Annotated in this window: 50 protein-coding genes (1 of these 50 cut by a window edge); 20 read left to right on the plus strand and 30 right to left on the minus strand. The window is 41.1% G+C overall.

Annotation, left to right across the window (positions count from 1 at the left end; translation table 11 throughout):
• The 6 genes from C9J41_RS09650 to mgtE all read left to right on the plus strand — a co-directional run.
• A protein-coding gene (locus tag C9J41_RS09650) for an RNA polymerase factor sigma-54 (RefSeq protein WP_107206530.1) crosses the window boundary here: on the plus strand, positions 1 to 525 show its final stretch. The gene continues 945 nt to the left of window position 1, outside the view; only the last 525 of its 1,470 coding nucleotides appear in the window; the start codon falls outside the window, past its left edge; it ends in the stop codon at positions 523 to 525.
• Positions 526 to 560: 35 nt separating this feature from the next.
• On the plus strand, positions 561 to 848 hold the full coding sequence (gene hpf, locus C9J41_RS09655; protein WP_005371137.1) for a ribosome hibernation promoting factor: 288 nt from the start codon (positions 561 to 563) through the stop codon (positions 846 to 848).
• A 2-nt stretch (positions 849 to 850) separates the two neighbouring features.
• Positions 851 to 1,300 carry a PTS IIA-like nitrogen regulatory protein PtsN gene (ptsN, locus tag C9J41_RS09660; protein ID WP_107206529.1) on the plus strand — a complete coding sequence of 150 codons (450 nt, stop codon included), beginning with the start codon at positions 851 to 853 and terminating at the stop codon, positions 1,298 to 1,300.
• A gap of 39 nt (positions 1,301 to 1,339) precedes the next feature.
• A complete protein-coding gene (gene rapZ / locus C9J41_RS09665) occupies positions 1,340 to 2,191 on the plus strand; it encodes an RNase adapter RapZ (RefSeq protein ID WP_107260235.1) in 852 nt (283 codons plus the stop codon).
• A complete protein-coding gene (locus C9J41_RS09670) occupies positions 2,188 to 2,460 on the plus strand; it encodes an HPr family phosphocarrier protein (protein ID WP_107206527.1) in 273 nt (90 codons plus the stop codon). Before rapZ ends, C9J41_RS09670 begins: the two co-directional genes overlap by 4 nt.
• Positions 2,461 to 2,749: 289 nt before the next feature.
• Positions 2,750 to 4,111 carry a magnesium transporter gene (gene mgtE / locus C9J41_RS09675; RefSeq protein ID WP_107287268.1) on the plus strand — a complete coding sequence of 454 codons (1,362 nt, stop codon included), beginning with the start codon at positions 2,750 to 2,752 and terminating at the stop codon, positions 4,109 to 4,111.
• 87 nt (positions 4,112 to 4,198) lie between these two features.
• Here mgtE and pmbA read toward each other — a convergent pair whose 3' ends face one another.
• A complete protein-coding gene (gene pmbA, locus C9J41_RS09680) occupies positions 4,199 to 5,542 on the minus strand; it encodes a metalloprotease PmbA (protein ID WP_105061026.1) in 1,344 nt (447 codons plus the stop codon).
• A gap of 113 nt (positions 5,543 to 5,655) precedes the next feature.
• Between pmbA and yjgA the strand changes: the two genes are divergently transcribed.
• A complete protein-coding gene (gene yjgA / locus C9J41_RS09685; protein ID WP_107246317.1) occupies positions 5,656 to 6,183 on the plus strand; it encodes a ribosome biogenesis factor YjgA in 528 nt (175 codons plus the stop codon).
• 99 nt (positions 6,184 to 6,282) lie between these two features.
• On the opposite strand, the gene tldD is transcribed toward yjgA, so the two are convergent.
• The 28 genes from tldD to csrD form a co-directional block, all read right to left on the minus strand.
• Positions 6,283 to 7,728 carry a metalloprotease TldD gene (gene tldD, locus C9J41_RS09690; protein WP_107294496.1) on the minus strand — a complete coding sequence of 482 codons (1,446 nt, stop codon included), beginning with the start codon at positions 7,726 to 7,728 and terminating at the stop codon, positions 6,283 to 6,285.
• Positions 7,729 to 7,747: 19 nt separating this feature from the next.
• Positions 7,748 to 8,566 (minus strand): carbon-nitrogen hydrolase family protein, encoded by an 819-nt coding sequence (locus C9J41_RS09695; RefSeq protein WP_107206523.1) that lies wholly within the window; start codon positions 8,564 to 8,566, stop codon positions 7,748 to 7,750.
• A gap of 107 nt (positions 8,567 to 8,673) precedes the next feature.
• Complete coding sequence (locus tag C9J41_RS09700; protein WP_233220407.1) at positions 8,674 to 12,537, minus strand: YhdP family protein; 3,864 nt, start codon at positions 12,535 to 12,537, stop codon at positions 8,674 to 8,676.
• A gap of 31 nt (positions 12,538 to 12,568) precedes the next feature.
• Positions 12,569 to 14,038 carry a ribonuclease G gene (gene rng, locus C9J41_RS09705; RefSeq protein WP_005371112.1) on the minus strand — a complete coding sequence of 490 codons (1,470 nt, stop codon included), beginning with the start codon at positions 14,036 to 14,038 and terminating at the stop codon, positions 12,569 to 12,571.
• 12 nt (positions 14,039 to 14,050) lie between these two features.
• On the minus strand, positions 14,051 to 14,623 hold the full coding sequence (locus C9J41_RS09710) for a nucleoside triphosphate pyrophosphatase (protein WP_107294498.1): 573 nt from the start codon (positions 14,621 to 14,623) through the stop codon (positions 14,051 to 14,053).
• Between the two features lie 89 nt (positions 14,624 to 14,712).
• Complete coding sequence (mreD, locus tag C9J41_RS09715; RefSeq protein WP_107206520.1) at positions 14,713 to 15,201, minus strand: rod shape-determining protein MreD; 489 nt, start codon at positions 15,199 to 15,201, stop codon at positions 14,713 to 14,715.
• Entirely contained in the window at positions 15,191 to 16,168 is a 978-nt protein-coding gene (gene mreC / locus C9J41_RS09720) for a rod shape-determining protein MreC (RefSeq protein WP_107206519.1), read from the minus strand. Before mreC ends, mreD begins: the two co-directional genes overlap by 11 nt.
• Before the next feature lie 43 nt (positions 16,169 to 16,211).
• Positions 16,212 to 17,255 (minus strand): rod shape-determining protein, encoded by a 1,044-nt coding sequence (locus C9J41_RS09725; protein WP_005371106.1) that lies wholly within the window; start codon positions 17,253 to 17,255, stop codon positions 16,212 to 16,214.
• A 126-nt stretch (positions 17,256 to 17,381) separates the two neighbouring features.
• Positions 17,382 to 21,389, minus strand: coding sequence for a DUF6701 domain-containing protein (locus tag C9J41_RS21800; RefSeq protein ID WP_158259676.1), 4,008 nt, complete (start codon positions 21,387 to 21,389; stop codon positions 17,382 to 17,384).
• A gap of 171 nt (positions 21,390 to 21,560) precedes the next feature.
• On the minus strand, positions 21,561 to 25,727 hold the full coding sequence (locus C9J41_RS09735; protein WP_107294499.1) for a DUF6701 domain-containing protein: 4,167 nt from the start codon (positions 25,725 to 25,727) through the stop codon (positions 21,561 to 21,563).
• Positions 25,720 to 26,172 carry an MshP protein gene (locus tag C9J41_RS09740; RefSeq protein WP_107246309.1) on the minus strand — a complete coding sequence of 151 codons (453 nt, stop codon included), beginning with the start codon at positions 26,170 to 26,172 and terminating at the stop codon, positions 25,720 to 25,722. Before C9J41_RS09740 ends, C9J41_RS09735 begins: the two co-directional genes overlap by 8 nt.
• Positions 26,162 to 26,887, minus strand: coding sequence for a PilW family protein (locus C9J41_RS09745; RefSeq protein ID WP_107260248.1), 726 nt, complete (start codon positions 26,885 to 26,887; stop codon positions 26,162 to 26,164). The genes C9J41_RS09740 and C9J41_RS09745 overlap by 11 nt, the downstream gene beginning before the upstream one ends.
• Positions 26,887 to 27,498, minus strand: coding sequence for a prepilin-type N-terminal cleavage/methylation domain-containing protein (locus C9J41_RS09750; protein ID WP_107290703.1), 612 nt, complete (start codon positions 27,496 to 27,498; stop codon positions 26,887 to 26,889). The genes C9J41_RS09745 and C9J41_RS09750 overlap by 1 nt, the downstream gene beginning before the upstream one ends.
• Positions 27,495 to 27,977 carry a prepilin-type N-terminal cleavage/methylation domain-containing protein gene (locus C9J41_RS09755; protein ID WP_107290704.1) on the minus strand — a complete coding sequence of 161 codons (483 nt, stop codon included), beginning with the start codon at positions 27,975 to 27,977 and terminating at the stop codon, positions 27,495 to 27,497. The genes C9J41_RS09750 and C9J41_RS09755 overlap by 4 nt, the downstream gene beginning before the upstream one ends.
• A 104-nt stretch (positions 27,978 to 28,081) precedes the next feature.
• On the minus strand, positions 28,082 to 28,558 hold the full coding sequence (locus tag C9J41_RS09760; RefSeq protein ID WP_107290705.1) for a type II secretion system protein: 477 nt from the start codon (positions 28,556 to 28,558) through the stop codon (positions 28,082 to 28,084).
• Between the two features lie 50 nt (positions 28,559 to 28,608).
• The gene (locus C9J41_RS09765; protein ID WP_107246303.1) at positions 28,609 to 29,148 is read right to left on the minus strand and encodes a type II secretion system protein; all 540 of its coding nucleotides are present in this window, start codon (positions 29,146 to 29,148) and stop codon (positions 28,609 to 28,611) included.
• 35 nt (positions 29,149 to 29,183) lie between these two features.
• Positions 29,184 to 29,657, minus strand: a complete 474-nt coding sequence (locus tag C9J41_RS09770; protein WP_107246301.1) for a prepilin-type N-terminal cleavage/methylation domain-containing protein — start codon at positions 29,655 to 29,657, stop codon at positions 29,184 to 29,186.
• A gap of 15 nt (positions 29,658 to 29,672) precedes the next feature.
• A complete protein-coding gene (locus tag C9J41_RS09775; RefSeq protein ID WP_107246300.1) occupies positions 29,673 to 30,263 on the minus strand; it encodes a type II secretion system protein in 591 nt (196 codons plus the stop codon).
• Positions 30,264 to 30,293: 30 nt separating this feature from the next.
• Positions 30,294 to 30,770 carry a hypothetical protein gene (locus C9J41_RS09780; protein WP_107294500.1) on the minus strand — a complete coding sequence of 159 codons (477 nt, stop codon included), beginning with the start codon at positions 30,768 to 30,770 and terminating at the stop codon, positions 30,294 to 30,296.
• Complete coding sequence (locus C9J41_RS09785) at positions 30,751 to 31,977, minus strand: type II secretion system F family protein (protein WP_107246298.1); 1,227 nt, start codon at positions 31,975 to 31,977, stop codon at positions 30,751 to 30,753. Before C9J41_RS09785 ends, C9J41_RS09780 begins: the two co-directional genes overlap by 20 nt.
• 14 nt (positions 31,978 to 31,991) lie before the next feature.
• A complete protein-coding gene (locus C9J41_RS09790) occupies positions 31,992 to 33,704 on the minus strand; it encodes a GspE/PulE family protein (RefSeq protein WP_107290708.1) in 1,713 nt (570 codons plus the stop codon).
• A 3-nt stretch (positions 33,705 to 33,707) separates the two neighbouring features.
• Positions 33,708 to 34,877, minus strand: a complete 1,170-nt coding sequence (locus C9J41_RS09795; RefSeq protein WP_107206506.1) for a lipopolysaccharide assembly protein LapB — start codon at positions 34,875 to 34,877, stop codon at positions 33,708 to 33,710.
• Positions 34,874 to 35,722 carry an ExeA family protein gene (locus tag C9J41_RS09800; RefSeq protein WP_107206505.1) on the minus strand — a complete coding sequence of 283 codons (849 nt, stop codon included), beginning with the start codon at positions 35,720 to 35,722 and terminating at the stop codon, positions 34,874 to 34,876. The genes C9J41_RS09795 and C9J41_RS09800 overlap by 4 nt, the downstream gene beginning before the upstream one ends.
• A 3-nt stretch (positions 35,723 to 35,725) precedes the next feature.
• Positions 35,726 to 37,369 (minus strand): pilus (MSHA type) biogenesis protein MshL, encoded by a 1,644-nt coding sequence (mshL, locus tag C9J41_RS09805; protein ID WP_107206504.1) that lies wholly within the window; start codon positions 37,367 to 37,369, stop codon positions 35,726 to 35,728.
• 11 nt (positions 37,370 to 37,380) lie between these two features.
• Entirely contained in the window at positions 37,381 to 37,707 is a 327-nt protein-coding gene (locus C9J41_RS09810; protein WP_107206503.1) for an MSHA biogenesis protein MshK, read from the minus strand.
• The gene (pilO, locus tag C9J41_RS09815) at positions 37,700 to 38,335 is read right to left on the minus strand and encodes a type 4a pilus biogenesis protein PilO (protein ID WP_107206502.1); all 636 of its coding nucleotides are present in this window, start codon (positions 38,333 to 38,335) and stop codon (positions 37,700 to 37,702) included. Before pilO ends, C9J41_RS09810 begins: the two co-directional genes overlap by 8 nt.
• Entirely contained in the window at positions 38,332 to 39,810 is a 1,479-nt protein-coding gene (locus C9J41_RS09820; protein WP_107206501.1) for an MSHA biogenesis protein MshI, read from the minus strand. Before C9J41_RS09820 ends, pilO begins: the two co-directional genes overlap by 4 nt.
• 169 nt (positions 39,811 to 39,979) lie before the next feature.
• Positions 39,980 to 41,899: an RNase E specificity factor CsrD gene (csrD, locus tag C9J41_RS09825; RefSeq protein WP_107206500.1), complete on the minus strand. Its 1,920-nt coding sequence runs from the start codon at positions 41,897 to 41,899 to the stop codon at positions 39,980 to 39,982.
• A gap of 239 nt (positions 41,900 to 42,138) precedes the next feature.
• On the opposite strand from csrD, the gene C9J41_RS09830 reads away from it, so the two are divergent.
• Entirely contained in the window at positions 42,139 to 43,011 is an 873-nt protein-coding gene (locus C9J41_RS09830; RefSeq protein ID WP_107206499.1) for a LysR family transcriptional regulator, read from the plus strand.
• A 76-nt stretch (positions 43,012 to 43,087) separates the two neighbouring features.
• On the opposite strand, the gene C9J41_RS09835 is transcribed toward C9J41_RS09830, so the two are convergent.
• A complete protein-coding gene (locus C9J41_RS09835) occupies positions 43,088 to 43,642 on the minus strand; it encodes a single-stranded DNA-binding protein (protein WP_005371054.1) in 555 nt (184 codons plus the stop codon).
• A 639-nt stretch (positions 43,643 to 44,281) separates the two neighbouring features.
• On the opposite strand from C9J41_RS09835, the gene C9J41_RS09840 reads away from it, so the two are divergent.
• The 12 genes from C9J41_RS09840 to galU all read left to right on the plus strand — a co-directional run bounded on the left by C9J41_RS09840 (position 44,282) and on the right by galU (position 57,642).
• Complete coding sequence (locus C9J41_RS09840; RefSeq protein WP_107206498.1) at positions 44,282 to 45,475, plus strand: outer membrane beta-barrel protein; 1,194 nt, start codon at positions 44,282 to 44,284, stop codon at positions 45,473 to 45,475.
• On the plus strand, positions 45,472 to 46,011 hold the full coding sequence (locus C9J41_RS09845) for a polysaccharide biosynthesis/export family protein (protein WP_107246278.1): 540 nt from the start codon (positions 45,472 to 45,474) through the stop codon (positions 46,009 to 46,011). The genes C9J41_RS09840 and C9J41_RS09845 overlap by 4 nt, the downstream gene beginning before the upstream one ends.
• A gap of 21 nt (positions 46,012 to 46,032) precedes the next feature.
• Positions 46,033 to 48,159, plus strand: coding sequence for a polysaccharide biosynthesis tyrosine autokinase (locus tag C9J41_RS09850; protein WP_107294501.1), 2,127 nt, complete (start codon positions 46,033 to 46,035; stop codon positions 48,157 to 48,159).
• Positions 48,160 to 48,224: 65 nt separating this feature from the next.
• A complete protein-coding gene (locus tag C9J41_RS09855; protein WP_107206495.1) occupies positions 48,225 to 49,463 on the plus strand; it encodes an O-antigen ligase in 1,239 nt (412 codons plus the stop codon).
• Positions 49,460 to 50,416 (plus strand): NAD(P)-dependent oxidoreductase, encoded by a 957-nt coding sequence (locus tag C9J41_RS09860; RefSeq protein ID WP_107206494.1) that lies wholly within the window; start codon positions 49,460 to 49,462, stop codon positions 50,414 to 50,416. Before C9J41_RS09855 ends, C9J41_RS09860 begins: the two co-directional genes overlap by 4 nt.
• A gap of 89 nt (positions 50,417 to 50,505) precedes the next feature.
• Positions 50,506 to 51,936: an oligosaccharide flippase family protein gene (locus C9J41_RS09865; RefSeq protein ID WP_107206493.1), complete on the plus strand. Its 1,431-nt coding sequence runs from the start codon at positions 50,506 to 50,508 to the stop codon at positions 51,934 to 51,936.
• A gap of 38 nt (positions 51,937 to 51,974) precedes the next feature.
• Positions 51,975 to 52,958, plus strand: a complete 984-nt coding sequence (locus tag C9J41_RS09870) for a glycosyltransferase family 2 protein (RefSeq protein ID WP_107294502.1) — start codon at positions 51,975 to 51,977, stop codon at positions 52,956 to 52,958.
• On the plus strand, positions 52,951 to 53,883 hold the full coding sequence (locus C9J41_RS09875) for a glycosyltransferase family 2 protein (RefSeq protein WP_107260262.1): 933 nt from the start codon (positions 52,951 to 52,953) through the stop codon (positions 53,881 to 53,883). The genes C9J41_RS09870 and C9J41_RS09875 overlap by 8 nt, the downstream gene beginning before the upstream one ends.
• A 29-nt stretch (positions 53,884 to 53,912) precedes the next feature.
• Positions 53,913 to 54,824 carry a glycosyltransferase gene (locus tag C9J41_RS09880; RefSeq protein ID WP_107206490.1) on the plus strand — a complete coding sequence of 304 codons (912 nt, stop codon included), beginning with the start codon at positions 53,913 to 53,915 and terminating at the stop codon, positions 54,822 to 54,824.
• 25 nt (positions 54,825 to 54,849) lie between these two features.
• The gene (locus tag C9J41_RS09885; RefSeq protein ID WP_107246272.1) at positions 54,850 to 55,776 is read left to right on the plus strand and encodes a glycosyltransferase family 2 protein; all 927 of its coding nucleotides are present in this window, start codon (positions 54,850 to 54,852) and stop codon (positions 55,774 to 55,776) included.
• Positions 55,777 to 55,784: 8 nt separating this feature from the next.
• Positions 55,785 to 56,633, plus strand: a complete 849-nt coding sequence (locus C9J41_RS09890) for a glycoside hydrolase family 16 protein (RefSeq protein WP_107206488.1) — start codon at positions 55,785 to 55,787, stop codon at positions 56,631 to 56,633.
• A 136-nt stretch (positions 56,634 to 56,769) separates the two neighbouring features.
• Positions 56,770 to 57,642: a UTP--glucose-1-phosphate uridylyltransferase GalU gene (gene galU, locus C9J41_RS09895; protein ID WP_107287258.1), complete on the plus strand. Its 873-nt coding sequence runs from the start codon at positions 56,770 to 56,772 to the stop codon at positions 57,640 to 57,642.
• The last annotated feature ends 29 nt before the right edge of the window (positions 57,643 to 57,671 follow it).

A 57,671-nucleotide genomic window follows, 5' to 3' on the forward strand; every position in this document is an offset into this window, starting at 1 on the left:
GCAGCATTAAGCAAAAATACCCGCAATAGTGCAGATAGCCAATTTATTCGTACTCACCTGCAAGATGCTAAATGGCTGATCAAAAGTTTAGAAAGTCGAAATGAAACATTACTCAAAGTTGCTCGCTGCATTGTCGAACATCAGCAAGACTTCTTTGAATATGGCGAAGAAGCGATGAAACCCATGGTATTAAATGACATCGCCCTTGCCGTAGAAATGCATGAATCCACCATATCTCGAGTCACAACGCAAAAATATATGCATACACCTCGAGGTATTTTTGAATTGAAATACTTCTTCTCAAGTCATGTCAGTACGGATAATGGTGGCGAATGTTCGTCTACTGCCATCCGCGCACTGGTGAAGAAACTTGTTGCAGCAGAAAACCAAGCGAAGCCATTAAGTGACAGCAAAATTGCGACACTACTAGCCGAGCAAGGCATTATGGTAGCAAGGCGGACTATCGCTAAGTACCGTGAATCCTTAGGTATTCCGCCGTCGAACCAGCGAAAACGTCTGATCTAGATTAACAGGTCAGATCCAACAAAAGGAAGATGTCTATGCAAATCAATATTACAGGGCACCATGTTGATGTAACCGATTCTCTTCGTGAGTATGTCACGACCAAGTTTGAAAAACTTGAGCGCTTCTTCGATAAAATAAACAATGTCCAAGTAATACTTAATGTTGAAAAGCTTCAACAGATCGCTGAAGCTACGCTACATATTAACGCAGGGGAAATCCACGCAAAAGCGGATTCTGAAAATATGTATGCTGCGATTGATGAATTGACTGATAAACTCGTCCGTCAATTAAACAAACACAAAGATAAGCTCAACAGCCACTAACTATGCAACTTAGTCATGTATTGAGCCTGGACTGCACTAAAAGTGCAGTCCCTTGCTCCAGCAAAAAACGCGCGCTAGAACTCATTAGTGAGATAGCTGCCGCTCATCTCGATCAAAACCCACAGCCACTATTCGAATGTATGCTCAATCGTGAAAAGATGGGGACTACAGGTATTGGTAATGGTATTGCGATCCCTCACGGACGTATCAGTAATAGCGATCAAGCCATTGCCGTACTGATTCAATGCCAAGAACCGATTGATTTTGACGCAATTGATAATCAGCCCGTTGATCTTCTGTTTGCGCTGTTTGTACCAGAAGAACAATGTAAAGAGCATTTAAAAACGCTTGCAAGCATGGCTGAAAAGCTAGGTAACAAGCAAGTATGTAAACAACTGCGTCATGCAACTAGCGATCAAGAGCTGTATCATATCCTTACCGATGAATCGTGAACTTTTACTCCATATCCCAATTACCGAGGTAAATAAACCATGATGTTAATGGTTGTAAGTGGCCGTTCTGGTTCAGGAAAATCTGTCGCCTTACGTGTGCTTGAAGATCTCGGCTATTACTGTGTCGATAATCTACCTGTTACTCTACTGCCGCAATTTGTCAAAGACATTGCCCATACTGAGCAAGATATAGCAGTCAGTATTGATGTACGTAACATGCCTCAGCAGCCAGGTGAAATACAGCGTATTCTCAAATCACTTGAGAACGATGTTGATGTTAACGTTGTTTTTCTCGATGCTGATGATAAAGAGTTAGTTAAACGTTATAGCGAAACTCGTCGCTTACATCCTTTATCTCGGCAAAATATGACTCTAGAGCAAGCGATTACCTCTGAAAGTGCCATATTAGGTGATTTAAAAGAGCACGCTGATTTAGTTATCGATACCACAAATAAATCCATTCATGATTTAAGTGAAACCGTTCGTGCTCGCGTATTAGGTCGAGAAGCAAAAGAGCTGATTCTTGTTTTTGAATCATTTGGCTTTAAGCATGGTTTACCTTCAGATGCCGATTATGTATTTGATGTTCGCTTTTTACCCAATCCTCATTGGGTACCTGAACTCAAACCCCAAACAGGGCTAGATCAAGAAGTAAAAGATTTTCTTTCCAGCCAAAGTGAAGTGAATCAACTTAATTACCAAATTCGTAATTTCATAGAAAGTTGGCTCCCAATGCTTGAAAAAAACAACCGCAGCTATGTCACGGTAGCCATTGGTTGTACTGGCGGCCAACATCGTTCTGTCTATATTGCGCAATCTCTTGCTGACTACTTTGAACACCACGGTCAACAAGTCCAAGTTCGTCACCGCACATTAGAAGAAAAACAATGACTGTCCAACGCGAATTATTTATTAAAAACCGACTCGGCTTACACGCACGCGCGGCAATTAAACTGGTTGAACTAGCACAAAGCTTTACCGCAGTGATCACCGTGAGTAATGCTGATGTATCAGCCACTGCTGACAGTGTCATGGGACTTTTAATGCTTGATTCTGCGCAAGGACAAAAAATCATGGTAAGTGCTGAAGGTTTAGACGAAGTCTCAGCACTTAACGCTATTTCCGCTTTAATTGAAGCCGGATTTGATGAAGAAAATTAAACATTACGTTTAAGACTCAATGCCACTCACTTTTCAATTACACTTTAAATAATTTTCTGATGTGTCATTGACAACTAAATCTGAAATTCTGCTTTAATTATCGCTATTATTAATAACTCTGTAGGCAACTGGTGATAACTTTCCGTTAAATAACCGAGTAATTGTGTATGTGATATATGTGAGAAGGATAAATCTGCTCATTATACGTAAAACATGTGAGACAAAAGCTAGGTGATTACGTTAAAATTCAACTTATTGCGCCATCAAAATATAAGTGGGCCTAATACCTATGGCGGATGTATTAGAACAAGATCAAACCCATCAACGACTCCAAGAAGTTAATACTGCATTAGAAAATGGCATGTTTGTCCATGTTCGCCGACTCCTTCAAGAAATGGAGCCGGAAGATATTGCACATCTGTTGGAAGCCTCTCCTCCGAAAGAACGTCAAGTACTATGGCAACTGACCGATCCTGAAGAGCAAGGTGAAATCCTTGATGAACTATCTGAAGATGTAAAAGATGGTATCGTCTCGCAAATGGAGCCAGAGAAACTGGCTGCTGTGACCGAGGGGATGGAAAGCGATGATGTCGCTTATGTACTGCGTAGTCTTCCTGATGAACGTTATCAAGAAGTACTGGCGCAAATGGATAGCACTGACCGTCATCGTATCGAGAAAGCGCTCGCGTACCCTGAAGATACTGCTGGCGGTATGATGAGCACCGACTTCATCACCATTCGTGGTGATGTTACCGCTGATGTTGTCTTACGTTATTTGCGTATGCGAGGCGAGTTACCTGAAGCGACAGATGCTTTATATGTCGTTGATAGCAACGAAACCTTAATAGGCCATTTATCTCTTGCTGCACTAATTACGACACAGCCTGATATTGAAATCAAAGATGTGATGGAAGATGCAGATGAAGCTATTCCTGTCGATATGCCTGACAGTGAAATCGCCAATTTGTTTGAACGTCGTAACTGGGTTTCAGCACCTGTTGTCGATCAAAATAATCTATTACTTGGTCGTATTACTATCGATGACGTGGTCGATCTCATTCGTGAAGAAGCCGAACACTCAATGATGAGTATGGCGGGTATGGACGATGACGAAGATACCTTTGCGCCAGTTTTAAAATCAGCCAAAAGTCGTAGTATTTGGTTAGGTGTTAACGTATTAACAGCACTCGCTGCAGCCTCTGTTTCCAACATGTTTGAAAACACTTTACAACAGATGGCTACTGTTGCTGTATTGATGACTATCGTTCCCTCAATGGGTGGCGTTGCCGGTAACCAAACCGTTGCTCTGGTTATTCGTGGTTTAGCTGTCGGTCACATCGGTGATACCAACACCCGCTGGCTACTAAGTAAAGAGGCCCGTGTTGGTTTAATTAATGGCTTTATATGGGCGTTAATTATCGGTGCGGTTGTCGTTGTTTGGAAAGGCAGTTTAATGCTAGGTGCTATTATGGCCGGTGCAATGCTCGCGAACTTATTTGTCGCCGGTGTCGCTGGTGTTTTGATCCCGATTGGATTGAAAAAACTCAAGATCGATCCAGCATTAGCTGGCGGTATGGCATTAACGACGTGTACTGATATTGTCGGTTTAATGGTATTCCTTGGTCTTGCGACTATCTTCATTACCCCCTAAAAACAGCCCTTTCCTGTAATATGAATAAATAAAAAAAGCCCGAATCATGTTGATTCGGGCTTTTCGTTTTAATCAATTTAGCAAAAATTACTCACCAGCAATCTTCATTGAATCTAATAACATCGAGCCAGTTAAGATCTGACTGCGAGTTTCAGTATCATTACCAATAGCAACGATATTCTGCATCATATCTTTTAAATTACCGGCAATCGTAATTTCAGACACTGGATATTGAATTTGACCATTCTCAACCCAGAAACCCGCTGCACCACGCGAGTAATCACCCGTTACGATATTCACGCCTTGACCCATTAGCTCTGTGACCAATAAACCTCGATCCATCTTCTTCAGCATTTGCTCAAAAGACTCACCGGTCGATTTCACCATCCAGTTATGAATACCACCCGCATGACCTGTTGGCTGCATATTCATTTTACGAGCAGCGTAGCTGGTCAGTAAGTAAGTTTGCAACACACCGTCAGTAATGATTTCACGATCATAAGTGGCTAAACCTTCACTATCAAATGGGGTACTCGCCATACCACGTAAAATATGTGGACGCTCGCTAATACCTAACCACTCTGGAAAAATTTGTTCACCTAACTTATCAACTAAAAAAGAAGATTTACGGTACAGATTAGCACCACTGATCCCCATCACTAAGTGACCAAACAAGCCTGTGGCAATATCCGCTGCAAACATCACAGGTGCTTCACGGGTTGTCAGTTTCTGCGCATCAACACGCCCCACTGTACGCTCAGCTGCATGGCGACCCACACGCTCTGGTGTCCACATCTCAGAGGCTAAACGTGAAGTGGTGTAGCTGTAATCTCGCTCCATCTCACCATTTTTACCTTCCGCTATCACACAACAACTGATGCTGTGACGACTTGAGGCATAACTTGCCAACATGCCATGGCTGTTTCCATAAACACGGACACCGTAATGGCTATCATAGCTTGCGCCATCACTTTGTTTAATTCGAGGATCATAAGCTAATGCGGCTTCTTCTGCAGCAATAGCAATCGCGGCTGCGCGATCGGGCTCTGGCTCATCTGGATGGAATAAATCCAAATCAGGAATATCACGTGCCATTAACTCTTTCGGTCCAGGCCCTGCAAAAGGATCTTCTGAAGTGTAATTAGCAATATCCAGTGCGGCTGCTACTGTCTGAGCAATTGCTGATTCACTTAAATCAGAAGTTGATGCGCTGCCTTTGCGATTTCCGCGATAAACAGTGATCCCTAATGCGCCATCACTATTAAATTCAACATTCTCAACATCACACATACGTGTAGAGACACTGATCCCTGTTGTTTTGTTAATGGCTACTTCGGCGGCATCCGCTTGTTTACCGGCGACTTCCAGTGCTTTCGCAACCGCAGCTTCCAGTTCAACACGCTGCTGGGCTACCTGTTCTCTTACGTCCATACAATCACTTAAGGTTAGAGTTTTGCTTATTGGTTATAGAATAATGTAATTTACGCCCAAAATCGTTATTAAACTGATAAAATAGAGCTATTGATAGTGTTAGTGAGCCCATTATGAGCCGTAAAAACAAGAAAGCCCCTTGGGATGAAGAAGAAGAAATCATCTGGGTAAGTAAATCCGAGATGAAACGCGACATGGATGCGCTACAAAAAATTGGTGAAGAGTTAGTTGAATTAACACCTAATGCACTCGCTAAGATGCCTCTTGATGACGAAATGATGGATGCAATTAAAGACGCTCAGCGCTTTAATAAAGAAGCACGTCGTCGTCAACTTCAATATATCGGTAAGCAAATGCGCTTTATCGACATTGAACCAATCCAAGCGGCACTCGATAAATTACGTAATAAGCACTCTCAGCATACTGTTGCGCTGAAAAAGCTTGAGCTAAAACGGGATAAGTTAATCGAAAATGGCGATAGCATGATCAATGCTATCTTAGTCGATCACCCAGATGCTGATCGCCAACATTTACGCCAACTTGTTCGCCAAGCAACAAAAGAAAAATCACAAGAGAAGCCAGGTAAGGCTTACCGTGAAATTTTCCAATACCTTAAATCTTTATACCTAGAAGATAAGTGATCACTCACCTCTTTTCGTTGTGATAAAGTAAAAATAAAAAAAGCCAGCAGGAATTATTCATGCTGGCTTTTTCTTTATCAAATAGACGTGCGAGAAGATTTACTCAGTGCCGCCTACTGTCATTGAATCAATTTTCAGGGTTGGCTGACCAACACCCACAGGTACACTTTGTCCCGCTTTACCACACACACCCACACCACGGTCGATATCTAAGTCATTACCAACCATAGAAACTTGCTGCATCGCTTCAATACCGCTACCAATTAAAGTTGCGCCTTTAATTGGACGAGTGATCTTACCGTTTTCAATTAAGTAAGCTTCTGATGCAGAGAATACAAATTTCCCCGATGTGATATCGACCTGACCACCACCGAAGTTAGGGGCGTAGATGCCTTTCTTCACGCTGGAAATAATTTCTTCTGGTGTATGTTCACCAGGCAGCATGTAAGTGTTTGTCATGCGAGGCATAGGTAAATGCGCATATGACTCACGACGACCATTACCAGTAGGCGCTACGCCCATTAGACGTGCGTTAAGCTTATCTTGCATGTAGCCTTTTAGCTTACCGCCTTCCACCAGCACATTGTATTGTGAAGGTGTGCCTTCATCATCAATGTTAATAGAGCCACGACGATCAACCAGTGTACCGTCATCGACAATGGTACATAACGGTGATGTGACTTGCTCACCTAACTGACCAGAGAACATCGATGAACCTTTACGGTTAAAGTCGCCTTCAAGGCCATGGCCGACAGCTTCGTGTAACAACACGCCAGGCCAACCCGCTCCTAAAACCACCGGCATGGTACCTGCAGGGGCAGCGTCTGCTTCTAGGTTAATCAATGCTTGGCGGATAGCTTCATCAGCAAAATACAATGCTTGGCTTTTACCATCGGTTTCAGTTAAGAACATTTCATAACCGTAACGACCACCGCCACCCGCACTACCACGCTCACGTTTATCGCCTTTTTCAACCAGAACACTAATAGATAAACGAACAAGCGGGCGAATATCTGCCGCATAAGTGCCATCAAGCGCGGCAACTAACACCTCTTCATAGACACCATTGATGCTAACCGACACTTCCGTGACTAATGGCTCTTTAGTACGAATATAACGATCAATTTCTTCCAGTAATGCAATTTTTTGGAATTTATCAAGACTACCTAATGGATTAATAGGGGCATAAATACCTGATGGTGTTAGTGGGCTGAAAGTTTGTACTTTGCCACTTCCCCCTTGGCGCACAATACCACGTGCCGCTTTGGCACTTTGCGTTAGTGCCAATAGGTTTATTTGATCAGAATATGCAAAACCTGTTTTCTCGCCAGCAACCGCACGTACACCTACACCACGATCGATATTAAACGAACCATCTTTAATAATACTGTCTTCCAGTACTAACGACTCATGCCAGCAAGATTGGAAATAAATATCGGCATAATCCACATCTCTTGCTGCAATTAGCCCAAGGATATTATGCAGTTCATCACGGCCAAGACCTGATTGGTCTAGCATGGTATTTTCTACGGTGTTAAGGGTCATTAATTTGCTCTTAAATTATTTAGCGCGGTTGAACATAAAATTTAGTATGTTCAGCAACAGGCATGTTGGCGCGGATCTTCTCAGATAATTGTAAATCAATATTGGCAGTCAGAACACCGGTGCCTTGCTGCTGACAGGCAACAATTTGCCCCCAAGGATCAATAATCATTGAGTGGCCCCATGTTTCTCGCCCTTCATTATGCTCGCCCCATTGTGCAGCGGCAATCACCCAACACTGAGTTTCAATAGCACGAGCTCGTAATAATACTTCCCAATGCGCTTTACCTGTTAACTTAGTAAACGCTGCGGGCACAACAATAATATCAGCACCTTGTGCGCGTAATGCACTATATTGCAATGGAAATCTTACATCATAGCAAATCGACATCCCGATATTGCCATACGGTGTTTTTACGACTTTAAGCTCATCACCCGCTTTAAAAGTATCAGACTCTCGATAGCTACGGTGTTTATCGGCAACATCGACATCGAACATATGCAGCTTATTATAATGTTCTTGGAGTTGGCCTTTATCGTTATATAACAAGCTGGTTGATGTGATTGAACCATCGGGTTGTAAGATAGGCATTGAGCCCAGTAAAAGCCAAATGCCTAACTTTTCAGTTAATGCTGATAATTCTTTTTGAAATGGGCCGTCATTGAGAGGTTCAGCCCATTTCTGGTAATCTGCTTTACTACCAAAAACTAAGGTATTTTCAGGAGTAACAACCAATTTAGCCCCTTGTAGCTGAAGCCCTTTCACTTTCTTTTTTAATTTAGTGAGATTATGTTCAGGATCTGCTCCCGAATTCATTTGTACTAAACCAATCTTCGCCATGACCTTCTCCCTGGGCCTATACACTTGTTATACTCAACATATAACGTATTTATTACTATCTCTTTGTTGTACCACTGATAAAAATTAACGCAACCCATTCATTTAGCTTACTCATCAGGCACAGTATACTCACCAGATAAGCGTGAGCGCTCTACAACGTTCGGAGCTTCAATCGAACCCGTTACTTGATAATTAACCTGAGTGATCACATCTAACACGGGTGATAACACCGTTGAAATAGCTAACACATATAACGCTGTTTGTGGCGCAACAGCAAAAGCGGTTAAAACAGGTAAGCCCGAGGTAAAGTCAGGAATAAACTTCACATTTGCATCGACCTTTTCATTCACCAGATCAACCTTACCTTTAATGTACATATCACCGGCTAATGCTTGCATCTTGATATCGTTACTATAAAAGGTGCCTTGCTTAATTGTTCCTGTTCCTTTGATATAGTTAAACGCTAAGCCATTATCAAATACCCCCGAGAAATCGAGCTGCATTTTTCGAATAATAGAATCTAAACTAAATAGGCCAAGCAATCGTCCTGCGCCAAATGCGCCACTGACTAGCCCTTTGCCAATATCTGTTTTCACCTTGCCATTTAATGTTCGGCGATCCATCGCCCAAGGTGATCCTTGCCATGCGGCTGAAATACTCGTATCAAACGATGCACCTTGCACGCCACCTTCAATACCAAAGCGACCTAATAAATCGGAGCTATTGTCACCTTTCACCATGAAACTTAACGCCGAATGATTAAGGTTATCTTTAAAATACCAACGTCCATTAGCATCTAATTTGATATTACCAGCATTAATATTGAACGTTTTCAACGTTAATTGATTTGAGGACTTCTCAAGTACAGCATTGACTTGCCCTAATCGATAGCCCTGTAGCCATGCATCCGATATCGTAAGTTTAATAGCAGGGATCGCAGCCATTACCTTACGATCTAGCGCTGTGACTATCGGAGATAATAGAGGAGGCGCTTTTTTAGTAATATCAGCTTGCTGCTGAGTAACTGACTTTTTATCTAATTGTGGAAAGTTAAGATGAAGGGATTTAAAGATCGCATTCACCGTATTTTTCTGATCCCAAGTAATATAGCCTTCAGCTTGTCGGCTCTCTAATTTCGCGGACCACTGATGACCATGTTTGACATGCAAATTAACATCATTCCACACTAACCCGCCCAAGGTTAACTGCTTAACTTTTGCCTCTATCTTGCTTGGAATCGGCCATACAATCCCCTCATTACCATGGCTTTTATTGGTGTTTGATTGTTGCCACTTATTCGCAAAAGCGATCCACGAATCAACATTGAATACCTTCGTATCGATATTCACCACATGTCCAATACCTAATGATGACTGAATCTCTTTTTTACCAATCATCAAATCACTGGCTGCTAATTGTGGTTTTCCATCAATAAGGTTCACACGTGCTTGATAAGCCGCATCAGGCATCTGAAGTTGCCCATTAAAGCTTTGTGCATTGCCATCAACATTCACCGTCATAAACTGCGATTGATTGAGCTTAGGTTGATAAGATAACGGATAGGGTAAATCACTCTTAATGTGGGTAAGAGGTAATAGACTTTTTACTTTGTAAGTAAAATAATCACCTTCTAAATCTACCTGGACATTTGTTTTCCAATCACTGGTTCCTGAAAGATAATGCAATAACTGTTTAGGAATATAAGGCTGCAATCGAGCGACTTGCCAATCACCAGCCACATCAACATTTACTCGATAATGATTGTTTGCAACATTATTACCCGTAAATCCAAGCCTAATCGGTTGATCAAATAATTTACCGCTTAAGTCTTCAGCCCTAATTTTGGCATTATCAAAGGTTAAACTACCGTAAGTATTATCAACAGTCAGAGCTGGTGTTCGTAAATCGATACGATTATTTTTAAAAAACACCTGACCTTTCGCATCCACATCACTGCCGTCAAAAGGTATATCAAGGGTTAATTTAGCTGTAACAGGCCCATTCACCCTCACTGTTTGTAATGCGCTCCCTACAGAATCGGCTAATGGCGTTTTCAGCATGTACTCTGTAACATCTTTGCCACTCGCGGCAAGATCAAATGCTAGTTTCAAATGCCCATCAGGGGCTAATTTTGCCCCACCAACCACATTAGAGCCAACGGCTGATAACGTTTTTACATGACTGGCATCAATCGTCATACGATCATTTTTAAAGCCTAAATTAAGATTGAGATCTGTTAATAATGGCCAATCAGGATCAAACTGAAATTTTGCTTTTTTCAGTGGGACTTTAACTTCAAAGACACCATCATGATTAGGATAAGGAAATGTGTTTAAAGGACCAAACCAGAGCAGTTCAGCGTCTTTCACCGTACCGCCTTTTATCGCGGTAGCTAGATAATGGGTTAATTTATTACCAAGCGCTGGTCGAGGTAAATAACGCCATGTTTGCCCAGCATCTTTAACCGACGCTTCACCATAAAAAGCCAACCATGCAGGCGATTTTTGATAAAAATCGAGTCTAAATTGCCCTTTTGCATTGAGATCTGGGGTGGCCACACTCAGTTTATCACTCCATAAACTGGTGCCTTGATTATCATGTTTCCAATATGCATCAATCGTCGCGTCATTGATGTTTAATGGTTTCGGAAAAACCTTACCATAAGGCAGAGCATCATCATCGACTCGAATTTTCACTGCACCTTGTGTTGTATCACCAGCAATATGCGCATTTAGCTTATTAATACCAGGTAGTAACTGCCACTGTTTAAATGCTAAATCATCAAGATTTAATGAAAAATGGATCGGCTTATCTTGCTCGCCAGCAACCCGAATTTTTGTCACCAGCCCTGTCGGTTGTAACGCAGTGATCGCTTCCGTAATGCTGTTAGACTTGGGTAAAAAAGATCGCAATGGTAGTAATCGATCTAATTTGATATTGGTCAGTGCCGCTTTCCAATTTACAGGCTGCCATTGCTTATTAAGTGAAAATTGCGCTGCGATATCAAATTTAGGCCACGATATCTTATCGGTAGCTATATCAAATTGCTCGGTATCAATCCGCCATACGCGTTGCTGTTTATCGAAGGTGGGCTTTAGCGCAACAACGCCACCGTTAATAACAATTTGGTGTGATTTATGTTGGGTCGTCCAATCAATATGACTTTTGGCAAGTTGGATCATCGCTGAACTTATCGTGCCTTGATCTAACGATAACCACGCTTGCATACTCAATTTACTGTCTGAAATATCAGCGACACCGGTAAATTTTTTATTTAACCATGGTGTGACCGAAATGTTTTTTCCTTTGAGATATAGCGTTCCATTCACACTAGACAAACCACCTTGTTCGGTAATGTCTGCTTTTACTTCAACTTGGCCTAATGGACTATTAATCAATCCAACGGAACCTTGAGCAAAATGATGCCCTCCCTCATTGCGCCAGTTAAGTTGTGTAACCGCTAGATGTAATGCTTTACCTGAAGGAGAAGGAACGGTAACCGTCGCGTTTTTTAATGTCACATTATCAATACGCGTGAAAAAAAATTGCTCTAACCGTTTAACAAAAGAAATATCAGAAGAGGGTTTCGAAGCACGACGTGGAAGTTGTGTAATATCTAAATCGAATTGCTCAATTTGGACATGTTTAAAGACGGGTCTAAATGTCAGCACTGACTGCCAGAAATCTAAATAGATCTCGGCTTGCCCAACCTTCACTAATGGTGCTGAATGATTATTTTCAGCCACCGATAATTGGTTAAATTTTATTTCGGGCCCCGATTGTAGCCAGCGCCCATCAATATTTTCTACCGATATTTGGGTATGTGTTTGCTGAGAAAGCCACTGCGCTATTGGCTGACGATAATGGTCAAGGTGAGGAAGAGAAAAGCGGAGAGTACTGATCAAAATAGCCAATGTTACTGCAACAATAACCACTAACCACAATACACCACGTAAGGTTTTTGCCACCATACGGTTCACTGACTCTTCCCCATTGGTATCATTACATCATTACCACATCGAACTGCTCTTGGTTATACAGCGGCTCAGGCTTTATTTTTACTTGTTTACCAATAAAGACCTCAAGCTCAGCTAATGCATGCGATTCATCCCCCATAAGGGCCTCACCCACCGCGGATGAAACATACACGATAAATCGATCAGCATCGTAAGCACGATTGACTCGGGTTATTTCTCGCAATACCTCATAGCAAACACTTTCAACTGTTTTCACCGTACCACGACCATCACAAGATGGACACGTGCCACACAACACATGTTCAATACTTTCACGGGTACGTTTACGCGTCATTTCAACCAAGCCTAATTGCGTAAAGCCATTAATATTGGTTTTCACTCGATCATAAGAAAGTGCTTGCTCAAGCGCTTGTAAAACGCGTTGTTGGTGTTCCTCTGAAATCATATCGATAAAATCAATAATGATAATGCCGCCTAAATTACGTAACCGTAATTGGCGTGCGATAGCTTTCGTTGCTTCAATATTGGTATTAAAAATAGTCTCATCGAGATTTCTTCGCCCAACAAACGCACCGGTATTAATATCAACCGTGGTCATCGCTTCTGTTTGATCGATGATCAAATACCCGCCAGACTTCATTTCAACTTTACGATCTAAGGAGCGCTGAATTTCAGACTCGGTATCATAGAGATCAAAGATAGGCTGCTGACCTGAATAATATTCAATATTATCTGTCACTTCAGGTACGAACTCATCTGTAAACTCTTTTAATTTATCAAATGCTTGGCGTGAGTCGACTTTGATATTATCAATTTCAGTACCAACAAAATCACGTAAGATACGTTGTGCAAGTCCTAGCTCACCATACAACATCGAACGTGGCTTATACTTAGCACGACGCTCTAATACTTTACGCCACAAGTGCTTTAAAAAAGCAGCATCTTGAGCGACTTCATCAGTATTCGCCCCTTCTGCAGCCGTTCGAATAATAAAGCCGCCTAAATCATCACAATGCTGTAAAACCGCTTTTTTCAAACGATCACGCTCTTTCTCACTTTCAATCCGCTGAGATACACCAACATGGCTTGCTCCCGGCATGAAAACAAGGTAACGAGACGGTAAGGTAATATCAGTCGTTAACCGCGCACCTTTAGTTCCCAGAGGATCTTTCACCACCTGTACGACAATGTCTTGCCCTTGACGCACAAGCTCTGAAATGTCGCGCACCTGAAATTGTTTTTTCTCATTTTCAGCCACACATTCCGTGTGGGGAACAATATCTGAAGCATGTAAAAATGCAGCTTTATCTAACCCAATATCGACAAATGCCGCCTGCATACCAGGAAGTACGCGACTTACTCGCCCTTTGTAAATATTTCCGACGATACCGCGTTTCGATTCACGTTCAATGTGGATCTCTTGCAATACGCCATGTTCAATCATTGCGACACGGGTTTCACTCGGCGTCACATTGATCAGCAGCTCAGTGCTCATGGTTGCCTCTATTTATAACTTTAAAAAATCTTGTAACAGGATGTCGGTTTCCACTAGCGGTAACCCCATCACTGCATAAAAACTGCCATCGATACGTTCAACGAATTTGCCACCTAAGCCTTGGATGCCATAACTGCCCGCTTTATCTTGTGGCTCTCCACTTTGCCAATATTTTTTGATTTCGTTATCTGACAAAGGCTTAAACCACACTTGCGTGATCACTAGCTTAGTTTCAATCCTTTCTTTCGTTGCGACTGTCACTGCGGTCATCACTTGATGTTGACGACCAGACAGCATTTTCAGCATACGCGCTGCATCATTAAAATCGACAGGTTTTTCTAATATTTGCTGATCAGCCACAACAATTGTGTCCGATCCTAAAACAGGTAAATCAGCCGGCGCTGCTTTTACTCCAGCTAAGGCTTTATCGCGCGATAAACGCTGAACATAATTTTCAGGGCTTTCGCCTACTTGGTGGCATTCTTCGACATCTACCACAACACGTTCAAACTGATAGCCTAACTGATTTAATAACTCCATTCGACGAGGCGAACCTGAAGCAAGATATAATTGAATAGCAGCCATGATACACCTCAAACTTACATTTATACTTTAAAAACATTTAATTATAAATAAGGGGAAGACCAATTGGCTTCCCCTTTATGCTATTGCGATTAACGAATCGAAAATTTACGACGTATACGCCGTAATAATAAGAACAACCATGGCCATAATATAAAGTTTAATACGACAGCCCATAATTGTTGTGGCTCAAAAGTTACATTTGAGACTAAGTATTCAGCCCAGTATTCAATAAGCTTACCGGCTAATGATAACAGCGCGAAGACAATCGCTTGTTGTCCTAATGACAGGTTACGAAGTACTCTAAAATTTAAAGCAACAATGTAAGCAATCACCGACATCATTAAGCCGCGGACACCTAACGTAGATCCTAAAATCAAATCCCACAATAAGCCGATAATTAAAGCAGTTCCCACGTTAACACGATGTGGTAAGGCTAATACCCAATAACAAGTAACCAGTAAAACCCATGAAGGTCGAAACGGTTCCAACATTCCGGGCCAAGGAGCTGCTTGCAGCACCAGCGCAAAAACGAATGACAACCAAATCCAAATTCGGCCATGTGCTTGGCTAGTTGGCATTATTCACCTCACTGCTCGGCTTTTTGTTCTCAATAGGTGCTGTTGGTTTTACACCATTTGCTGGTACAGCAACTGCAGGAGAAATGGTTGAAACCGCACTTGAAGGCGCAATCGATTTTGTGGCTGACGTTTCTGCCGCTTTCATTCTATCGGTTGGCCAGACTAATAATAAGTAACGTAATCGGTCAAATTGCACGGTTGGTTTAGCGATAATTTGTGCAAATGGGCGTTTATTGTCAAAAGAGAACTCAGTTACACGTGCAACCGGATATCCTTCAGGATAGCGACCACCGAGCCCAGAGCTCACCAATAAATCACCTACACGAATATCCGTGCTGCTTGGGACATGCTCAAGTTGAAGCTCATTACTCTTTCCAGTTCCTGTTGCAATAACACGAATGTCGTTACGCACAACTTGTACTGGAATAGCATTCGTCGGATCAATCAGTAATAAAACACGACTATTATGCGCGCCAACATAGGAGATCTGCCCAACAATACCTTTATCATTAATAACAGGCTGGCCTTCATATACTCCATCAACACGCCCTTTATCAATCATCACTTGATGACTATAAGGATCAGAGTCGACCGCCATCACTTCGGCGATCATTTTACGCTCACCACGAACAAACGGTGAACCTAATAAATTTCTTAAACGCTGATTTTCTTGCTGTAATTGATCAAGCAATAAAACATTACTTTTCATCACCAACAAATCACGCTTCAACGCTTTATTCTCAACTAATAATTGCTGATGAGAACTCATTTGACCATTAAGGCCATCAAGTAATTCACGCGGTAAATTAGCCGCATACTGAAGCGGAGCGATTGCTGAGTTCAAAAAATAACGAACATTGGCAAAAGCATCAAGACGACTATCGGCTAGCATAAGGCTAGCCGATAGTAATATGGCAAGAAACAGGCGTAATTGCAGAGAGGGTCCTCTGCCAAAGATAGGTTTCATCTAACGCTATAACCTGTTTTATAGAAAACTAACGCAGGCATTATTACTCTTCGCTGAAGAGATCGCCACCGTGCATATCAATCATTTCTAACGCTTTACCGCCACCACGAGCCACACATGTTAGTGGGTCTTCAGCAACAACCACAGGAATACCTGTTTCTTCTGTAAGTAGACGGTCTAAATCGCGAAGTAGTGCACCACCACCCGTCAGTACCATGCCACGCTCTGAAATATCAGATGCAAGCTCTGGTGGACACTGTTCTAGTGCAACCATTACTGCAGATACAATACCTGTTAGTGGTTCTTGTAAAGCTTCTAGGATTTCATTTGAATTTAACGTAAAGCTACGCGGTACACCTTCTGCAAGGTTACGACCACGCACTTCAATTTCACGCACTTCATCACCTGGGTACGCTGAACCGATTTCATGCTTAATGCGCTCAGCGGTTGCTTCACCAATCAGACTACCGTAGTTACGACGTACGTAATTGATAACGGCTTCATCAAAACGGTCACCACCGATACGAACCGATGATGAGTAAACCACACCGTTAAGTGAGATCACTGCAACTTCTGTTGTACCACCACCGATATCGATCACCATAGAACCCGTTGCTTCAGACACTGGCATACCAGCACCGATAGCAGCCGCCATTGGCTCATCGATTAAGTAAACTTCACGAGCACCAGCACCTTGTGCTGATTCACGGATTGCACGACGTTCAACTTGCGTTGAGCCACAAGGAACCGCAACTAACACACGAGGGCTTGGGCGAAGAATACTGTTGTCATGTACTTGCTTAATAAAATGCTGCAACATTTTTTCAGTCACATAGAAATCAGCAATTACACCGTCTTTCATTGGGCGGATAGCAGCAATATTACCTGGTGTACGACCAAGCATTAATTTTGCGTCATGACCTACCGCTGCAACACTTTTTGTTGCGCCTGCACGGTCTTGACGGATTGCAACCACAGAGGGTTCATCTAGAACGATGCCCTGTCCTTTGACATAAATAAGGGTGTTGGCAGTACCCAAGTCAATAGACAGGTCATTAGAAAACATGCCACGAAGTTTTTTAAACATAGTCTTCGGCTAATCCTGAAAGCTCAAAATTCGTTAAATTGCACTAAATGTACCAAGCGCTAGACACTGAAACAAGGTAAGGATTGTCAAACCTACCACAGATTTGCAATTTATTTGCGCTAAGGCCTAATTTAACCCTTTTTCACCTCGATAAACGATGCGATCACTCCCACGATATACACCAAATGTCACAATCGCGGATGGATCTTCATCACCTAATTCTCGCCAATTATAGGTTAGCCACGGTTGGTGCTTTTTGTTGGTTTGGCTACAACCAATATTACTTGGTGTGTTGGTTGCAATACGTAACCAAAAACGGGTTTGTTGTTTTTTATAATTAGCAGGCGGTGATAGTTGTGGATGAGCTTCAATTTCATCGCTTTCACCAACGCTGACCTTTCCCGTTACATTAGTTGTTAATATCGATGTATTCGATCCATCAACCGGATGTAATGCCTTCTTACAATAATAATTACTGTTGTATGTTGAGCCACTATCATCAGTATGGGTTTGAAATTCACTCCCATCCCAATATTCGATTTTTAATGGCAGACTAACAGGTTGATCAAATGGGCTGATCGCATCATCTAGAACCATTCGCCCATAACGTAAATTAGGCGTTTCTTCGAACTGTGCGATGGTATATGTATCGATAACATCGTTTTTAACCGATGTACTACTTCGAATAGATATGGGATCTTGATTTTCTGTTATATACCCACCAAAGCGGCTATTATTTAAAGACCAAGGGCCATCTTCTTCTGTTGTTGGGTTGATGGCTGCAATGGCCTTACGTGCTAATAGCCATGTTTGTTGAACGTCACGATTCCAGTTTCCCTTAAAGCTCTTCTCTGTCAAGCCTGTTATATGATGATATGAGAAACGATGATTTAAGCTCGTTAATGATGGATCCTCATACGCAGTCAGTGCAACATCAGCTTGATACGCCAAATCAAAGTTGCTGTAGTTATTCACTTGATTACCCAACGCATTTTTCGCTTTTATCATGACTTGAACATTAAATGGTTGGCTTAAATAAGCAAATTGATCATGTCCGTTTGGATATATAATGCGATTAGGTTGAAGCTCTAAATATTTAGGGTAAAAACGGCCAATATTGCGATAGCCTTGATTAATATTCATACCCAAATATTGTGCAGCCATATTCGCTTGTAAACGAACACTCCCTACTTCACTCCAAGATAAACCGGTATAGGTTAAAGCTTCAGTATGTTCTTTTACTTTAATGCCTTGCAATTCACCTGGCTCACCATTCACAGGTGTTATTGAATGATCTGATGGAATAGATAATTCAACATTTGCAGCTGGAGCATCTGCTTTAGAAAAGTTAGGTGTTATTGTGCTTTCACACAAATCAATGCTACTTGAATACCGACTATTAATATCTGCAGTTTCAGATCCCGCATTGCGCCAGACAATAGGTTTTACATCAACATCAAATTTCTCACCCGATGCCACAAAGCCTTCACCTGATGATGATGTACCGTCTGCTTTTATATATTCACCATCTTGATTTTTGGGACACACGGCAAGTGTCCATGGGCGGGCATGCACTTCAACAGAGCCTTCTAATTGTTTCCAACTCCCAAACTCTGTTGGTAATTCATCATCAGTAGAAAAAATATCGCAGCCGGTTGATAACGAGCAATTAGGATCTGCAAGGTTTAACCCTACAATACCTGCATCGGGATATTTCAGCGCAAAGGTCGCTAGCCCCTTATCAAAAGAAAATGTTTCTTGAGACGTTTGCCAGTCACTATTCATAGCCTTTATTTGTAAGTCGCCATTACCCTGGCTTGCTGGCTGTAAGAAAGTACTCGTCATAACTAACGGTTTATCACCTTGATAACCTGTTGCAATTGTTACTTGATCATTTTTGCAAGCAAGGACTTTTACTTTAATATTTTCCCTAGGTTTACCCGCAATGACTTTTATTGGACTTGGCGAAATATCAAATTTAAACGGTACAAACGTATAACGACCATTAACGGTGTTGGTTGATGGGGCATTATTTAATTGTCCTTTAACCGCTATATTGCCGATATAATCATGACTTTTAAGCCGCAACTGACCAACACCATTTTTAATATTAACGTCAGCGACTTCTGAAACATCTTTATAAGGCGTTTCACTATTGATTGGAAACCACGATGCTTTTCCAGCTGTTGAAATATTGGTGGTTACTGATACTGAACCAGAATAGGTGTCAGCTAGCGTTCCGTCTTCATTTTTAACACTAAACGTAACAGGCAAATAATCGCAGGTTAATGAAAATGCAGTTGATGGCTCAATATCTAAAATATAATTATCAGGTTTAGGGTCAAAACACTCACTTTCACCAATAATTTTTGATTTATTAATTAGTTCTATCTGATTAATCGTTACCGAACCATATACTATCGCATTGTTACTTAAGTAAGTTTTTTTCTCTGAATAGATAAGCGCCTTTACAATAGAGCTGTTAGACACTGCGTTAAAATCTTTAAATAACAAAGTCGAAGTTGGTGGCTCATTATAGGCGTAGATCACCAAATTATCAGGACTGCCATCTACATTAATTAAAGCGCCATTAGTTCCTGATGTATGGTTAAAAGAGTAACCTCTGGTATAGATAACTACTTTATTATTTTCTGGAATAACAATTCGAGAACCATTTACGATAAAACTATCAATCCAGTAGGTGCCCGTTTTTAATGTTAGCTGACTATTTGAATCTAAAGACAATGTTTCAATTTTCATCTCTTTGTTTAACGTTATAGATCCGCCTCTAACAGACAAATTTTTATATTCACTGTATGGGATCTCTGGTTCAATTTGTTTTCCAGCGTCAAATACATTATTACTTTTATTTTCTTTAAAACTAGGAAGTTGAGGCTTATTTTCTTTCTTTACAATTAAATCTTGATTCTCATTACATGGAGAATCATCACAACCTTTATCAAGGTAATTATTTATACTTTCTTGGCGAAAACCGACATACCTTTTATTTTTGATTTCAACCGTATTTATTAGTCGACTATCTTTCCCAATTTGTAAACTCGGATCACTATTACCTTGCCATGTTTGAGCTGGGCTTAGAAAATATTTACAAATATTATTGGCCAGCGGCTTTTTAGCGAAAGCAAAAAAGCCCACCTTTTCTTTTATATGTGCGCGTTGACCTATATACGTCCATGGTGGGATATCTTCATCAACAACAAAACTCACCTGTGTTAAGGACTTCTTACACTGACGAACCCAGCCACCTTGTCCACCTTGGCGCTGCAACTTCCCGGCGATAAAATTTGGAACAGTGGTATAAGTTTGACGAAGATTAATAGGAGTATTACATGTGTACTGTAATGGCTTCAGTTTACCCGAATTTGAAACGATATCACCTGATGAAAATTCATAGTCATAACCATTGGTTTCACCAATATTAGGAACACTGACTAAATAACCAATTTTCTCATGTTCCTCAACGTCAATATCACGTTTATTTACACGCGTAATTTCAAGACCTAGGTCAAATCCCATTGATGAAATATTTTTAGTTGCGGTCGTTAACCAGCGTTCATTGTTTTTCGTTTGGACTTCTGAGAGAACAATCGGCGATTCACTCAACAATGAAGAGTACGAGGAGAGATCCACTCTTTCATAGGCAGGTGAAGACCTTTTACCATCTGCGGAATATCTTTTCGTATTCACACTGCCTGCGAATACTCTGTGTCCATCCTCAAATGTTGTAACCCCCTCTTCAATAACCAAATAAGAAATCACTGGCATTTGATTACGTGATAACGAATAGGAGTTAGACAGTGGCGCAACTATTTGTGCTACGGAAAAAGATTTTTTTGTAACATTTAACAAAGCAAGGGTCTGAGGGGCGTCATTATCTGGATTATCGCTGGGTATTGTTGGCATTAAAAATACAAGCGGTTTAGTCGCATATGCATTTTTTAATCTAACAACACAACCAGATTGATCCTCATAGGAGTTTGCTGATTCAGGTAAAATAAATGATGAACATGTGCTGGTATCAAATGTACCAAATTCATACTGAGCACTATGCGCTTGCCATGCAAAGAATAAACTGAAAAATAAAACGTTGATTAACTTAAGACATAAACGCATAAACATCCTTTTACCCAAAATAAAAAGCGAGTCCGTGCCTTAAGGGTATTTGACTAATTTCAACTTAATATCTTAATTATTAATAACGCAAACATCTACATTCAGAGTAAATAATTACACACAAAAAAGCCGAGAGATCACACTCTCGGCTTTCTGATGAATAAATAAGACTTACTGGTAATCAGCAGCAGGGATCCCTGGCTCATCTCGGTATAATATTCGGTCATTACCTCGATATACGCCAAAAGTCACAATAGCCGATGGGTCTTCATCACCTAAATTCCGCCAATTGTATCGTAGCCAAGGTTGATGAGAGTACGCGCCAAAACAGTTAATGGGGTTTTTATCTTTTACCCCTGGTTTCACCGCACTCAAACGCTGCCAAAATCTTACCTGTTGTTTAAAAGTAGTACTATTTGAACTGGTACCATATCCAGAGATTTGGCTTGGGTTCGCCATAAAGTCTCCAGATAAGGCCTTGCCCATCATTACTTTACCACTACCGGATGTATAAGCACTGCTCTTACTATTTTCAGGATACATACTGATCACTTGGCGACAGTAATTTGCCCCATTAAACTGCGATACTGAATCATCCGTATTTTTAACAAATGCTGTACCATCCCAATATTCAATTCTTAACGGCACTGCTAGTGATTTACGAATATCACCACCGATATTTTCTAATACCATGCGTCCATAACGGAGATCGTTAACTCCCACTAGTGCACCTTGTGCATTAACCTCTTCCCCCGCCCATGTTACGTGATCAGGAAACGCTTCACCTTGTTTCACTCGCAACTGCCATTGGTCAAACGGCCCATCTTCAATGGTGGTGTTAGTATCTTTTTCTTTACGTTGGAATATCAGTTTAGACGGCTTAAAAACAACCTCAGAGTTACCTTGGCTATTTTGCTGCCAATCACCGATTTTAGGAGACATTAACGATTTATCACTGCGCATTTGTTTTAAACGTAGATCTAATGGTACGTACCCCCCGTTATTATTCCCCGACTCTAATTTAAACTTACTCTGAAGAGACGGATCAAATAAGGCATAATTTTGAACGGGTTGATTATTCGCGTTAAAAGCATTAATCGTGAATCCAGCATCAAATGGCTGATCCATATAAGTGAATGAGCCTATCGCAGGTGTTACTTCATTCTTAGAAAAAGCAAAATACTTAGGATAGAAACGCCCTATTTGACGTTTACTCTGATTAATATTATTGCCATTCTCTATATAATCGTTCATCCCAACCTGTAGCCAAATACTGCCGACTTCAGACCATCTATTACCAGTAAGTAATACCCCTTTCAAGGTCGGTTTTACTGTCATTTGACCTTGCGTAAATGTCCCCATAACGCCACTAGAAGGTGAGGCTAGGTGAGCCTGCATCAACAACCCATTTCCCATAGTTGGCGCATCTGGAGCAAGGAAATTCTCCGTTACAGAATAGCTACAGTATTTATTATCAGATGAATCAATAACAGTTCCTTGGGAGCTACCTTCCTGCCACACTAAAGGCTTAAGCAGCACATTAAAAGGTAACCCCGCGGCAATATACCCCTCACCACTTTTAGACGTGCCATCTGCTGTATCTAATGTATTAGCTTCATTAGGCTTTAACGGACAAATCGCGAACATCCACGGCTTTGCATTAATTGCAACAGAACCGGTTAACCCATTAGGCAGCAGCTCACGTAACGCTTTTGCTTCCTTCGTTTTGGTTGTCGTTAACGTGCAGCTATCACTAGTACAATTTGGATCAGAAACATGCCAAGCAATAACACCCGCATCACGATAACGCAAAGTAAGCGGTTCAGATTTCCCTTTCTCGAACTCTACTTTTGCTTGCTTAGATGCGCCTGTCGCTGATTCAATATGCTTTCCTTTTACAATCTCGACAGTAATAGGGTTATTGGGATCGGCTGCTTTTTTCGGCGCTTGGTATTCAGTTGAAAAATCTAATAACCGTGTTCCAGTATAATTTTCAACTAGCTTGATGTTCTTACCCGCTTGGCATGTCATGGCTTTAATTGTGGCGGTAACGTCTTTTCCCGCCACGATATTGTGACCATCATTTAGATCAATCGCGAAACCGCCAGGGATAAAGGTATATTGACCTTTAGGTTCATCACCAGCCATAAACTCAATACTTGCCGTTATTTTCAGCGTCTCCGACCCCGTGGGTAATACCCAAATAACTGCATGTTGATTTTTTACTGGCAACGTAAATGTATGTGTACCCGCAGTAAACTGATGAGAAGATGCGAGCGCTGAATTATCCGCCCAGATACCGCCTGTTGATGAGGTAATATTAACCGTAATATCACCATCAAATTCTTTAGTACCATCCTCCGATGTCACATTAAAATCAACTTGCTGGGCATGACATAAGGTCTTCGTGACTTTTGTCGGTGTGATTGTAAGTTCAAATTTAGGTTCAGGCTCTGGATCAAAACAGGCACTACTACCAATAATCTCTGTTTCTATATTATTCACATCGCCAGTCATCGTGATGTTAGGCGCCGTTACTGCACCGGTAATTCGCGTGATCTGGTTACTCAAGCCATCACTCATCATAAGATTACGCTCAGAGTAAATTAAGCCTGTGATCTGACTACCTTTGTTTAGCTCAATATAATCATGGAGAATATCATTCACCGGTTTTAAATCATGAACAACAATAAGTAAATCGTCAGCAATCCCAGATAGCGGCTTCATGGTTGAGCTGATCAAACTCATCTTTTTCACATGAACAACTGAGCCCGTAGGAAAGATAATATTTTTATTACTTAAATTAATGGTGTTAAACCAAAATACCGTTTTATTGCCAACGTCTCGTTGCGATTGTAAATCGCCATCATCAACAGCAGGCCATGTATCTAACACTTGTTTTTTAGCAAATAAGCTCGGGTAAGGCTGAGCCGTATGACATTCTTCACCATTACAGTAATTATTCTCACCACCACTTGAATTAATTGTCTTAAAACCTATATAGCGTTTGCCTTCTTTTACGGCTGAACCTTTAATTAAGACATTATGGCTAGCGTTAAATGCGCCAGTAGAGGTTTGCCATGTCTGAGCAGGACCTGGGAATACATTACAGACTTCTTCTGATGCACGACGCTGGAAAGCCATAAAACCAACCATCTCATTGGCATGTTGACGTTCTGGGTTAGTATGCTCATTTAAGTCTTCATCAGTAACAAAGCTTACTTCAAGAACATCTTTACCCGGCTTTTGTTGATTTTTACATAACCGGATCCACCCTCCGTTAGGTCCTAAACGGGAGTTTTTAGAGGCAATCACTAAGATGGGATTTTTTGACTGATCCGAAAAATCAAAATCGCTGCCTTTTAAATCAGTAAAGCCTGCACATTGCTCCGTAACAGGCTTAGTGATCTTTTCAATCCCATGATAATTCCCTTTTAGGGTATTGGGCGTTTCTGCTGGACCTAAAGCAAACTGTAACCCTTTGTATAAACCACTACCTTCAACTAATAAATAACCAATCGTCACATTATGATTAAGCACATATTGAGTTTCAGAGCTATCCACGCCTAAATAAAAATGGCCATTATTGCTCGTACCTTGATTTATCGTGCCACGAATAATAAACGGCGTTATCCACTCTGATTCTGTACCTGTAGCCGAAATAACAGACGGTTTATTTCTTGGCTGAATTTCTGCGATTCCTCCAGGTGTTTTACTTTTAAATCCACTAGGAATCGTAACCGGCGTTACTTTGCCTTTCTTTATTAATGGATTTAATTTGCCGTAATCGATATCACCTTTACCGGTTTGAAATTTAGGATCTTTAGCATCAAGCTGTTTATGTACAGTCAGTTCTGCCGCAGTAATACGACCATTATTGCCTAATGCAATGGTGCCTTTTTCCATCGCAAAATAGGTGATTTTACGCATAGGAATACGATATAAGGTATAGGTTTTATTTTTAAAATGATGCCATTTCGCTTCCCATGACTCCCAAGAGCCTAAAAGACTATCTTCATCTTCTAAACGAATTGCGTTCGATACTTTCGGATAAACCTGTCTTACCCCAAATGCATACGTCTTACCTTTTTTGTAAATTCGGGTAATCTTTAAAGATGATGGTGCATCAAGACCATTATCTGTAATGGTCGGCATGAGGAAAATTAACGGTTTGGTTGTAAATTCTTTATTTAAGACAATTTCACATTCTTGGTTAATACAGCCATTGGGGCGTGAAATATCACTTTGCCCAAAGTCGAATACTGGCCCTTCTTCACTCGCCAACGCGGTACCGCTCAACATCATTAAGGAGATAAAAAAAACAAAATTTTTAATCATTTAAATCTTTCGCCCACACTTCTTGGGTACGTGTCATCGCCACGTTATGACTACCGCAGGTCGCTGTACTTTCTAGGTGGTACTCATTGACTGTTTTACCGCTTGATAACCTAATCTTTTTCGTTGTACATACCACCTTTATTACTTGGCACCCTTTTTGGAATGGCGGCATAATTTTTTCAATTTCAGATGATGGATAAGTTATGCATTTATCGGAATCACTCTGAAATGGGTTTCCAAGTGGGAAAAGTCGAGTTAATACAACTTCATTGGCAGAATGGGCTGTAAACCATGCTCGTGTTCCAAGCACCTCTTTGGTAGTCATGGTTTGACTAGAGGTACCAATTTTCGTCATCACCATTGCCATGAGCCCCATAACGATAATGACGAACAGCACTATCATTAAGCCACTACCACGTTGCTTGTTATAACTGCTATAAGACATTCATCACCTGTACACTATGGTTATAATCTGACTTTTCTTGAGTGCGTGAGTCTAAATACTGAATAGTAAATAACGCTATCGCATTACTGTTTAATCCCGCCGTTTGTACATTAGGTATAAATTTATCGATGTTCTCAGCCATTAATATGCCATCACCATCGTTGACCTTGCGCACAATAGTCGTCCCCACTTGACAGTAACTGATCTTATCTTTGTATAAATATAATCGATTACCGGGAGAAGATGCCTCCTTGATTGGCGACGTTAATGTCAATTGATACGTCTCATCTTTTGAAGCTGGCGCAGTAATACTACTCACAGTTATGGTGTTATTTTTATATTGCTCAGATGAGGCAAAGCCCACTGCAACAAAATTACCGCTATTACTCCAGTTAGTAGAAAAGCGTAACGGAGTGATCGCAATCGTATTGCTGTTATTCGGTAAATTATCGTAATACACCGCTGGAGCAATAATCGGATAAAAGCTCAGACAATGAGATGTATTACTTAAACTGTTCGGCGCTGCATGGCGGATTTCTTTGGTCATACGTGCAACTAAAAAACGGGCTTGAGACTGAAGACGCTCGCGATCAACGGTATTGGTATACCCCTTTACACCAATCGCAATATAACTACCAATACCAATCATAATGATAGATAGCACGACAATTGCTATCACCATTTCAAATAGCGTGAAACCACGCGGCTTAGCCATCAATAATTACCCCTATAGGCGATATAGTCATATTTACCATAGCGTCCAGCATCCACACTCACTGTGATTTTTTTCAAAAGTTGTGAGGGCACATACTCGACATTAATGGTGGCATGAATATGGGTATAGTTTGCGGTTGATAAACTGGGTACTAAATCAGTTAATTCGCCACGGCGAGAAGTTAAACTGGGTTTAACATAATTATTACCGTTATATGTATAAGGGTTAGGGCACTGCGTTGTATCTCCCCAACAGCCAATAAAATCATCGACATCATTAGCCATTGCTGGATTCGTTGCTTCTAAAAGATCATCCGGCCCTAAACGTGCTGGCAAGGTACATGGATTAGGATTTCCTTTAGCATCATCCTCACCACAGCGGTAAACACTGTCGCCATTAGGATTAGAGTTTTGGTCGAACTGACGCGCTAATATTTCATTAAAAATCGCATCAGCCATTGCCGCTGAACGCGCTTGATATTGAGGAACCGCAGAGCGCTCAACTTGAGGAAAAAGAAAGCTCACCAAGGTGATCATCGCAATCGCGAGTAATACAATAGTAATAATCCCTTCAATAAGGGTAAAACCGCGTTGTTTTATGTGAGTATTCACTTACTGCACACCTCGTTATCTTTCTTTTTATATACATAACCTTGGCTATTAATACAAATGCTGGCGGTTTGGTTATTTTTTGCCGTAATCGTAATGGTACAACCGTTAGCACACACTAACATAGATGTTGCATTGACTGGCTGCCCAAGCAAATTAAAGTACAACTTAGCACGTGCATTTCCACCATCAACCAATGAAAACTCGGTATTGGTTTGTGATTGACGCAAGCTACCATCAGTTTCTGAATTAGCGGCACTGCAGACGCCTAAACATGGCGAAGAAACATTTAAGGGAGTGCGTTGCCCTTGCATCGAAGATATTTGAATTTGGCGAATAACAGAAATCGCCTGATCACGGGTCAGTTGGGCATCAAACTCGCTCCGACCTGAAAAGCGAGCAGCAGCAGTGGCACTGATGATCCCTATAATTACGATCACCATAATGAGTTCAACGAGAGTAAAACCTTGTTGCTGCTTCACATTACCACCTAAACATGACCTATTTTATTGTTATATAATTTATCAGATTAAAACAAAAAAGGCGCAGCCGAGTGACTGCGCCTTTAGTTCTAGCTATATGTTAATTACTCACAATCATGCACAACAACGGTTGCAGCAGCAGCAGAAGTTGCAGCAGTGTAAGTTACAGAGCACTTATCTACCGCCGCTTTATCTGCTTGGTTTTTCAGTGTGTAACTAATTGAATCACCAGCATCTTCACCGCCAGTAGATCCCTTAACAGGAGCCCATTCAGTTGAGTCTGATTCTAAACCTTTAACTGCAAGAGCAATACCTGCTGAACTTGCTGTTGGGTAGCCAAATATGGTTTTAATTCCATCAACCTCTGTAGCTGTATTAGAACTTTCTACACCATTAATCGCAGCTTTACCGTACATAATACCTGCCGCACCTTGGATTGCTCCTTTTAGGCCTTGAAGCGATGCATTACGCGCATCATTTTGAAGGTTCATAAATTTAGGCGCCGCCGTTACCGCTAGAATACCTAAAATAACAATCACTACTACTAACTCAATTAAAGTAAAACCTTGTTGCTTTTTCATTTTTTATCTCTTATTTACTAAATAGCATCGAAACGAAGCGAAGTTTAAAATTACTTACAAGCATTATCAGCTAGTTGTACTTTTGCAGGTACAGTTGCACTTTGTGCTGGTACGTAGACTAAGTAACAATTTTTAGGAACTTTATTAGCTGGAGTTGTTGAACTTCCATCTGCAGCAACAGCCGAAATTTCACTTAATTGAGTTGAATATTGTTTTGGGGCAAACACAACTTTTGCATCCTTTGTTGTGCCAGTACCAATAACTTTCGATGCCCAGTCACCATCAGAACCGGTACCAACGATCGCCTTTACAATACCGTTATCACTTGCTTCCGGATAACCAAAAAGTGTTGCGACATTATCAGCTCCAGCACTAACAGTACCAGATGTTGATTCGATACCTTCAATTGCAGCTTTACCATAAACAATGCCAGATGCGCCTTGAATCGCACCTTTCAAACCTTGTAGCGATGCATGACGCGCATCACCTTGTAAATTCATAAACTTAGGTGCAGCAGTAACCGCTAAAATACCTAGAATAACAATCACTACAACTAATTCAATAAGGGTAAAACCATTTTGGCGCTTCATATTAACTCCAATGAAACCTTAACTAACTATAAAAATTAATCACACTTTGTGACAGTTACTGTTGCAGCTGATGTTGATGTAGCTTGTGCATAAGTCACATAACATTTTGCTTGAGTGTTATCAGCTTTTTGATTAGCAAACGTATATGAAATGGTATCGCTTACTGCATTTTTAGGCTGAAATGCTTTCCACTCAGTATTACCACTATGCAAACCATTAACAATTAAGCTTAATGCCGCAGATGTTGCATCAGGATAACCTTCGGTTAAATCTAATGTGCTACCAGCAACACTAATCGCACCATCGCCAGACTCTTGGCCTTTCACAGCCGCTTTACCGTAAGCAATACCCGCTGCGCCTTGAATAGCACCTTTTAAACCTTCTAGCGAAGCATTACGCGCATCGGTCTGTAAATTCATAAACTTAGGTGCCGCTGTTACGGCTAAAATACCAAGAATAACTATCACCACTACCAGCTCAATAAGCGTAAAACCCTTTTGACTTTTCATATTGATTCCTTTCATTTATTTCAAATCTACTTCAACACGGCCCACTGCCGGCTGGTAAGTAAAAGAATGCCCAGCGAATGGATTCACTTCGCCAGAGCTATTTTTGCTAGCTGATGCTAGCTGGTAATAACGACACTGTTTAGCGGCACCTGTGCCTTCAACTGTGACGAAAAATAAATCTTTGCCACTCGCTAGATCATCGCGTGATGTCGTTGCTAACGGTGGGTTTTGCATCAATTCTTGCAACAAATCTAAACAGTCCGTCGCCGTCATATCGACCACATCAGTTGTTGCACTGGTGTTTAACGCAAACGGATAACCAGGACGTATATTTAACGTGGTATCTTCTTGGGTTAATTTAAATTCAGTACCGTCGTAATCAACAGTATTCTTATTTCCGCTATCAACAGGGCGACCATACGCTTCCCATTGTGCTCTTGCTGAAATCACAGCCGTTGCAAAACCGCCTGTCATTCCTTCTATTGCAGATTGCTTAGCTTGATCGGTGATATTCATAAACCGAGGTAAAGCGGTTGCCGCTAAGATCCCGAGCACAATAATCACAACGACTAATTCGATAAGCGAAAAGCCGGCGTTTTTTTTCATTTCCCTATCCTTACTGTAAGAAACTCGACACTATTGCGACAAATTACTGGCAATATGTATTTTGTCATTAATATAAAATATTGCCAATTTTTTCTTAATGCCTATATCATATAAACATGTATTATAACTGTTTGAATCATCAGCACTTCTATAACCAAATGAATTATATTCAGGCCTTCCTATTCCATTTGACAATAAAGACCATATTTTAGGGCAGTCCAACTCCCCCTGTTTCAATACAATAGGCCATCCTAATTGGGTATATTCAAACGCAATATCACCAACCTTGTCAGAATGAGGTCTATTATTTAACTCCCAGTTCTGACGCAGGTTTACAGCACCTTGATACAAATTATTTCGGGTTAAATCAAACTGAAGCAACTTGGCATTTTTTTGCACTTGCTGCCATTCGTATAACAAAACACTTATTAATATAAATGTAATTATTAGCCATGAAACATTTTGTAACCTTTTTTTGTGCTGTAACTCACGATCCCTTAGCGACATCGAGCATTCCCCACATAGGTAAAAAGATACCTAAGGCTAATAACAACACCATGCCAGCCACAACAACCAACATGATGGGCTCTATTCGAGCCGTTAATGTTTTTAAATCGTATTCCACTTCACGATCATAAAAATCCGCGACTTCTAACAGCAACTCATCGACTTGACCGGTTTCTTCGCCTACGGCAATCATTTGTAAAACGAGTGGCGTAAACACCCCTGATTTAGTAGCGGTTCGTGAAATACTGCTGCCGCCTTCGATCCCTTGCTTCATTTCTATCAAACGGTTTTCTAAAAAGCGATTACCTAACGATTCCGCTGCCATTTGAATCGCTTGATTTAAAGGCACACCAGCACGGATCATTAAAGAAAACGTACGCGCAAAACGCGCCATTTGAGCACGATTAACAATGCTTCCCGTAATAGGCATACGTAAGCGCCAGTTATCCCACTTTTCGGCACCTTTTGGCGTATTACGCCAAAATCGTATACCTAACCAAATAGCGACGGATACGCCAATCATCATCGGCCAGTAATGAACAAAAAAGTTCGATGTTCCAATCAACACTCGAGTTGGCCATGGCAGTTCAACGCCAAAGCGCGAGAACATCGACGCAAATTGTGGAATAACTTTGGTATTTAATATCCCCATTGCTATCACGATAGCCGTTAATACAAATGTGGGATAACGCATCGCCGACTTAATTTGTCGACGGGTATTCATCTCTTGTTCGTAGTAATTCGCAAGCTGTAACAATACCTGATCAAGACGACCCGTATTTTCGCCGACATGGATCATCGAGATAAATAACCGAGAAAAAACCCGAGGATGTTGCTGCATCGCCACTGACAACGCGCGACCATTCGTCAAATCAAGGGTTAACGCTTCTAAGGTTGTTTTTAATAAAGGATGACTCGCACTTTGCGATAAACCTTTAAAAGCCCGTAATAAAGGGACACCTGCTTTGGTTAAACTGTATAGCTGTCGACAAAAGATCACGAGAACTTCTAGCGGTAATTGCGCTTGAAACAAAGCACTTAAATCAAACGCTTGACCTTTTGCTTTACCGTGCGTTTCTCGGATCTCAAGGGGGATCACACCTTGACGCAGCAAGAGATCGGCTGCGGCATTAGCATTTGATGCTTCAATCGTTCCCTGTTTTAATTGGCCTTTCTCACCGCGCCCTCGGTAGCTAAATACTGCCATCTTCGTCTCTACTACTAGTTAAGAACATCCAGTACTTCACCTTCACCAAGAAGCAGTACCTCATCAATGCTGGTCTTGCCTGCTAAAGCAAGCTCCATTGCAGATTCCACCAGCGGTTTATAGCCTTCACTCTTTCTCGCCAGTTGGGTAAATAGCACCGCATTATTTTGACGTAACGCATCCATCATATCTTGGCGCATCTCAAGTAATTCAAAGACACCAATACGGCCTTTGTAACCGGTAAAGTTACAGCTATGACACCCTCGTCCACGACGGAAAACATGATTGTTGTAGAATGGGAAACGGGTTTCTAGCCACGCTTTTTGTCCCAACTCTAAAGCCGCATCTTCACCACAATCACTACAAATACGGCGTACCAATCGCTGCGCTAATACTGCACGAACGGCACTCGCCACCAAGTAACCTGGCGCTTCCATATCGATCATACGCAGTGCACTGTCTACCGCATCGTTAGTATGAAGTGTCGATAAAACTAGGTGACCCGTTAATGCCGAACGCAAGCCAATTTCGACGGTTTCCTGATCGCGCATCTCACCAATTAAGATGACATCGGGATCCTGACGTAAAAAAGTGCGTAGAATAGAGGAGAAATTAAGCCCAATCTTGCTGTTTACCTGAACTTGGTTAACACGCGGCAAACGGTATTCCACCGGATCTTCGGCAGTAATGAGTTTCTTACCCGGCTTATTTAATTCGCTTAATGCGCCATATAGCGTCGTAGTTTTACCTGAACCTGTTGGCCCTGTGACCAAAATCATGCCATGAGGACGTTTTAGCTGGCGACGAAAACGCTGCACGATATCATCCGGCATACCGATTTCATCAAGGCTTAAAATACCGGCGGACTGATCAAGTAAACGCATTACGACCGATTCGCCATGTTGAATTGGCATAGTAGAAATACGCACATCAACCGAGCGGTTTCGTACCATCATGTTAAAGCGTCCATCTTGAGGCAGACGCTTTTCAGAAATATCGAGGCCACTCATGAGCTTTAAACGCAATACTAGCGCAGAAGAAATACTGCTCTCATCAATCAGGTTTTCATGCAGCACACCATCAATACGTTGGCGGATACGCAACACATCAGCATCAGGCTCAATGTGAATATCTGAAGCGCCCACTTGCACTGCATCTTCAAACAATGAATTGATCAGTTTTACAACAGTCACTTCTTCATTGTCGGCCTCTTCCATGCCAAATGTGAAAGTGTGGTGATCTTGGTGTTCTGCTTTTAATTGCTCTGCAAATGACGCAATTTCTTGAGTACGGCGATAGTAACGATCAAAGGCAGCCAACAATTGACGCTCTGGCGCAATCACAAGTTCAACCCGGTACTGGCTGAGCTGATCAAACACCGCCTCTTGCGCTGCTAAGTCAGCAGGATCGCTCATCGCAACACGAACCGTATCACCATGCCGACCTAAAACTAACGCACGCAAGCGACGCGCATTTACTTCTGAAAGTAAACCAACATGTTCGCTATCCACTTGCACTCGTGTTAAATCAACAAGCGGCACATCAAGCTGACGCGCCAAAAACTGCAGCATTTGCTGTTCAGTAAGAAACCCTAGATTAATTAAGGTGTCACCAAGCTTACGCCCCGTTGATTGCTGTTTTGTCAGTGCTTGTTCTAGTTGTTGCTGCGTAATGATATTTTCATCAACCAGAAGGTCGCCTAAGCGTTTACGTAATCGAATTTGCATCGGCTAGCTCCTATGCGATTTTAATGCAACTAAACGCTGCTGAATAAATTGTTGTGATGACGCTGAGATATTACCTAGCTGTAACGCTTTTTGATAAGACTCACGGGCTTTTTCTGCATTACCACTCCGGTCTTGAGCAATCGCTAATCCCATCCACCAGCGACCATCAAATGACGCTAAACGCACTAATTGTTGATAACTTTGAAGTGCTACCACATTGTTATTTAATCTTTGTGCTAACGCGCCACGCATAGCTAAATACTGTGAATCCATGCTGCCACTTTTATCATTTAACACCGCTAATGCCGCTTGATTTTGGTTTTCATTGACCAATAATTTTGCGAGTGTTAAACGTAACTGGGGTTGATTCGGTTGCTTTGCTAGCCCTTTTTCAAGCGTCGCAATCGCTTCTCTTACATTGCCTCGCCCATAATACAATGCCGCCAAACGTTGCCTTGCCATGATCCAATCCGGTCGATAATTTAAAGCCGACTCTAAATTAATAACCGCTTGTTTACTGTTTTGCTGCTCTAAGGCTTTTTCTGCATTTAAGTATTCAACTTGCGCCAATTCTTTTGGCGTTAAAGAAACCGTTTGAATCGATAATTCACTTTTAACAGGTTTTGGCGCAGGTGGCTTTGACTGGACTTTATGCTCTCGCTCAACCGCAGCCAATGCTTTTTCATAACCGCTTTCATAGCCTTGATCATAAGAGCTTTGTAACTCTTTTTGTTCATTTTCACTTTCAAGAGATTCTTGAGCGACAGGCATATTCGTAAGCTCAGCTGTGACTGATTTATCAATACGCTTTGAATGTGGTTGTTCTGTAACAACTGCCGTTTTAATTTCATCTGATGCTACAGGTGTTTTCACTGCAATGGTTGATAACGGTTTAACTGATGCAATCTCTTTCGTCGTTTCAGGTTGATCAACAATAGGCTCTGCGGCTATTTCTGTTTGTGCCATGGCTGGTGTAACAACACTATCAGGTTGATTTAACCACCACGCCATACCGACAAATGCCATGGTGCAGCAACCAACAGTTACCCATTTCGGCCATGCTGATGTTGGTATAGGTGCTATTTCTGCTGCACGTAATGGAGAGCCCTGCTGTGATACAGAAGCGAGTTTTACTTGGCTCAACTCATTAAGTCGGCGATTTAATTCACTCATGAATGACTCCATCCCCACAATATAGGAAATGACCACTTAGGTTGTTTTGCACCAAGGGTATCCCGAATAGCCATGAGAACTTCTTTTTTACTAACGATATATTTTTGCTCACAAAAAGTGGCAAGTAAGGACTTATGGCATAGTTGATTGATCAATCGTGGTATGCCACCACTGGCATACCAAATTGCGCGGCATATCGACAAGCTAAACACCATGTCAGTATAGCCAGCTTGATACAGTCGGTGTTGTATATATGCAACGGTTTCAGCCAAGGTTAATGGCCGTAAAACAGCACGAAATGTGATCCGTTGACGTAATTGACGCAATTGATGCTGAGCTAATCGTTGATCAAGCTCTGGCTGTCCGAGTAAAACGATATGTAGTAGCTTTTCTTGTTCAGTTTCTAAATTACCGAATAAACGAATCGCTTCTAACGCATCATCTGACAACGCTTGTGCTTCATCGAGTAACACTACCACCGATTGACCATTCAATCGGCGAGTGATTAATTCATCCTGAATTTGCTCTGTCAGTAAAGCATGGTCACTATTGGGTAGTAGGCTTAATTCTTTTGCCAATGAACGCTTTAATTCTATTCCACTACAGGCTGGCGTCGGTAGGTAAGCAAGATCAAAATGAGTTGGCAATTGGGTCATCAACATACGACACACTAAGGTTTTACCCGTTCCTACCTCTCCTGATACCTGTGTGATCCCTTCGCCCATTTGTAGTGCTGCCAACACGGTTTGAATCGCTTCAATATGTGATGGCAGCGCATGGAAAAGAGAGGTATTCGGTGTTAAAGAAAAAGGCTGCTGACTAAAACCAAAGTGTTCGAGATACATGAATTACCCTTCTTCAGGGAACCATTCATTAATCAGTGATCGAGAGCGTTCAATTTCTTGTTTCCAAGTATTGTCAGTCACAACTGTCGGTTTAAGTAAGATCACCAATTCAGTTTTCTTTTTCACTTTATTGATATGACGGAATAAATTACCAATCCCAGGAATATCACCAAGCAGAGGAACCTTCGAGACTTGATCATTAATGCTTGATTTCATTAAACCACCAATCACCACAACATCACCTGTTCGGGCGTGGATGATTGAATCAGATTCGCGAATAGTACTTTTTGCCAACGGTAATACCATAGGTTTTTCAGTACCGACTTCAATCGTTTTCTGTTCATTCTGCACATCAACAACCGCTGGGTGAACATGTAATAAAACGCCACCTTGGTCGTCAATCTGTGGCGTTACGTCTAACGAAATACCAGAGAAAAACGGGGTTAATGAGACATCTGGCGAAACATTATTGTTATCACCTGAGACGTTGCTGCTTGAAACGTCTGTCACAAAGTATTCATCACCACCGACTTTGATCACCGCTTTTTGGTTATTTGCAGCTGTCACTCGCGGGCTAGAAAGTACATTCAAATCCCCTTGAGTTGATAAGAAGCTCATCACCGCACTAAAGTTACCATCTGAAATAGTAACGTTAGTTTGACCACCTAAAAGTTCTGAGATGGCATTACCACCGGGTAGTGCACCAGCAACAATATCTGCTGCATTTTCAACACCATTCACAACAATATTTGTACCACCAATGCTGCGCGTTAAGTTATTCCAATCAATACCTTGTTGGTAACTATCATCAAGTGTCACCTCCATGATTTTCGCCTCAAGCACGACTTGACGCTTTAGACGACGTTGAGACATGCCCAAGAACTCTTTAACTTCACGTAATTCATTAGGGAAGGCGCGAACCGAAATAAGACCCGCTTGCGGTGATACCATGACATTTCGACCATCACCAGAGCCAATCATGCCACTCACGACTTTCTCTAACTGTGTCCAAAAATCACTGTCCGAGGTCGTTTCAATCGTTGTGCCGCCCGTTGTGGTATTACCACCACTTGATGATGAGCTACTACTATTATCATCACCTGATGATGAATTATTATCGCCATCACTAATAGAACCGGAGGTAATAGAGGTTAATGACTTACCTTTACGCTGTAATTGTAAATAATCAACGGGGATCACTTCAGTCCGTAGCGTTGCAGGGAAAACCTGAATAATATTCCCTTTACGCGTCGTACTATAACCGTAAATATCAGACACGACATTTAGCACTTCATCGAGAGTGACATCATTTAATTTCATCGTAATACGGCCAGTAACACCAGGATGAATGACGATATTAAATGGCGTGCCTTTTACTAAACTGGTAAAAAATGCATTGGCTTCAACATTTTTAGCATTAACACGAAAACGCTTTTCTAACGAAGAATTAGCAGGGTTAATATTGCTATCAAGTGATGGCATAAGATCAGCATTGACCGCAGACGGTAGCTCCATTAACGGACGGCTACTCGCTTCATTCGCAGCTTCATTTAAGGCCTTCTTCACTTCAACAGGGTTTTGATGCCCCATATTAGTTGAACAGCCCGCTAAGGATGCAATGGTGATCCCTAGAAGAATTCGACGCATAATATTTAACCTTAATTCGTTCGTATATTTTCAGCAAATAACGCCAAATGCCACTTTTTGCCACTACGACTTAAAGTAACACTACTTTCAGAAACATTTGTCAGAGTGTAACCATTGACGCGTTCGCCAATGCTGACCACTTGACCACTTAAAATCACCGAGCACTGCTGACCATCACAAATAATACTTTGTAACTGTGGCAATCGTGCCTGTGCTTGGCTCGTTTTGGCTTTACTCGCCACCCAACCTAATGGTGCAGTAGGATCTTGAGCAGCATAAGCACCGAAGGCGCATAAACTTAAAAGTAAAGCTGCCATCCATGTCATTTTCTTATCCACCAATAAAGTCCTTACTCTCACCTAAGGTATACACTTCCAGTTCCACCTTTGCCCATGGATACTTATCAACCTGATAGCTCAGGCTTCGCCAGTAATATTTAACCGGTAATGCTTCCAATTTATTTAAGTAATTCACCACATCAAAGTAACGCCCTTTAAACGTTAAGCGAATGGGGTGAACAAAGTACCCCTGTTGATCACCACTCACTAGTTGGGATGACGGTAATGACGTCATTGACTCTAATTTTAATGCCGAGCTATGACGTAGAACTTGCTCTAGCAAGCCAGCCATTTGAACCGGCGTGATCAAACTACCAATTTTTGCTTCTAGCGCTTGTTGTAAGGCTTTATCTTCTTGCTGATATTGTGCCAATTTTTGGTTAATCGCTTTATCCGGATCTTGCTGTAATTTTCTATTTGCAACAATCAATTGATTTTGTGCGGTGATCACATCATTCTTGGTATCCACCAATGCTGTTTTAACCGTCTGTAAGGTCACCATTTGTGGCTCAATAATTAGCATATAGCCAATAAACAAGATGCCAAACCAACCTGTGATAGCAATTAACCATTGCTCACGCACCGACAAAGCAGCAAAACGCTGACTTAGCTCATCCCACTTGATCATTGTTCGCCCCCCTTAATGATGCTTTTACGCTCAGCTTGTAACTGAAAGGTCACGACATTTTTATCATTACGACCCAATGACATCATTTGGAAACGACGTTCAGCTAATGATGGATAAGTTTTAAATGCTCCTACCCAGCGAGGAACAGCATCAGGGTTACGTGCTAATCCACTTAAATCCATTGAAGTGCCTGAGACATAAATCTGTTGAACCGAGATATCGCTACTCGCCGCATCAGCTAACTGCTGTAACAATCCCGCATAGCCAACCTTTAAACTATCATCATGCTCTTCAATGACTTTAAGGGTGGCACGCTTTGCCGCGATTTCTTTTTCAAGCTCATGAGCGTGATTCTCTTTTAAAGGATCTGACAGCAATGCGGCAACTTGTACTCTGGCATGATCAAGTTTTTGTTGTTCAGCACTTAATAAGGATGTTTGTTGCGCTAATTTTTTTTGCTCAATCGTGTTCTGCCATGCATTCCAACCCGCCCACATCGCGAAAATGGCAATAAGTGCCACCCAACTGGCAACGATATTGGTGAGTGTCATCCACTGCTTAGTTGGCAGTAAATTGTCAGAATATAGATTGATTATCGCGTTTTTAGGCCGCTGTAATGCCGCCCAGCCTAAACGCGCAGCATTAGTATCAAGTAAAGGATCAACCTCTTGAATCGCCTCTACATTGATATTTAGACGTTTATTTAATTCTTCTGCTAAAGCTTGATTATCTTCGTTATCACAACTGATGATCAGCTGACTAATTGGATTATTACGTAACTGCGCACTAATGAAATCTAATGAACGTTGTAATTCAAGCGCTAAATTATCCAGCTGAAAACTACCACCATCCAGCGCTTGGCGATCAAATAACGGTAAAGTAAAACCACGTAATTGACGTTGAAAACACAGCATTTGTTCATTAAATGCAGTTAACTGCAGATTACCATCAACATCAGCATGGAGAATAAGTTGACTACGATTAGGATCAGAAAAGCGACTCCATGCAATGTCTTCTGTTGTGATATCCGAGACACGGCAACCACAATCATGACACGCTAAGACAACCTGAGTGATCAGTTGTTTTGATGCGACAAAAACCTGTAAACGATCTTTAGCTGTGGCAGGAAAACCATCAGCGACTAATTCAGACGGCGACTCATTGACTAAATCTTTGACTAAAAAAGGCAGTGCGGTTGACAGTTCATCAATACTCACTTCTGGTTTATCAATCACTAAACTTTGATATAAACCATGCCCTAGTACTAATTTTAAATCGGTACCTGAGAGTTGGTATTGTGTAATTAAGTTGCGTGCAGCATCGCTCCAATCAGAAACATTAGAGACCCCCATACGATCAACAATAAAATGTTCAGTTTTCGCTTGGACAAGGACAACCGTGTCGGTATAGAAAACCAAAGCAGCAGAGGGTTGAAAACTCGCTCGCTGAAAAAGCTTAGAGAATACGTATTTCATAATCGACCAGAAAAAGGCTATACATCCTGTATGATGCTTTTTTATTGATAAGGTTAGCAGCAGTTAATTACCGCCCCAATGATATACGATAAAATTATTGATAAACATCACTTAATTAATACTGTTTAAAAAACATTGAATTTATTAAAATAAAACAAATGGTTATTTTTTATAAAATCACATCTTCTTTGGCAAATAGACGACCTTGACCTGCAGAAACACCCAATTGTTTTAATATTTCCCATTCTTTATCGGTTTCAACACCAACAGCAATAATTTGAACATTTGAGTCATCACAAGCACCTAGCATACTTCTTACAAAAAGCTGGTTCTCTTGTCGTTTATTAATATCTCTCACAAGTCCTCGGTGCAATTTAAGGTAATTAACTTTTACCTCTTTAACGTAGTGTGTACTTACAATCGTACGTCCAGCTTGATCAACAGCTAGTTTACATCCAAGCCCTACTAATTTTTTTAATACCGGACGTAAGGCATCAAGGTTTTTGACTAATTGACTTTCAGATATTTCAAATATCACATGACTCAGTAATGGTCGTGGCAATTGTAATAATTCATTGAATAACCATTTCGTAAAAGATTTATCTAATAATGAATAAGCACTAATATTTATTGAGTAAACTTCTGGTGTTAATTCTCTTTTTAATAACGTGAATATCTGATTAATGACAGCGCGATCAAAACGTTGATTGAATCCAACTTGATTTACAATAGGCATGAAGAATGACGCTTTGATCAATTTTCTATGCTCATCTTGAATACGTGCAAGTATTTCTCGACTGATCACAATGTTATTCTCGGCATTAAAGATAGGCTGCTGATACAACAAAGGACCACCATGGGTTAAAATCCGATCAAACAACGTTCGCCAACGCACACTGCCTCGATCATCTTCATAATGGCTTTCCTTGGTAAAACGATTCCAACTGTTTGAGCCTTGTAATTGCGAGCTACGTAATGCGATATCAGCTTCATCCATAATACGACCTCGCCGCTCCCCACCTTCGAAGTCCGTCACGCCAATATGGCACCAGTTGTCTCGTTCCATTGATAATGGCGGAGACAAACGTTCGAGCGCATTCAATAGTTGATTAATAAAGAGTTTAATTTCTTTCGCTGATTGTTGTGGGATCAAAATTGCAAATTCAGCATCGTAGTAACGCGATAACATGGTGTCAGGGAAGCGCTGAATAAAATTAGACAGAATAATACTGACATCTTGGATAAATTCATCAGCAATTAACTTCCCTTCTTCAGAGACCACGTCATCCCAATCAGCCAAGCGTAACAAGATAACCGAGCCTTGATTATCAGGCTCTTGCAGCATGGACTTTAAGCGACTATCAAATAGGATACGATTCGCAGCACCTGTGAGTTGATCAAGGAAAGTATGGGTACGAATAAAGGTATCAAAGCGGCTACGCCCTTGGCGGGCATCTTTCAGTTCTTTTATTAATTGATCCATGGCTAAACTTGCCGTGCCAGGCCATTCATGATCATCACCCACCGCATAATCATCAACCTTTCCGGCTAAAATCATTCTTCCTCGCGTTTCTAATAATTCAGAGCCACGTAATTGAAGCTTTAACCAACGTACCCCTTGTACTAAACCAAAAATAACAATGCCGATAGCGAGACTAATAAATGACATCGCGCCGAGTGAATACGTAGACTCAGCATAAGGTGGAATAGATTCAATTGTCACTTTGTACTGAGGGTTTAGTTGAAGTTGATATTCACTGTCATAGAGAATATTAGGATCAGTAATCGACTCCATACTTTTATAGGCGTACACCACGCCATGTGGACTCGTTACCGTTAACCCCATGACATTACTGGATTTTAAAAGCTTAGGTAGCCAACGAGATAATGATGCGCCACCTTGAGGATCAGCAAGCTCTTGATCAATAACTTGAACAACACCGTTTAAATAATGGGTTAAGTAATCCTGACCAAGCTTACGAAAACTCAGTGCACCTCCGATGAAAATAACGAAGATGGCGCAAATAACAATCATTGTAACAAAAGCAACTAACCGATTAGTTAACTTCATCCCTGAGGCTTTTCTCATAACATCCTAACTCTACACACTATTATTCAAATCAATTTACTATTATCAGCTACAACTTATATAGTAGAGCACCATTATGAAGTGTTTTTCATTTTAAGGTTAATATATCCACAATATCATTCCGTCACGCGCTATTTTCATTTAACGCGATACGTTACATTGAGCAAAACACAATGTGTCGCATAATGAAACAATCAATCTCATATTATGCGTGAAAGAAACAAGGAAAGGTTATCACCATGGACTGGATCACCTGCACTAAAAGCTTTGTCGCTGTCATTCATCAAGGATCGCTTTCTCAAGCCGCGAAGTATCTTGATATATCAAACTCAGCCTTATCAAAACGTTTGTCTTGGCTTGAACAACAGCTTGGGGTTCCTTTATTAAAACGTACAACCCGCCATTTATCACTTACTGATGCCGGAGATGTTTTTTTTCAGCGAAGTCAAACGTTATTAGAACATTGGCAACAGCTGATCACCGAAACGACGGCAACTAATGAAAAGATGAGTGGCACATTACATGTTGGCGCCCCATTAAGTACGGGAAGTCATTTTTTGATCAATATTATTGCCGCGTTTTGTCAGCGATACCCCAATATCAATATTACGCTTCACACCATCACGCCAGGACAATTACCTGATTTAAATCTCGACATTATTATTTGTAGTGAAATCGATAATTTTAATTCTGCCAGTTATATCGCCACCCCCCTATTTTCAGATAATGCGAGATTTTACGCCTCTCCGTCTTATTTAGAGCAATATGATCCTATTGAGTCACCAGAGCAACTGGCACAACATAATTGCTTACTACTAAATCAGCATAATCACGCCCATGAATATGCCTTCGATAATGGGTTAACGCTACGCTTACAAGGTAATTTCACTACCTCAAATCCAGAAATTTTAATCGCAAGTGCCGTCGAACATATGGGGCTAATATTAATCTCACCACAAAACGTACAACGAGAGTTAGCCCATGGTTTACTGATCCCTGTTTTAACGCATTTACAACTGCCCCAACAGACGACATTTGCCTACTACCTAAAGTTGAACTATCAACACACTAAAACGAAATGTTTTATTGATTTTATAAAAAAAAGCGCCTGACTTATCATTATCAAGATATAAAAAAAGCAGCGTTAAACGCTGCTTCTTAATATTCAATGATTATTTTATACAGGATTTAGAATGGGATATCGTCGTCAAAATCCATTGGTGGCTCATTGTACTGCTGCTGAGGCTGTTGAGGAGCCTGCTGCTGTGGTGCTGATTGCTGCTGCGGCGCATAGTTCTGCTGAGGAGCAGGTGCTGAAGCCGGCTGCTGAGGCTGACCCCAATTATTGTTTTGCTGTTGGCCCCCCATTTGCGCTTGGCCGCCTTGGTTTTGACGACCACCAAGCATTTGCATAGTACCGTTAAAGCCTTGAACAACCACTTCTGTTGTGTACTGATCTTGACCTTGCTGGTTCTGCCATTTACGCGTCTGTAATTGGCCTTCAATGTACACTTGTGAACCTTTACGTAAGTATTCACCAGCAACTTCTGCTAACTTACCGTATAAAGCAACGCGGTGCCATTCGGTTTTTTCACGCTGCTCGCCAGTATTTTTATCACGCCATGATTCTGATGTCGCAATAGTAATATTTGCTACTGCACCGCCATTTGGCATGTAACGAACTTCAGGATCATTTCCTAAGTTACCGACTAAGATAACCTTATTTACGCCACGACTGGCCATAGTTCACTCCAAATCTGATAGCGTACTATTGGTTTCTAATAGCCGCTTATTGAAAGTTTATACTCAATCGCGCAGTTTATCACGCTAGTAGAATTTTTACATAGTCCAAGTACAACGCAATAAAAACGGCAATCACAATTTCAGCGGATATCAGCTAAATATCTTTACCTCAACTGGCGCAAAATGTTGTGCTATTCAAATATGTCAATTTTCTGACACTTTCACAAATTATCGCGTTATCCTATATCGAGATAAAACAATAGTAGTACAAATCAAGGATAGCTAAATCATCACTCATTGTGATATCAGGACAAACTACCACTATTGAAAATTATAAAATTGTAACCCTATGATTTTGCAGCTACCATTGACTTACTTTTAATGCCATAACTTAGATGTAACAAACACCAAGTAAAGTGTCAGAAATAGTTAATGTGATACCTTTTTCTGACGTTTTAAAGCTAATTTCAAAGAAAAGACAACAAAATGTCACTCTAGCGTTAACACCACAAGCACTTTGGGAGCTTTAACCTAAGGGCGGTAGCGTAAAAAAATAATCGAAACCTATCATATAACACACGCCTCAGAGTCGTAGGCTTATTCATTTTTAGTATCTAATTTAGAGAACACAAAAAAGACATGCGTTTAAAAATAGTACTTCTATTATTATCAAGCTGTATGACTTTTTCTGTATGGGCTAACCCTTTACATGTAAAAGTAAGTCCTTTTATCTTCAGTAAATATTTAATTAACGATAATATTACCCAAGTAGCCAAAAATCCTATTTCGTCTCCTGTTATAGAGCTAACGCCCGGATTTATTATTAATGGTGAGAAAAGTACCAATACTTATGATCTTACCTACTATGCTAAGAAAGCAACGTTCTTAAACAGTGAACAAGATAATTTTATTGATCAAAACTTAGAATTAGATATTGAGCAGCATTTTACAATGCGTAATAAAATAAAGTTCAAATATCAATATATACAATCACATGACGGCCGTTCCGACATTCGCGATGATCTTCTTCCCTATGTAACTGAACCGGTTAAATACGATGCGCAGCACGGCATGCTTGATTACATATATGGGGCACAATGGGCACGAGGGCGATTAGAGTTTGGTGCTGGTTTTAACACTAAGCGTTTTAAGAACTACCGATACTTACCGGCGCCTAGTGATTTATCTTCGACTCGTTTTGATGACTTCAATGATCTATTACTGGAAGGTCAATTTACTTACCGCCCTTCCGATGTGAGTGCGTTTTTTATCCGAATAGAAAATCAAGATCGTACTTATCTCTATAATCGATTTGAAGGTAGCACTCTTGATAACAATACGAGCTATTTCTTTTTGGGATCGAAATTAGGCATCAATAAAGATACCAACGGTTCACTGATGCTTGGCTGGCAAAATAAAAGCTTTGCTCAAGCCGATCGTCCAACGTTTAGTGGCTTAACATGGCGAGGTGATTTCGCTTGGTCACCAGTAAAACGTTCAACATTTCGGTTAGAGACAAAACGAGAAATTCTCGACCCTGATGCCAAAAACGATTATCGCAAAGAAACGTATTACGATTTTTCATGGAAACACTTTTGGCTTAACCGACTGTACAGCGAAGTTAAGGCAAACTATTTAACCGACGAATATACCAGTGGTCTTCGAACCGATAAAACCACAGGCTATGAAACCTCTATCGGGTATGTCTTTAGAAATTATTTAACCTTTGTTACTGGATGGACAAAAGAAAGCAATCGCTCGACCGTCCCTATCAATGATTACGACCAAAATATTGTCTACTTTTCTGCTAATTTTAAATTGGATTCGCTATGAAAAATAAATTAAAAGCGTACTTATGCTTGTTTTTATTTGCCTTTGTTCCCCATGTTTATGCGGCACAAATTGATACAACACATTACCAACTGTCCCCCGGTGATAAGATCCAAATAAAAGTCTATGGCGAAGACAATTTATCGTTTGATGAAATCCTGATTCCTGACAGTGGCCAAATTAATTACCCTTACCTTGGCGCTATCACATTAAAAGGTCGTACCTTATCGCAAGTTAAAAATGAAATCACACAAGGATTAAAAGGTGACTACCTTCTTAATCCTCAAGTGATGGTAAATCTGCTGAACTTCAAACAAATTTACGTGGGAGGTGAAGTAAGAAGACCAGGTGGTTACGAGTATCAACCGAATCTGAGTGTAGAAAAAGCCGTTGCACTTGCTGGCGGTTTTACCGATCGCGCTGACACGGATGACATCACCATTAAAGATGCTGACAACAAATTAAAAACTGACGATGCCAGTGTCAATATGGAAATTCAACCTGGCGATATCATTGTCGTTGGACAAAGCTTTTTCTAATTTTTATAGAGTTAAATTAATATGTTATTTAAATCACCAGAAGAGTTGGTTGTAAAAGACGAAACGATTAATTTCTCTAAATATTTTAATCGCATCAAAAATAATTGGCAGTGGATTGTGTTACTGACCGTGGTTTTCTGTACTGTCGTTTTTTTGAAGTCTCCATTAGCAACGAACTCTTATTCAGCAACATCAACATTAATGATTGATGCAACACCACTAAAACCGATTTCATTGCAAACTTTGCCCAATTACGATCCTACGCAAAAAGAATTTTATGCCACACAATATGCATTATTGCGTTCCAATGTGATTGCCGCAAAAGTGATCTCGAATTTAGATCTCACGAATAATGCTGCGTTTATGGGGACGGATGCATCACAACACGGTTCAATAAAAACCAGAATTAAGCAATGGCTGATTGATTTAAAACAGCCTTCTGATGGCAGTGTAAGTGTCAATGATAGTTTGACTCACACCACACCAGAACAATTAAAAGCATTGCAGATTTTTGCTAAAAACTTATTGATCACGCCTGTTGCTAAAACCCAATTAGTAATGGTGACGTACACCTCTAAAGATCCAACTTTAGCAGCCAATATTGCTAATGCTGTAGGTCAGGCTTACATCAATTATTATGTCGATATTAATGAAGAGACAAATAAAAAAGCCTCTGACTGGTTAACCTCACGCTTAACCGAATTAAAAGCGCAACTTAATACTTCAGAGAAAAAACTCACTGACTACTTAGCCAAAGAGAAATTGGTTAATACGATTGCGGTTGATGAACTTGCTAATAGTGAATTGATTAACTTAACCAATCGGTTAGCGGCAGTAACTGATAAACGCTTACAAACAGAGTCCCTTTACACCACACTAAGAGGTAATCGTCATCTTAGTTACAACCAAATAGATTCAATCAGTGAAATCTCTAATCACCCACAAATTCGAGACATCACTAACGCGGAAACAGATGCTGAAAATCTGGTTGCAGAGCTATCAAAACGCTACGGTCCTAAACATGAGAAAATGCTTGAAGCAGAATCTCAACTAAGAGCTATTCGTGCGCGCAAAGATCGCATGCTGACACGTTTAGTTGAAGGTATTCATAAAGAACTTGAAAGCAACCAACGTCAAGAACAAGATCTCACCGCTGAAATAAACAATAAAAAAGAAGAGTTCCAATCACTTGCTGTTAAAAAGTTACATTATCAGTCACTTAAACAAGAAGTGGATACCAATAAGCGGCTACTTCAAGCTTTTCTTGATCGCCAAAAAGAAACACTTGCAACAGATAACTACAAAGATTCTATTGCCCACTTTACGGACTACGCACTAAAAGCTTATCCGTCAGGCCCTAATATTAAAAAGAATGTTTTGATTGCAGGTATTGTTGGCTTTGGCTTAGCACTCTGTATTCTTTTTGCTATCCAGTTTTTCGATACCACGGTTGAATCATCAGAAGAGTTTGAACGTTACTTCGCACTCTTTTCATTAGGTGATCTCCCGTTTGTGAAACGTCTAGCGAAAAAGAAAGGTCCTATTGATGAACAAACGCTAAATATCAAAGAAAAACCCGCTTTCTTTGAAGGGATCCGTAACATAAGAACCGCATTGAATTTAGCATTAACCCCAGATCAACGTACCGTGATGATCACATCCGCATTAGCCAATGAAGGAAAGACTACACTTGCTGTTAATCTGGCACAATCATTAGCACAAACAGAGAAAGTGGCATTGATCCATGTCGATCTTCATAACCGTGGAACGGCACTATCAACACCGAAAGGATTAAGTGAGCTGCTCAATAATACGCTTTCTATCAATGATATTATGGCGAAATCTCACCTCGATAATTTGCTTGTCATTAACGCTGGTGAGCCCGTTTCCGATCCCCAAGAGCTGCTTTCATCATCGCGTTTTAATGCCATACTTGATGAATTAAAACAGCATGTTGATAAGATCATTATCGATACACCAGCAAGCCTTATTAGTAGCGATGCCTTAATTGTGGCAAAAATATCAGATGTAAATCTCTTAACTGTCGCTGCGAATAAAACCAAACGTAATGACATAGAGCAAGCGATACATAAGTTCAGTGCATATGGGATCAATATCGATGCCGTTATGATCAATAAAGTGATGTAACCGCTATTTAAAAAGGTTTAGCGGGCGGTTAACTCTCTGTTATTCGCTCGCTTTAAATAATAACGATGCTTGAAATTAAAAAAGATACTGCAATAGGTATTACTGCCTCTTTCCTTATCACTTCTGCACTGGTTTGGAATACCTTTCTAGGATCGGTGGCCGCCCTATTATTTATTCTTGTCGGTGGCACCGTTATTATATTCCACCTTCACCGAACATTATTAGGAATCCAATATAATTGGATGGTGATGGTCTACCCGATACTCGCTTTGCTTTCCGTATTATGGTCACAATATCCAGAAGCGACATTTCGCTCATCAATACAATTTATTTTAACAACTGTGATAGGTATTGCCGTTGCCTATAACATCAAAAAAGAACAGTTCTTTGTCGGCTTATCAGGCAGCGTCATTATTATTATGGCGCTGAGCTTAGTCTCTCACCGGGTAGAGACGAACGGTATGACAGGAGAAACCGTTTTAATTGGTTATCTTGGTAGTAAGAACTTTTTAGCACAAACCGCTTCGATTGGTTTTTTCGTGGGATTTGGTTTGTTTTACACCCTAGCTAAGAATAAAGTCGAAAAGATTATCGGGCTGTTGTCGATCGTCTTTTCTATTGCTGTACTGTTAAAAGCCAAATCTCTGGGGGCGACAGTAACGTCTTTTGGCTCTATTTTTGCGTGCTTTTGTTTATATCATTTCTCCAATTTTGCGATCACCCAACGCGCACAAAAAGCGACCGTTAATCTGCTTTATTTGCTCGCTATGTGTGTCATCATTTTTGTCTATATCATCTTTGGCACTCCTGAATTTAACCACTTCATGATTGAAATCGGGAAAGATCCAACCTTAACCAGCCGAACACTAATTTGGGCTGAAGGGGATAAGGCCATTGCCCAAGCGCCCATTTTAGGTGCTGGCTATGATGCTATATTCCAGATTGGAAATCCGATCGGCGATGCGGTGTGGAAAATTGGTTTAGTACCACCAGGGGTGGGATTTAACTTCCATAACATGTTTATCCATTGGACAGTACATTTCGGTTATGTCGGCCTCACCATCTACCTTTTGATACTGGCACGACTGCTTTATAACATTCGTTTAATTGCCTGCGGACACTTTCAAAAAAGTGATTTCATTCCCGTTGCGTACTTTGTGTTTTTCATATCAAGAAGTGTGCTTGAAGTTGACTGGTTTGCCCAATTCACCCTCGCACATGTCATGTTTTGTTTTTGCTGGATTGAGCTAGAAAGTAGCGCTCACAAAGCAAAAAGATTAAATAATAAAGGTAATATTTCATGAAAACAGTGGCTATTTTTGGTGGTTCCGGTTTCATTGCTTCCCATTACATCAAGAAATTTATTGCTGAAGGGGTGAAGGTTTATTCGATTGATATTCGCGAGCCTAAAGTGCGTCACGATGAAGTTACTTACATAAACCATGACGTTAGAAACCTCAATGATTTAGTGATTGATGAGCCTATTGACTGTATTTACAACTTTGCTGCGATTCACACCACACCAGGGCACCCCACTCACGAGTACTACGAAACCAATATTGCAGGGGCTAATAACGTTTGTCAGTTTGCTGAGCGTAATAATATTAAAGAAATCGTCTTTACCAGTTCAATTTCGCCATACGGTCCAGGTGAAGAGCAAAAAGATGAAAATAGCCCATTAACGCCAAACTCAGCCTATGGCTACTCGAAAATGTTAGCTGAACAAATCCATAAAGCATGGCTTGAACGCAATAGTGAGCATCAACTGACTATTGTTCGTCCTGCTGTCGTCTTTGGCCCAGGTGAAGGCGGCAACTTTACTCGCCTTGCAGCAATGATGCGTAAAGGCTTCTTTGTCTACCCAGGTCGTAAAGACACCATTAAAGCCTGTATCTATGTGGAAGATTTGATCTTTGCCATTGAAGTGGCACGTGCAACAGACAATAACTTTGAATTATTTAACGGTGCTTACCCTGATCGTTATACCCTAGAACAAATCATCGAAGCATTTAAAGCAGAGCACTTTCCAGACGTTAAAGTCTATATGGTGCCAAAATTTGTGGTACTTGGTGCGGCTAAATTACTGCAATTGGTGAACTTTCTAAACATAGGTATTCATCCTGACCGCGTGATGAAGTTGATCCGCTCAACCAATGTTTACCCTGGCTGGTTAGTTGAAAACCACATAGAACTACCAGGCAACCTACAAACAGCGTTAACTCGTTGGTCTAAAGACACTGACGGTAAGTTCGACTAATTACCGCGCCAATGCGGCAAGTGTTCTCACTTGTCGTATTATTTTCCAGAGAGCCTTTCTCTTAGATACCAACATCAAAGAACATCCCTATGTCTAAGTCATCCATATCCGGTATGTTGTGGCTGTTTTCCAGTAAGCTATTTCCGCCGATCATTAACTTCGCTGTATTTACTTATACGGCAAGAATACTGGCTCCAGAAGACTTTGGTTTAGTCGCCCTTGCACTATCCATCATCTATATTATTTCAAGTTTTCTGCCCTCAGGCTGGCAAAGCGCGATTGTTAAATACCACGAGTTTGGCAAGCGCGAATTTAGTACCATTTTAGCGTTTCTTAGTTTATCGGGATTCGCTTTTGCACTGATCGCTTGTTTTGTTATTTCCTTAAACCTTTTTAGCTTTCAGTCTCAGGTATTTAATCTCGCTTTCTATTTAATGGCGATAAAAATGCCCTTTGATGCGGCAGGTCATACCCTCACGTTTATATTAGTTCGTGAGCAAAAATACAAAGCCTTGGGCTACCGCACTATTTTAGGTGCGATGGTTTCAGCTTTGACTATCCTCAGTTTGCTTTACTTTGATTTTAATATCTGGGCACTGGTGTTATCACAAACTATTATTTCGATTTTCAACTTGGTTGCTGTCTACATTCCGACTCGTAAAATGTTGGGCTGGTCATTCCGCTGGAGCTTAATTAAAGAAACGTGGGAATTTGGTTTATATAACACCCTAATCACAACCGTTGAGAGCATTTCTACCCACTTTGAATCTTTTGTGATTGGTAGCAACATAGGTAAATACGATTTAGGCTTTTTCAATATTGCCAAACGCTTATCGAATATCATCAACGATATCTTAACTGGCACGTCTTATGACATGTCATTGCCGTATTTATCCAACAGCCAAAACGATCAACAAAGTTTACAACGGGCGATCCGCCAAGCTTTATTCATTACAGGGGCGATCACCTCTCCACTGTTCGTATATGGCTTTATCTATTCTGAGACGATCTTCAATTTCTTGTTCTCAGAAAAGTGGATCACCTCGGCAGGTTATTTTCAGTTTTTCTGTATTGCATTTTTGTTTATCTCTTACAGCATGATCAACAAAACTGCGATCATCGTGACGAACCGATCTCGCTTGTGGTTTAGAGTACAAATGATCATTGCGGCTATTTATCTGCCGACATTGTACTTTGCCTCAACCATTGATATTCATGCAGTACTGTGGAGCTTCTTAGGTGTTAATGCACTGTATTTCTTCACCTCGACCTACTTGGTGACCAGTGAAATTAACACCTCGTTTTACCGCTATTTAAAAAGTTTATGGCCTATTTACACCGCATTAGGTATTACTGCATTCGCTGCGATGAATCTGCCTTTAATGCCGTTTACTCACGAGTTTTTCAATTTGTGCTTTAGCGCCATTCTCTTTTTAAGCTGTTATATCGTGTTATTGCTCCTATTCTCACGACACTTTTTATCGATTGATTTATCCAATAAAAAAATCACCTTCCGCTAGTGATTTCTGCTTTTTAACTAAGACTTAAAGGTTATATTTTGAGCTGTTTAATTATCATTCCTTGTTTAAACGAAGCTGATCATATTGGTGATCTTTTAACGCATTTTTCTCCATCATTAACAGACAACAGTAAACTGGTTGTGGTTGATGGTGGCAGCCATGACGGCACGCAAGAAATCGTGGAGCGTTGGTCTGAAAAAGATGATCACATTGTATTGCTTCACAACCCAGATAAGATCCAAAGTGCTGCTATGAACTTAGCGGTGGATCAATTTGGTGACGATTATGAATACTTCATTCGTATTGATGCTCATGGTCAGTACCCAGATGATTTCATTGCGTCTTTACTCAGTGAAGCAGAAAAACACCAAGCGGATTCTGTTGTCGTCAGTATGTACACCGAGGGTTATACGCCTTTCCAAGTATCAGCGGCTATCGCGCAAAACTCCAAATTAGGTAACGGTGGCTCACCACACCGCAATGCACAAAATGATGGTAAGTGGGTTGAGCATGGTCATCATGCACTAATGAAAGTATCGGCATACCGCGCGGTAGGAGGCTATGATGAAACCTTCATCGCCAACGAAGATGCAGAATTAGATAAGCGTTTAACCGATGCGGGTTACAAAATTTGGCTAACGGGTCAAACGGACATGACTTACTTCCCTCGTAAAACGCCAGAATCGCTATTTAAGCAATACTACAACTATGGCAAAGGTCGTGCCGCTAACTGTATAAAGCACCACACGATCCCGAAACTGCGCCAGTTGATCCCATTATCAGTGGTACCTGTATTACTCATGGCGTTATTGCTTAGTGAGTGGCATTTTATTTTTGCTCTACCCGCTCTATTGTGGATCGCCGCCTGTTTACTCGTCGGCGCGACGGGTAAGTCAGATCAGTTCCCACTCAGTGCTAAGCTTTCAGGGATCCCAGCCATGATCATGCACTTTGGTTGGTCAATGGGGTTTTGTGCAGCCTTGCTCTTCCCAGCCTTCAGAAGGAAGCCTGTTCATGATTGATCCTAATGTAATTACGATCGGTTTATGTACATATCATCGCCAAGAAGTTACCGACACACTCGATAGCTTGGCGAAGGTCGCAATCCCCGACGGTAAACAAATACAGATCGTGATCGCTGATAACTCGGTGGACGCTAATTCAAAAGCCTTAATCGAAAGCTACGCCGAGCAGTCACCATTAGCGATTCATTATCTCCATGCGCCAGCCTCTAATATCTCAATTGCGCGTAATGCTTGTTTGGAGTGGGCACTCAATCATAGTCAATATTTGATCTTCCTTGATGACGATGAATTTGTGGTAGAGAACTGGCTAAGCGCCCATCTTGATACCGCACAACGCGAACAAGCAGATGTGGTGATAGGCCCAGTACGCAGTATTTACCCAGAGCAAGCACCTGAATGGGTGAAAGCGCTCGATTTACAATCAGTAAAAGAGCCAATCATCGCACCAAGTGGCAAGATTGAAACCGCCAACTCCGGTAATACCTTAATCAACCTTGATTTTATTCGACAGCACCCACTGCGCTTTGATTTGGAATACGGTTGCTCTGGCGGTGAAGATTCGATTTTCTTTCGTCAGTTAACGATGAAAGGTGGCACCATTGCCTTTTCTCAGCAGGCAGAAGCCTCTGAGCATGTACCACTAGCACGCACCGAGTATGACTGGCTTTATCAACGTCGTTTTCGTTGTGGGCAAACCCACGGCAAGATGTTACTACTCGATAACGCGAGTACCTTCAATCGCTTAAAACAGACATTCCTCGCTGGCGCTAAAGCAGGATTTAGTTATGTCTATGCGTTGCGCTTTATAAATCAAGAAACCAGCCAAAAGTATTTTTGGAAGTTGCGCGTTGCCCTACACCTCGGCGTGGTAAGTGGTTTATTAGGCAAACAGCACCTCACTCAATACGGTGACACTCACTGATCTTGTTCGTTTTTATTCGTGGCTAAATTATGAAAAGAGTACTGCTCACAACCTTAACTACGGGCTCACGTATGGCGACATTCTGCCAGTGTATTGAGAGCCTACAGCAGCAAAATATCAATGATACATTTAGCATTGATATTTTGGTTGTTGAAAACAATAAAACTCACAATCAAGCGGTAGTTGAGGCGATTGCTCGGTATCAGCACACCCCTTTTACTATCCATCATCAATTGGAAACTACAGCAGGTATCCCTTTCGCACGTAATAACGGGTTACGCTTCGGTCAACAGCAAGGCTTTGATTATTTGGCTTTTGTTGATGATGACGCAATTGCCGATCCAAACTGGATCCAAACGTTATTTGTCGCCTTACAAAATAATCAGGTTCAAGTGACTACAGGGCCACAATTTCCAATTTATCCTGATGACACAGCAACATTATATACCGCAGCCAAGGTTTACCATGAACGTAAACTGGCAGATGGTGCTGCGCTTTCTTGGGCGGCAACCAATAACGTTTTGCTTGATTTACACTTCTTTGCGCAAAACCAATTAGCGTTTAATAACCAGCTGATTTTCGGTGGTGAAGATAAGGCATTGTTCCAACAAGTTGGTCGTCATGACGGCAAGATATTATGGGTACAAAATGCGATCATTAGTGAGTTTATTAGCCCAGAGCGTCTTAATGTGAAATGGGCGCTCAAGCGTCGTTTCCGTATTGGTGCCACCGAGTTTCAAATTGAATCTTGCATTAACTCTCCTGCAAAAAGCTATGCTCGCTGCCTATTCAAAGGCTCCGCTTACTTAGCAAAAGGCGCACTGATGTTACTGCCGGATGCATTACTGCCAAGCCGTAGCATCCTCAATTCCTTAGGCGATCTTACCCATGGCTGTGGGTTCTTTTACGGCTTATTTGCCAACGTTAAAAGCTACACTTGATCTGACTTATTACGAGATTCTATAGATGGCAAATCCAATTCAAGTTTCCGTTGTCATGGCGGCATGGAACTCTGCTCAATTTATTACTCAAGCCATTGATTCTGTTTTGCAGCAAACCGACGTTGAGCTTGAAGTGTTAGTGGTCGATGACGCATCAACCGACAATACCGTGGAAGTTGTCAGCAAACATCCCGACCCTCGGGTAAAAGTGCTCACTAGTGAACAAAATGGTGGGCCGGGTGCAGCGCGAAATATTGGTTTTCAAGCGGCACAAGGTGAATGGATTGCAGTGGTCGATTCTGATGACGCGATGCAACCAGAGCGCCTTTCTGTCATGCTAAAAATGGCAGCGAATGATACCGACATCATTATTGATAACTTCTGTGAACAAACCGCAGATGGTGTACAAACAACACCGATTTATAACCGTGCTGAATTACCTGTTGGCGACTTCAGCCTTGCCCACCTCATTGCAACCAATTTAATGTTCAGTGATGTACATTCAACAGGTTATGTGAAACCACTGTTTCGCAATGCGTTTATCAAACAACATCAAGTGCGATATTGGCCAGAAGTGAAGATTGGCGAAGACTATTATTTCTTGGCTAATTGCCTCGCTTTTGGTGCAAAAGCGCAAGTTGTCGATTACTGCGGCTATATTTATACCATTCGCGAAGGGTCTATCTCACGTGTCATTAATATCGAACATATCGATACCTTGCTGAAATATGACACCCAATTAGTTAATAGCTTTAACTTTGATGCCAGTGCGGTAAACGCTCAGCAATATCGCACTAAAAATATGAACACAGCGCGTAAATATTTAGAGATAGTTGCCAAGTTAAAGCACAAAGATCTTTCGGCATTTATCGACATGATTAAATATCCACACTCAGCATTATTATTATCGCTACCCGTAAAAAAGCGTCTCAATAGAGCACTTAACAAATAGGTTTTGTCATGAAAAAAACACTTCTTGCTAGCACATTACTTTTATTTTCTGGCTATAGCTTTGCCGCGCAACACGACACTTCATCTCACGTTGTTGATAAACAACACAAACGTTTAATATGGGCGGATGAGTTCAATTCAGGTACACGTCCGAACCCTAAAGATTGGACATACGAAACAAAGTTTATTCGTAATCAAGAAGATCAGTACTACACCACCAGCAGTAAAAACTCGCGTATTGAAAATGGAAACTTGGTGATTGAAGCGCTGAAAGAAACCGTACCAAATGCAGATTACAATCCCAACGGCACTCAGTGGTATCAACAACGTAAAGACGCCTATTACACCTCAGCCAGTTTAACCACCGCGGGAAAACATTCTTGGGTACATAAACGCGTTGAAGTACGCGCAAAACTACCGCAAGGGCGTGGCACATGGCCTGCTATTTGGCTACTCGGCGACAACATTAAAACCGTTGGCTGGCCTGCATGTGGTGAAATCGACATCATGGAGTATGTTGGCTACAACCCACACTTTGCATACTCTACGACCCATAAATCGGATCGTAACCAGACTTTAGGTAACTCCATACCAGGCGTGATCCAAGATGACAAATTAGAAGATGGTTTCCACACTTACGCAACAGAATGGGATAGTAATGAAGTTCGCTTCTACTACGATGGTAAGCTCTATCATACCCAGCAGCGTAACGGTGAAGCCTGGCCATTTGATAAGCCAATGTACCTGATTTTAAACCTCGCTATCGGTGGTGGCTGGGGGGGACAGAAAGGAATAGATAACTCTATTTTTCCACAGGAATTTTTAATCGATTATGTTCGTGTCTACGATCTGAAGTAACAAACTTTAAAGTCGCAAATAATGAAGTCTTTCGCATTTAAAAAGAAAGGTGCTCTATTTGCTGATATATGCATTAAGTCTTTAATAATATAGCAGTATAAAACGTGATAACTTTATATACATACTAGGATGTACGATGATAAAAAAATGTCTCTTTCCTGCCGCAGGCTACGGTACGCGCTTTTTACCCGCAACCAAATCAATGCCAAAAGAAATGATGCCCGTAGTTAACAAACCCTTGATTGAATATGGCGTAGATGAAGCAATCCAAGCAGGCATGAACCGCATTTGTATTGTGACAGGTCGTGGTAAAAACACCTTGATGGATCACTTTGATAAGAATTACGAGCTTGAGCATCAAATCAGTGGTACTAACAAAGAAGAGCTGTTAGTGGATATTCGCGACATCATTGATTCAGCGTACTTCACTTACATTCGTCAGCGCGAAATGAAAGGCTTAGGCCATGCGATTCTAACAGGACGTGAGCTTGTAGGTAACGACCCCTTTGCTGTCATACTTGCCGATGACCTTTGTGTAACCAATGAAGAACAACAAGGCGTGCTGGCGCAAATGGCTGAGCTTTATAAGCAATTTCGCTGCTCCATTGTTGCGGTTGAAGAAGTGCCAGAAGAAGAGACACATAAGTACGGCGTGATTTCAGGTCAAATGCTACGTGACGATCTATTCCGTGTTGATAACATGGTAGAAAAACCAGAGCCCGGCACTGCGCCAAGTAACTTAGCAATTATTGGTCGCTACATCCTTACGCCTGACATCTTTGACATTATTGAACAAACAGAGCCCGGTAAAGGTGGCGAAATCCAAATTACCGATGCCCTAATGCAACAAGCACAAACAGGCTGTGTATTAGCATATAAGTTTAAAGGTAAACGTTTTGACTGTGGTAGTGTTGAAGGCTATATCGATGCAACTAACTATTGTTTTGAGCATGTTTACAAAAAAGGTAAACATAAAGAGCTAGCCCAACAGAAAACTGGCAAGAAATAAACACACAATCCCGCTTAACCGCGGGATTT

This window comes from Photobacterium sp. GB-50 (assembly GCF_003026755.1).
GTDB lineage: Bacteria > Pseudomonadota > Gammaproteobacteria > Enterobacterales > Vibrionaceae > Photobacterium.

Coding starts and splice junctions, on each gene's coding strand:
- hpf (WP_005371137.1), top strand. CDS start 561: ATGCAAATCAATATTACAGGGCACCATGTTGATGTAACCGATTCTCTT.
- ptsN (WP_107206529.1), top strand. CDS start 851: ATGCAACTTAGTCATGTATTGAGCCTGGACTGCACTAAAAGTGCAGTC.
- rapZ (WP_107260235.1), top strand. CDS start 1,340: ATGATGTTAATGGTTGTAAGTGGCCGTTCTGGTTCAGGAAAATCTGTC.
- C9J41_RS09670 (WP_107206527.1), top strand. CDS start 2,188: ATGACTGTCCAACGCGAATTATTTATTAAAAACCGACTCGGCTTACAC.
- mgtE (WP_107287268.1), top strand. CDS start 2,750: ATGGCGGATGTATTAGAACAAGATCAAACCCATCAACGACTCCAAGAA.
- pmbA (WP_105061026.1), bottom strand. CDS start 5,542: ATGGACGTAAGAGAACAGGTAGCCCAGCAGCGTGTTGAACTGGAAGCT.
- yjgA (WP_107246317.1), top strand. CDS start 5,656: ATGAGCCGTAAAAACAAGAAAGCCCCTTGGGATGAAGAAGAAGAAATC.
- tldD (WP_107294496.1), bottom strand. CDS start 7,728: ATGACCCTTAACACCGTAGAAAATACCATGCTAGACCAATCAGGTCTT.
- C9J41_RS09695 (WP_107206523.1), bottom strand. CDS start 8,566: ATGGCGAAGATTGGTTTAGTACAAATGAATTCGGGAGCAGATCCTGAA.
- C9J41_RS09700 (WP_233220407.1), bottom strand. CDS start 12,537: ATGGTGGCAAAAACCTTACGTGGTGTATTGTGGTTAGTGGTTATTGTT.
- rng (WP_005371112.1), bottom strand. CDS start 14,038: ATGAGCACTGAGCTGCTGATCAATGTGACGCCGAGTGAAACCCGTGTC.
- C9J41_RS09710 (WP_107294498.1), bottom strand. CDS start 14,623: ATGGCTGCTATTCAATTATATCTTGCTTCAGGTTCGCCTCGTCGAATG.
- mreD (WP_107206520.1), bottom strand. CDS start 15,201: ATGCCAACTAGCCAAGCACATGGCCGAATTTGGATTTGGTTGTCATTC.
- mreC (WP_107206519.1), bottom strand. CDS start 16,168: ATGAAACCTATCTTTGGCAGAGGACCCTCTCTGCAATTACGCCTGTTT.
- C9J41_RS09725 (WP_005371106.1), bottom strand. CDS start 17,255: ATGTTTAAAAAACTTCGTGGCATGTTTTCTAATGACCTGTCTATTGAC.
- C9J41_RS21800 (WP_158259676.1), bottom strand. CDS start 21,389: ATGCGTTTATGTCTTAAGTTAATCAACGTTTTATTTTTCAGTTTATTC.
- C9J41_RS09735 (WP_107294499.1), bottom strand. CDS start 25,727: ATGATTAAAAATTTTGTTTTTTTTATCTCCTTAATGATGTTGAGCGGT.
- C9J41_RS09740 (WP_107246309.1), bottom strand. CDS start 26,172: ATGTCTTATAGCAGTTATAACAAGCAACGTGGTAGTGGCTTAATGATA.
- C9J41_RS09745 (WP_107260248.1), bottom strand. CDS start 26,887: ATGGCTAAGCCGCGTGGTTTCACGCTATTTGAAATGGTGATAGCAATT.
- C9J41_RS09760 (WP_107290705.1), bottom strand. CDS start 28,558: ATGAAAAAGCAACAAGGTTTTACTTTAATTGAGTTAGTAGTAGTGATT.
- C9J41_RS09765 (WP_107246303.1), bottom strand. CDS start 29,148: ATGAAGCGCCAAAATGGTTTTACCCTTATTGAATTAGTTGTAGTGATT.
- C9J41_RS09770 (WP_107246301.1), bottom strand. CDS start 29,657: ATGAAAAGTCAAAAGGGTTTTACGCTTATTGAGCTGGTAGTGGTGATA.
- C9J41_RS09775 (WP_107246300.1), bottom strand. CDS start 30,263: ATGAAAAAAAACGCCGGCTTTTCGCTTATCGAATTAGTCGTTGTGATT.
- C9J41_RS09780 (WP_107294500.1), bottom strand. CDS start 30,770: ATGTCGCTAAGGGATCGTGAGTTACAGCACAAAAAAAGGTTACAAAAT.
- C9J41_RS09785 (WP_107246298.1), bottom strand. CDS start 31,977: ATGGCAGTATTTAGCTACCGAGGGCGCGGTGAGAAAGGCCAATTAAAA.
- C9J41_RS09790 (WP_107290708.1), bottom strand. CDS start 33,704: ATGCAAATTCGATTACGTAAACGCTTAGGCGACCTTCTGGTTGATGAA.
- C9J41_RS09795 (WP_107206506.1), bottom strand. CDS start 34,877: ATGAGTGAATTAAATCGCCGACTTAATGAGTTGAGCCAAGTAAAACTC.
- C9J41_RS09800 (WP_107206505.1), bottom strand. CDS start 35,722: ATGTATCTCGAACACTTTGGTTTTAGTCAGCAGCCTTTTTCTTTAACA.
- mshL (WP_107206504.1), bottom strand. CDS start 37,369: ATGCGTCGAATTCTTCTAGGGATCACCATTGCATCCTTAGCGGGCTGT.
- pilO (WP_107206502.1), bottom strand. CDS start 38,335: ATGATCAAGTGGGATGAGCTAAGTCAGCGTTTTGCTGCTTTGTCGGTG.
- C9J41_RS09820 (WP_107206501.1), bottom strand. CDS start 39,810: ATGAAATACGTATTCTCTAAGCTTTTTCAGCGAGCGAGTTTTCAACCC.
- csrD (WP_107206500.1), bottom strand. CDS start 41,899: ATGAGAAAAGCCTCAGGGATGAAGTTAACTAATCGGTTAGTTGCTTTT.
- C9J41_RS09830 (WP_107206499.1), top strand. CDS start 42,139: ATGGACTGGATCACCTGCACTAAAAGCTTTGTCGCTGTCATTCATCAA.
- C9J41_RS09835 (WP_005371054.1), bottom strand. CDS start 43,642: ATGGCCAGTCGTGGCGTAAATAAGGTTATCTTAGTCGGTAACTTAGGA.
- C9J41_RS09840 (WP_107206498.1), top strand. CDS start 44,282: ATGCGTTTAAAAATAGTACTTCTATTATTATCAAGCTGTATGACTTTT.
- C9J41_RS09845 (WP_107246278.1), top strand. CDS start 45,472: ATGAAAAATAAATTAAAAGCGTACTTATGCTTGTTTTTATTTGCCTTT.
- C9J41_RS09850 (WP_107294501.1), top strand. CDS start 46,033: ATGTTATTTAAATCACCAGAAGAGTTGGTTGTAAAAGACGAAACGATT.
- C9J41_RS09855 (WP_107206495.1), top strand. CDS start 48,225: ATGCTTGAAATTAAAAAAGATACTGCAATAGGTATTACTGCCTCTTTC.
- C9J41_RS09860 (WP_107206494.1), top strand. CDS start 49,460: ATGAAAACAGTGGCTATTTTTGGTGGTTCCGGTTTCATTGCTTCCCAT.
- C9J41_RS09865 (WP_107206493.1), top strand. CDS start 50,506: ATGTCTAAGTCATCCATATCCGGTATGTTGTGGCTGTTTTCCAGTAAG.
- C9J41_RS09875 (WP_107260262.1), top strand. CDS start 52,951: ATGATTGATCCTAATGTAATTACGATCGGTTTATGTACATATCATCGC.
- C9J41_RS09880 (WP_107206490.1), top strand. CDS start 53,913: ATGAAAAGAGTACTGCTCACAACCTTAACTACGGGCTCACGTATGGCG.
- C9J41_RS09885 (WP_107246272.1), top strand. CDS start 54,850: ATGGCAAATCCAATTCAAGTTTCCGTTGTCATGGCGGCATGGAACTCT.
- C9J41_RS09890 (WP_107206488.1), top strand. CDS start 55,785: ATGAAAAAAACACTTCTTGCTAGCACATTACTTTTATTTTCTGGCTAT.
- galU (WP_107287258.1), top strand. CDS start 56,770: ATGATAAAAAAATGTCTCTTTCCTGCCGCAGGCTACGGTACGCGCTTT.